At 66.1% G+C, this 57,671-nt stretch carries 44 protein-coding genes, 1 tRNA gene and 1 pseudogene (1 of these 46 running past the window's edge); 20 read left to right on the top strand and 26 right to left on the bottom strand.

The genetic code is table 11. From position 1 onward, the window contains the following. The first annotated feature begins 61 nt into the window (after nucleotides 1-61). Nucleotides 62-298, top strand: a complete 237-nt coding sequence (locus NFW30_RS13960) for a hypothetical protein (RefSeq protein ID WP_295356087.1) — start codon at nucleotides 62-64, stop codon at nucleotides 296-298. A gap of 190 nt (nucleotides 299-488) precedes the next feature. Here the strand turns inward: NFW30_RS13960 and NFW30_RS13965 are convergent, their stop codons facing one another. The 4 genes and pseudogenes from NFW30_RS13965 to NFW30_RS13980 form a co-directional block, all read right to left on the bottom strand. Then, nucleotides 489-1,190 carry a pirin family protein gene (locus NFW30_RS13965; RefSeq protein WP_295356089.1) on the bottom strand — a complete coding sequence of 234 codons (702 nt, stop codon included), beginning with the start codon at nucleotides 1,188-1,190 and terminating at the stop codon, nucleotides 489-491. A gap of 357 nt (nucleotides 1,191-1,547) precedes the next feature. Next, nucleotides 1,548-2,651, bottom strand: coding sequence for an acetylhydrolase (locus tag NFW30_RS13970; protein ID WP_295356090.1), 1,104 nt, complete (start codon nucleotides 2,649-2,651; stop codon nucleotides 1,548-1,550). A gap of 615 nt (nucleotides 2,652-3,266) precedes the next feature. Continuing rightward, nucleotides 3,267-3,599, bottom strand: a complete 333-nt coding sequence (locus NFW30_RS13975; protein WP_295356091.1) for a hypothetical protein — start codon at nucleotides 3,597-3,599, stop codon at nucleotides 3,267-3,269. Nucleotides 3,600-3,852: 253 nt separating this feature from the next. Then, nucleotides 3,853-4,980, bottom strand: a pseudogene (locus tag NFW30_RS13980) (ISAs1 family transposase). 661 nt (nucleotides 4,981-5,641) lie between these two features. On the opposite strand from NFW30_RS13980, the gene glgX reads away from it, so the two are divergent. Together glgX and glgB are read left to right on the top strand one after the other, a co-directional pair. Then, nucleotides 5,642-9,571 (top strand): glycogen debranching protein GlgX, encoded by a 3,930-nt coding sequence (gene glgX / locus NFW30_RS20105; protein WP_363322112.1) that lies wholly within the window; start codon nucleotides 5,642-5,644, stop codon nucleotides 9,569-9,571. Between the two features lie 79 nt (nucleotides 9,572-9,650). Further along, nucleotides 9,651-11,822: a 1,4-alpha-glucan branching protein GlgB gene (gene glgB / locus NFW30_RS13995; RefSeq protein WP_295372301.1), complete on the top strand. Its 2,172-nt coding sequence runs from the start codon at nucleotides 9,651-9,653 to the stop codon at nucleotides 11,820-11,822. Between the two features lie 385 nt (nucleotides 11,823-12,207). Here glgB and NFW30_RS14000 read toward each other — a convergent pair whose 3' ends face one another. The 14 genes from NFW30_RS14000 to NFW30_RS14065 form a co-directional block, all read right to left on the bottom strand. Then, nucleotides 12,208-15,243 carry a response regulator gene (locus NFW30_RS14000; protein ID WP_295356095.1) on the bottom strand — a complete coding sequence of 1,012 codons (3,036 nt, stop codon included), beginning with the start codon at nucleotides 15,241-15,243 and terminating at the stop codon, nucleotides 12,208-12,210. Between the two features lie 18 nt (nucleotides 15,244-15,261). Further along, nucleotides 15,262-16,155: a transporter substrate-binding domain-containing protein gene (locus NFW30_RS14005; RefSeq protein ID WP_363322113.1), complete on the bottom strand. Its 894-nt coding sequence runs from the start codon at nucleotides 16,153-16,155 to the stop codon at nucleotides 15,262-15,264. A gap of 46 nt (nucleotides 16,156-16,201) precedes the next feature. Next, complete coding sequence (locus NFW30_RS14010; RefSeq protein WP_295356097.1) at nucleotides 16,202-17,260, bottom strand: HD domain-containing phosphohydrolase; 1,059 nt, start codon at nucleotides 17,258-17,260, stop codon at nucleotides 16,202-16,204. A 400-nt stretch (nucleotides 17,261-17,660) separates the two neighbouring features. Beyond that, the gene (locus tag NFW30_RS14015; RefSeq protein ID WP_295356099.1) at nucleotides 17,661-18,395 is read right to left on the bottom strand and encodes a c-type cytochrome; all 735 of its coding nucleotides are present in this window, start codon (nucleotides 18,393-18,395) and stop codon (nucleotides 17,661-17,663) included. A gap of 213 nt (nucleotides 18,396-18,608) precedes the next feature. Further along, nucleotides 18,609-19,304, bottom strand: coding sequence for a two-component system response regulator KdpE (gene kdpE / locus NFW30_RS14020; RefSeq protein ID WP_295356101.1), 696 nt, complete (start codon nucleotides 19,302-19,304; stop codon nucleotides 18,609-18,611). Next, nucleotides 19,301-22,012: a two-component system sensor histidine kinase KdpD gene (gene kdpD, locus NFW30_RS14025; protein WP_295356103.1), complete on the bottom strand. Its 2,712-nt coding sequence runs from the start codon at nucleotides 22,010-22,012 to the stop codon at nucleotides 19,301-19,303. The genes kdpE and kdpD overlap by 4 nt, the downstream gene beginning before the upstream one ends. Before the next feature lie 83 nt (nucleotides 22,013-22,095). Further along, nucleotides 22,096-22,671, bottom strand: a complete 576-nt coding sequence (gene kdpC, locus NFW30_RS14030) for a potassium-transporting ATPase subunit KdpC (RefSeq protein ID WP_295356105.1) — start codon at nucleotides 22,669-22,671, stop codon at nucleotides 22,096-22,098. Nucleotides 22,672-22,681: 10 nt separating this feature from the next. Then, a complete protein-coding gene (gene kdpB, locus NFW30_RS14035; protein ID WP_295356107.1) occupies nucleotides 22,682-24,748 on the bottom strand; it encodes a potassium-transporting ATPase subunit KdpB in 2,067 nt (688 codons plus the stop codon). Nucleotides 24,749-24,764: 16 nt separating this feature from the next. Further along, a complete protein-coding gene (gene kdpA / locus NFW30_RS14040) occupies nucleotides 24,765-26,576 on the bottom strand; it encodes a potassium-transporting ATPase subunit KdpA (RefSeq protein ID WP_295356109.1) in 1,812 nt (603 codons plus the stop codon). Continuing rightward, the gene (locus NFW30_RS14045; protein WP_295356110.1) at nucleotides 26,573-26,665 is read right to left on the bottom strand and encodes a potassium-transporting ATPase subunit F; all 93 of its coding nucleotides are present in this window, start codon (nucleotides 26,663-26,665) and stop codon (nucleotides 26,573-26,575) included. Before NFW30_RS14045 ends, kdpA begins: the two co-directional genes overlap by 4 nt. A gap of 385 nt (nucleotides 26,666-27,050) precedes the next feature. Next, nucleotides 27,051-28,097, bottom strand: a complete 1,047-nt coding sequence (locus NFW30_RS14050) for an NAD(P)-dependent alcohol dehydrogenase (RefSeq protein WP_295356112.1) — start codon at nucleotides 28,095-28,097, stop codon at nucleotides 27,051-27,053. A 310-nt stretch (nucleotides 28,098-28,407) separates the two neighbouring features. Beyond that, a complete protein-coding gene (locus NFW30_RS14055) occupies nucleotides 28,408-29,670 on the bottom strand; it encodes an ABC transporter permease (protein WP_295356114.1) in 1,263 nt (420 codons plus the stop codon). Then, nucleotides 29,667-30,380, bottom strand: coding sequence for an ATP-binding cassette domain-containing protein (locus NFW30_RS14060; RefSeq protein ID WP_295356116.1), 714 nt, complete (start codon nucleotides 30,378-30,380; stop codon nucleotides 29,667-29,669). Before NFW30_RS14060 ends, NFW30_RS14055 begins: the two co-directional genes overlap by 4 nt. 4 nt (nucleotides 30,381-30,384) lie before the next feature. Next, a complete protein-coding gene (locus NFW30_RS14065; RefSeq protein WP_295356117.1) occupies nucleotides 30,385-30,909 on the bottom strand; it encodes a DUF2796 domain-containing protein in 525 nt (174 codons plus the stop codon). A gap of 352 nt (nucleotides 30,910-31,261) precedes the next feature. Here NFW30_RS14065 and NFW30_RS14070 point away from each other — a divergent pair, with 352 nt between their 5' ends. The 8 genes from NFW30_RS14070 to NFW30_RS14105 all read left to right on the top strand — a co-directional run bounded on the left by NFW30_RS14070 (nucleotide 31,262) and on the right by NFW30_RS14105 (nucleotide 40,024). After that, nucleotides 31,262-32,566, top strand: a complete 1,305-nt coding sequence (locus tag NFW30_RS14070) for a hypothetical protein (protein WP_295356119.1) — start codon at nucleotides 31,262-31,264, stop codon at nucleotides 32,564-32,566. A 7-nt stretch (nucleotides 32,567-32,573) separates the two neighbouring features. Continuing rightward, nucleotides 32,574-33,215 carry a hypothetical protein gene (locus NFW30_RS14075; RefSeq protein ID WP_295356121.1) on the top strand — a complete coding sequence of 214 codons (642 nt, stop codon included), beginning with the start codon at nucleotides 32,574-32,576 and terminating at the stop codon, nucleotides 33,213-33,215. After that, on the top strand, nucleotides 33,215-36,022 hold the full coding sequence (locus NFW30_RS14080; RefSeq protein ID WP_295356139.1) for an AAA family ATPase: 2,808 nt from the start codon (nucleotides 33,215-33,217) through the stop codon (nucleotides 36,020-36,022). Before NFW30_RS14075 ends, NFW30_RS14080 begins: the two co-directional genes overlap by 1 nt. Beyond that, nucleotides 36,015-37,193: a hypothetical protein gene (locus NFW30_RS14085; RefSeq protein WP_295356141.1), complete on the top strand. Its 1,179-nt coding sequence runs from the start codon at nucleotides 36,015-36,017 to the stop codon at nucleotides 37,191-37,193. Before NFW30_RS14080 ends, NFW30_RS14085 begins: the two co-directional genes overlap by 8 nt. Then, nucleotides 37,193-37,621: a cupin gene (locus NFW30_RS14090; protein ID WP_295356143.1), complete on the top strand. Its 429-nt coding sequence runs from the start codon at nucleotides 37,193-37,195 to the stop codon at nucleotides 37,619-37,621. Before NFW30_RS14085 ends, NFW30_RS14090 begins: the two co-directional genes overlap by 1 nt. Before the next feature lie 51 nt (nucleotides 37,622-37,672). Then, nucleotides 37,673-38,856, top strand: a protein-coding gene (locus NFW30_RS14095; RefSeq protein WP_295356145.1) for an IS3 family transposase whose coding sequence is annotated in 2 segments (ribosomal slippage) — nucleotides 37,673-37,940 and nucleotides 37,940-38,856 — 1,185 coding nt in all. Because the reading frame shifts where the segments join, the coding sequence is not laid out codon by codon here. Between the two features lie 12 nt (nucleotides 38,857-38,868). Then, nucleotides 38,869-39,339: a hypothetical protein gene (locus NFW30_RS14100; RefSeq protein WP_295356147.1), complete on the top strand. Its 471-nt coding sequence runs from the start codon at nucleotides 38,869-38,871 to the stop codon at nucleotides 39,337-39,339. Nucleotides 39,340-39,346: 7 nt separating this feature from the next. After that, nucleotides 39,347-40,024 carry a DNA-3-methyladenine glycosylase I gene (locus tag NFW30_RS14105; protein WP_295356150.1) on the top strand — a complete coding sequence of 226 codons (678 nt, stop codon included), beginning with the start codon at nucleotides 39,347-39,349 and terminating at the stop codon, nucleotides 40,022-40,024. A gap of 115 nt (nucleotides 40,025-40,139) precedes the next feature. Here the strand turns inward: NFW30_RS14105 and NFW30_RS14110 are convergent. From NFW30_RS14110 to uvrA, 4 genes are all read right to left on the bottom strand, one after another. Then, nucleotides 40,140-40,215, bottom strand: a tRNA-Ala gene (locus tag NFW30_RS14110). Between the two features lie 80 nt (nucleotides 40,216-40,295). After that, nucleotides 40,296-40,910: a hypothetical protein gene (locus NFW30_RS14115; protein ID WP_295356152.1), complete on the bottom strand. Its 615-nt coding sequence runs from the start codon at nucleotides 40,908-40,910 to the stop codon at nucleotides 40,296-40,298. A 111-nt stretch (nucleotides 40,911-41,021) separates the two neighbouring features. Then, complete coding sequence (locus NFW30_RS14120) at nucleotides 41,022-41,306, bottom strand: HU family DNA-binding protein (RefSeq protein ID WP_295356153.1); 285 nt, start codon at nucleotides 41,304-41,306, stop codon at nucleotides 41,022-41,024. Nucleotides 41,307-41,543: 237 nt separating this feature from the next. Further along, nucleotides 41,544-44,447, bottom strand: a complete 2,904-nt coding sequence (gene uvrA / locus NFW30_RS14125) for an excinuclease ABC subunit UvrA (RefSeq protein ID WP_295356155.1) — start codon at nucleotides 44,445-44,447, stop codon at nucleotides 41,544-41,546. A gap of 72 nt (nucleotides 44,448-44,519) precedes the next feature. On the opposite strand from uvrA, the gene NFW30_RS14130 reads away from it, so the two are divergent. Together NFW30_RS14130 and ssb are read left to right on the top strand one after the other, a co-directional pair. Further along, the gene (locus NFW30_RS14130) at nucleotides 44,520-45,725 is read left to right on the top strand and encodes an MFS transporter (protein ID WP_295372305.1); all 1,206 of its coding nucleotides are present in this window, start codon (nucleotides 44,520-44,522) and stop codon (nucleotides 45,723-45,725) included. A gap of 49 nt (nucleotides 45,726-45,774) precedes the next feature. Beyond that, nucleotides 45,775-46,239, top strand: a complete 465-nt coding sequence (ssb, locus tag NFW30_RS14135; protein ID WP_295356158.1) for a single-stranded DNA-binding protein — start codon at nucleotides 45,775-45,777, stop codon at nucleotides 46,237-46,239. A 219-nt stretch (nucleotides 46,240-46,458) separates the two neighbouring features. On the opposite strand, the gene NFW30_RS14140 is transcribed toward ssb, so the two are convergent. Both NFW30_RS14140 and xseA read right to left on the bottom strand, forming a co-directional pair. Further along, nucleotides 46,459-47,046: a Fe-Mn family superoxide dismutase gene (locus tag NFW30_RS14140; RefSeq protein WP_295356160.1), complete on the bottom strand. Its 588-nt coding sequence runs from the start codon at nucleotides 47,044-47,046 to the stop codon at nucleotides 46,459-46,461. A 247-nt stretch (nucleotides 47,047-47,293) separates the two neighbouring features. Next, nucleotides 47,294-48,664 carry an exodeoxyribonuclease VII large subunit gene (gene xseA / locus NFW30_RS14145; protein WP_295356162.1) on the bottom strand — a complete coding sequence of 457 codons (1,371 nt, stop codon included), beginning with the start codon at nucleotides 48,662-48,664 and terminating at the stop codon, nucleotides 47,294-47,296. A 293-nt stretch (nucleotides 48,665-48,957) separates the two neighbouring features. Here xseA and NFW30_RS14150 point away from each other — a divergent pair, with 293 nt between their 5' ends. From NFW30_RS14150 to NFW30_RS14180, 7 genes are all read left to right on the top strand, one after another. Then, nucleotides 48,958-49,566, top strand: coding sequence for a MotA/TolQ/ExbB proton channel family protein (locus NFW30_RS14150; protein ID WP_295356165.1), 609 nt, complete (start codon nucleotides 48,958-48,960; stop codon nucleotides 49,564-49,566). Between the two features lie 15 nt (nucleotides 49,567-49,581). Further along, entirely contained in the window at nucleotides 49,582-49,998 is a 417-nt protein-coding gene (locus NFW30_RS14155) for a biopolymer transporter ExbD (protein WP_295356166.1), read from the top strand. After that, complete coding sequence (gene lpxK, locus NFW30_RS14160; protein WP_295356167.1) at nucleotides 49,998-51,044, top strand: tetraacyldisaccharide 4'-kinase; 1,047 nt, start codon at nucleotides 49,998-50,000, stop codon at nucleotides 51,042-51,044. Before NFW30_RS14155 ends, lpxK begins: the two co-directional genes overlap by 1 nt. Continuing rightward, entirely contained in the window at nucleotides 51,025-51,201 is a 177-nt protein-coding gene (locus tag NFW30_RS14165) for a Trm112 family protein (RefSeq protein WP_034933320.1), read from the top strand. Before lpxK ends, NFW30_RS14165 begins: the two co-directional genes overlap by 20 nt. A 23-nt stretch (nucleotides 51,202-51,224) precedes the next feature. Continuing rightward, nucleotides 51,225-51,989 (top strand): 3-deoxy-manno-octulosonate cytidylyltransferase, encoded by a 765-nt coding sequence (gene kdsB / locus NFW30_RS14170; protein ID WP_295356168.1) that lies wholly within the window; start codon nucleotides 51,225-51,227, stop codon nucleotides 51,987-51,989. 131 nt (nucleotides 51,990-52,120) lie between these two features. Continuing rightward, entirely contained in the window at nucleotides 52,121-52,774 is a 654-nt protein-coding gene (gene adk / locus NFW30_RS14175; RefSeq protein ID WP_295356169.1) for an adenylate kinase, read from the top strand. A gap of 263 nt (nucleotides 52,775-53,037) precedes the next feature. Then, nucleotides 53,038-55,458, top strand: a complete 2,421-nt coding sequence (locus NFW30_RS14180) for a sodium-translocating pyrophosphatase (RefSeq protein WP_295356170.1) — start codon at nucleotides 53,038-53,040, stop codon at nucleotides 55,456-55,458. 118 nt (nucleotides 55,459-55,576) lie between these two features. Here the strand turns inward: NFW30_RS14180 and NFW30_RS14185 are convergent, their stop codons facing one another. Both NFW30_RS14185 and murJ read right to left on the bottom strand, forming a co-directional pair. Next, a complete protein-coding gene (locus NFW30_RS14185) occupies nucleotides 55,577-56,206 on the bottom strand; it encodes a YbhB/YbcL family Raf kinase inhibitor-like protein (RefSeq protein WP_295356171.1) in 630 nt (209 codons plus the stop codon). Nucleotides 56,207-56,228: 22 nt separating this feature from the next. Further along, a protein-coding gene (murJ, locus tag NFW30_RS14190) for a murein biosynthesis integral membrane protein MurJ (RefSeq protein ID WP_295356173.1) crosses the window boundary here: on the bottom strand, nucleotides 56,229-57,671 show its 3' portion. 96 nt of this gene lie beyond the right edge of the window; only the last 1,443 of its 1,539 coding nucleotides appear in the window; its start codon lies beyond the right edge, outside the window; the stop codon is at nucleotides 56,229-56,231.

Here is a 57,671-nt window from a genome sequence, read left to right on the forward strand (position 1 = left end):
TCACCCCGGAATAGCTCGGGACGGAGAGGCTTGAATAGGGCGGGACGTAACAGGCCTGCACATGGCCTGGAATTTCGTCCAATCGGGCGTGTTTTCCGGTGTCGTCTCCGGCGCCGTCAACCATCCCGGCCTGTTGAAGTCCACCGTGGAAGGGCCCGCCATCCTCACGGGCGGCACCTTCGGCCTCGAAGCTTCCATCGTTGCCGTGCTGGTCTGCATCGCCGCGGGCATCTTGATGCTGGTCCTTGCCATCCGCCGCGGCCACCTCGTGCGGCCATTCTGGCAGCGCAATGGCTGATCTGGCGCTACTCGCTTGCGGCCCGACGGGTCAGGATGGATCGTGCGAAGCCACGATCCATCCGTTGTGCGCACAGCATGGGCGCGAGTTGCCACACGCATTCGTCGGGCGCACGAACGCGCCCGCCAGGATCGTTGCCCGCTTCGCACCATTGCCCGTGGCGCCAACCACGAGAACGGGATGGCAAGGCCTACGCAGCCAGGTCGAAGACCAGCACCTCGGCGTGGCGCCCCTCGCTCAGGCGCACTTCGCGCTCGCCGGTCAGGGTCAACGCGTCGCCTGGCTCGAGCGGCTGCCCATTTACCGTCAAGGCGCCACGCACCAAATGCACATGACACGGGCGTTCCGGGTCGATGCTCTTGTTCACTGACTCGTGCCCATCGAAAAGGCCTGCATACAGCCTGGCGTCCGCGCGAATGCTGACCGAACCCTCCGCCCCGTCGCGCGAGGCCACCAGCGCCAGCTTGCCGCGTTTGAGCGAGGAATCGAAGAACTTCTGCTCATAGCCCGGTGCCCCGCCCGGTTCATCGGGCAGGATCCATATCTGCAGAAAATGCGTGGTCTGATTGTGCGCATGATTGTGCTCGCTATGGCGCACGCCGGTGCCTGCGCTCATCCGCTGCACCTCGCCGGGCACGATACGCGCCTCGTTGCCCATGCTGTCCCTGTGGAGCAGCGCCCCATCGAGTACGTAGCTGATGATCTCCATGTCTCGGTGGCCATGCGTGTCAAAGCCGGTGCCCGGAGCAATGCGGTCCTCGTTGATGACCCGCAGATTGCCCACGCCCATGTGGCGCGGGTCGTGGTAGTCGGCGAAAGAAAAACTGTGCCAGCTATCCAGCCAGCCGTGGTTGGCGTGGCCGCGATCGCCAGCCTTGCGCAGCGTCATCATGATGAATCTCCTTGATTTGGGAATTGGGCATCTGTTCTGAAAGCCCGACGGGCCAGGGAACAAGAGCACACGAAGCACCGTGCCGAGGCCCGGTCAGCGTGGCTCCGTCGGTCAGAGTTCCTATATTGGCATGGGTTCATCCATGCAGCCATCGCGACACCAGTCTGGTGTCGCGCGGCATGATGACGTACACCATGAGTGCCGCGATAACGGCCGCGATCATCGCCTTGGTCGCCAGCATGTGCAGGCCACCCAGCAGCGGTGCCAGGGCCCGAAGGCACGATCACGGCCAGCGGAAGGATCGCCAACTCCAGTCAGCCCCAAGCCAGTGACCACCAAAGCAGCAACCTTCAGCGTTCACGAACCACTGGCGACGAAACGGGCGACGATTCCGTCGTACCGTTGCGGCCAGTCGCGCAGCGCGGCGCCGTCGTCACCGAAGACGCTGCGCAGGAAAGCGAGCGAGAGTTCGCGCGTCGCCGCCTTGACCTGCGCGTTGAGCGCGAGGCCGCCGGTTGCGGCGCGATCGGTGAACATGCTGTGCGACCCGCCGGCGAACACCGCGAGCACCTTGCGGGCACCGGGCATCGCCTCGAAGACGCTGATGCGATCCTCGACTCCCGAATAGTAGCCGGGAATCCGGATGTCGTCTTCGGTGGCCGTGACGTGCAAGGTCGGCACGCGGACGCCGGCGACGATCCTCTGCAGATCGCTCTCGCCGTAGAAAGGCGGCGCCGAGATCAGGATCGCCCCCGCGAGGCGTGGATCGGCGAGGTCGACGACTCGCCCGTCGCGCTCGACGCGTGCGCCGATGGCGAGCAGGATCGTGTTCGCCCCGTACGAGTGCCCGGCGCCGACGATCCGCGTCGCGTCGACCCGTGTCCCGAGTTCCGGGTCGGCGAGCAGGCGGTCGAGCGCGAAACGCAGGTCGCCGACGCGCGCGACGGCTTCCTCCTCGCTCGCTGCGGCGTGCAGGCGCGAGACGAGGCCAAAGACGTTGCCGACCCACAGCGCGCGGTCGCTGCCGACGTGCTGCAGGTGCAGACTGGCGTAGCCCTGGCTCGCCCAGTAGGCGCCCAGGTAGCTGTATCCGCGCCGCGAACCGCCCATCCCGTGCGAAAAGACGACCAGCGGCAGCGCCCGGTCCTGATCGACCGTGGGCGGCAGATAAAGGCGCACGGGGACGGGGCGCTGGCGCGCTTCGTCGAACCAGTCGAAATCGACGGTGCGCAGCTCGGCCGCTGCGCCGGGAGCCACCCCGGCAGCCTGTGGGCTGGCGACCGGGATTCCCGCCGACGGCTCCGCCGATCGCGGCGCCTCGGCCACCGACGGCCAAGGCGCGAAGAGCAGCGCCAGCGCGGCGACCACGGCTGCGGCATGCGCACGGCAGCGACGGCCGGCTGAACCGAAGCGACGCTGCGGCGAGGTGAGCACGTCGGGAATGATCTGCGGGAAATGCATGTATGTCCCCAGCGGGTTTCAACCAAACCCGGCAAGACCGCATGGGGCGCGCGAAGTTTCCGGCCTCTTGCGCCAGCCGACGGCACAGATCCGTGCTTCCGGTCGCCAGCCGATCAGGCGACGCAGGTTCCATGCCGCGGACCGAGGGCTGCCGTCGACGTCGCCACCCGGGCAGGCGCCATTTTCGACGCTGCGCGCGTGCCGGTCCACCCGGTACTCGCTCCGCTCCGGCGACGCTGACGCAGCGCGACTGGTCGCGATGGAACGGCACCCACCTCGGCCGCACCGGACACGAGTCGACAGGCGATTCGATCCGCGCGTGCGTCACATGGGAACTGGTCGTAGCAAAGGCGAAACGGGTGGACCTTCCGTCTCGACCCACGGAACCATTCCGCTCAGCGCCGGCTGACGGCTGGCCGTGCAGGCGCCTTGGACCGCCGGCCGCCGCACGGCGCCTCCGATCATCGATGCGGGGCGCACCGCCTGACCCTGTGTCGCCTCATCTGCGCCGATGCCGGCATGTCGGCGGCTCGCAACCAGGATCGGCCCGAGCGGGCGCCGGCGTCTCCTGCTCGCGGTTTGCCCGACCGCCCGCGGCGTGGATGCCGGCGTTGCTTACCGGGTATCGGTTCCGCGCAGACTGCTCTTCGTGGCGTGCGCGCCGTCATTGAAAGCCAGTCGCCCGGGCAGGGCCATCGTGTCGCCCGTACGGGCCTGAACGGTCGCGGGATGGAGCGGGACCCTGCTCGCTGCCTCGGCAGGTGCGGCGCAGGGCGCGTGTTGCGCAATCCTGCCGGCCCGTTCGGCGCAGACCGGCGGCATGGTCTGACAACGTCGGTCGCTGAACTCGACCCGGCCGTTGGCCTCGCACTTGAACATCGGTCCGGCGCTGGCCAGCGGGGAAATCTGCAACCCGAGGACAACCACGACGAGGACTCGCACGTTCATCGCTCCCTCCCATGTTGGTTCATCGTCTCACTGCGGGTCTGATCTTCACACGCTTCGGCCAGTGGCCAGGTGCACAAAGTCACGGACCGGGGCAGGGACTGCGGCTGCTGTGCTCGCGTCTCGCGAATCCCGGCCGGCGCGGCAGCGACAGAGCGGTGTCGCTGGCCAGGTCGGCCGGCAGGACTGAAGTCCTGCGTGCTCATCGACGGCTGCTGCCGGACGGTGCGGGACGGCCAGGGCAATCGCATGAATCTTACACGAGACCCAGGAGCTGAGCCCGGAAGCTGTCGGAGGTTGCGGCGATGAGGCGCTGCACCTGGAGGCCGCCCTTGCGTTTGACCGGGGCGGTGCGTAGGAGGTTGAGGACGAGCTGGCGCAGGACCGTAAGGTTGTGGGCAGCATGATCGGTACGCGTGCGCGCCTGATCATCGCGGAAGACGACATCCATTCACCAGTGCAGACTGTTCTCGACACGCCAGTGCTGGCGAACGACGCGGTTCATTCGTTCAGCGTCCGGAGCGAGGCTGCTGAGATAATAGCGACGTTCGACGGATGTCTTGCCACCGATCGTCCGCTCGCTGGTGATCATCGCGAAGGATCTCTGGTCTGGCCAGCGTTCCGGCGCATGCAGGCAGTCGAGCTGGTCGAAGACGTGGCAGCGCCGCACCTCCAGACGGCCATGGTCTTTCTCGACGACTTCGTGAAACCGGTGCGGGGTCCGCTCCGGCGCGGCGTCAAAGGCGCTGACGAAATCTTCGATGGACTCGGCCAGGGTGGGCTGATTGTCCTTGACCGCCAGCACATAGTCGGCTCCGCGATCACGAATGGCCCGTGCGATGTTGGGCTGCGTCCCCATCGCGTCAATCGTGACGATGCAGCCTTCCAGTGCCAGGGTGGTCAGCAGTTCCGGTATGGCGGTCTTCTCGTTCGATTTCGCAGCCGTCGCACGCTGTCCCAGAACCACGCCGGCTTGGGCGGCGAAAGCGCTCACCAGATGCAATGGCGTGGCGCCCGCTTTCCCCGAACGACGACTCGTCTTGCCATCGATCGCGACGACTTCCTCGCGGCGCAACGTCGGCACGACCTGGCCCACCCAGCGCAGGAAAGCCGCACCGAACTCCTCGGGATCGATCGCCGCGAACACCCGCCCGAACGTGTCATGGCAGGGAATGCCGTGCTCCAGTTTCAGATACTGGCGCAGCCAGTCGAGCTTCTCCTTCGCCCAGACCTCGATTTCGACGAAGCCATCCGAACCCGAGAGCACCGCGCACACCGCCACCACCAGCATCTCCACCAGGTCGTGCTCGACCTTCTTCGCCTGCCGTGGATCCCGCACACCAACCCACACGTCCATCAACCGGACCCTGCCTCCTGCCTCCATGGAAAACTCCAAAAAGACAGAAAACTACACAAATCAGAGAGCTGTGAACAGCCCCTTCGTAAGTCCTTGCGCGTAAACGATTATTTTCGAGGGTTCACGACAATGGCATTCATGCGATCGCCCTGGCGGGACGGCTGCCGCGGTGGGCAAAGGGGGCCCACGCTGGTACAATCCTGCATACTGGTACAAGGGGCTTTGTCTGCGAGGTGGCGATTGCGCATTGACCGGTGTCGGCAGCGGGCCGTTCGTCCCGCTCGGCCCGCAGGACACGTCACCATGGTCCTCGGGTGAACCGCAGCGCGTGCCGACGCCGTGGACACTGCCGCGGATGGTGATGGAAAGAGTATCGATGGGGCCGCGAGCTCGCGCCGGAGTTGCTCGCAGCGTTGTGCGGGGTCTGTTGGCATGCCCCGGCGTCGGCGGCTCCGGGCTGGAGGTGGCGTGCTCGCGAGGGCGGTACTGATGAGCCGGGTGGACTGCCAACGCGGTGTGTCCGGGCAGGAGGGCGCGGGCCACCGTGGCCGGCGCTCGCGACCGCGTGCGGCGACGGTCTTGCGGCCGCAGGCAGGCCTTGGCCGCATGCTCGCGTGGATCGCCGGGGATTCGCCGGACCGTCACCACCGCCGCCTTCCGGCTTCGCCGGCCGACGCCTGCTGCCGCCATGGCTGAGGCGCTGGTGGCCGTCTGGCCTGGCAGACCATATCCCCTGGGCGCCACCTGGGACGGCGAAGGGGTCAATTTCGCCCTCTTCGCGGAGCACGCCGACAAGGTCGAGCTTTGCCTGTTCGACGAGGGCGGACGAATCGAGCGACAGCGCATCGAGCTGCCCGAGAAAACCGATCAAATCTGGCACGCTTATCTGCCCGGATTGCGCCCGGGGCAACTGTACGGCTACCGCGTCCATGGTCCCTATCGGCCAGAGGAGGGGCATCGCTTCAATCCGCACAAGCTGCTGCTCGACCCCTACGCCAAGGCGATCGTCGGCGCCATCGACTGGAGCGATGCCCAGTTCGGTTACCGCATCGGCAGCCCGCGCGAGGACTTGAGCTTCAGCCGCCGCGACAGCGGGCCCCGGATGTTCAAGTGCCGGGTGATCGATTCCGCCTTCGACTGGCAAGATGACCGCCGCCCGAACGTCCCCTGGCATCAGAGCGTCATCTACGAGCTGCACGTCAAGGGCTTTACCCGCCTGCACCCGCTGGTGCCGCCCGGACTGCGCGGCACCTATGCCGGTCTGGGCACCCCGCCGGTCATCGAGCACTTCAGGCGTCTGGGAATCACAGCGGTGGAGTTCCTGCCGATCCAGACCTTTGTCGACGACCGCCACCTGCTGCAACGCGGGCTGAAGAACTACTGGGGCTACAACTCGATCGGCTACTTCGCTCCCGACCCGCGCTACTCCGCCAGCGGGCATGTCGACGAGTTCAAGCATCTTGTCAGGACCCTGCACGCCGCCGGCATCGAAGTCATCATGGACGTGGTCTACAACCACACCGCCGAGGGCAACCATCTGGGGCCGACGCTGTCCTTTCGCGGCATCGACAACGCCGCCTACTATCGCCTGGTGCCGGGCGCTTCCCGCTACTACATGGATTACACGGGTTGCGGCAATACCCTGAACATGATGCATCCACGGGTATTGCAGCTGATCATGGACAGCCTGCGGTACTGGGTCAGCGAAATGCATGTCGATGGCTTTCGCTTCGATCTGGCTGCCGCCCTGGCCAGGGAACTGCATGAGGTGGATCAGCTCGGCGCCTTCATGGACATCATTCACCAGGACCCGGTCCTGTCGCAGGTCAAGCTGATCGCCGAGCCCTGGGACCTCGGCGACGGTGGCTACCAGGTCGGCAATTTTCCGGTCGGCTGGACCGAGTGGAATGGCAAGTACCGCGACGTCGTGCGCGATTACTGGCGGGGTGAGGGGGGACTGATCGGGCAACTCGCCTACCGTCTTACCGGATCGAGCGATCTGTACCAGCACAGTGGCCGCCGGCCCTATGCCAGCATCAACTTCATCACGGCGCATGATGGCTTCACGCTGCACGATCTGGTCAGCCACAACGAGAAGCACAACGCGGCCAACGGCGAAGAGAACCGCGACGGCGAGTCACACAACCGCAGCTGGAACTGCGGCGCCGAAGGCGAGACGGCAGACCCAGACGTGCTCCAGTTGCGGCAGCGGCAGCGACGCAACCTGCTGGCGACGCTGCTGCTCTCACAGGGCGTGCCGATGCTGCTCGCGGGTGACGAGATGGGGCGTACCCAGCGCGGCAACAACAACGCCTATTGTCAGGACAATGAGCTGAGCTGGCTCGACTGGGATCTCGCCGCGAGCCCCGACAACCGGGAGCTTCTGGGATTTGCCCGTCGCCTGATCGAGCTGCGCCGGCAGCATCCGGCGCTGCGGCGGCGACACTTCTTCCAGGGGCAGCGCATCCGTGGCGCGGGCGTGCGCGACATCATCTGGCTGCATCCCGACGCGAGCGAGATCGGCGACCAGGACTGGCATCATCATCATGCCCGTTGCTTTGGCCTCTACCTGATCGGCGAGGCTCTGGAAGAGCAGGATGAGCGCGGCCAGTGGGTGAAGGACGATGACTTCCTGCTGCTGCTGAACGGCCATCATGATGCGATTCACTTCACGCTGCCGTGGAAGGGCAACTGCGAAGTCGTGCTCGATACCGCTCTCGCCGAGTGCGGCGAGCTGCGGCAGCTCAGCGATCCGTCGTATCGCCTGGCGGGCCGCTCTCAGGTGCTGCTGACGCAGCCGCGCCGGGCGGGCCGAGTGGCGGAGCCAATCCTGCGCCGTCGGTACTTCATGCCCTTCGGCGCGCAGGTGCTAGAAGGTGGGCGGGTGCGCTTTCGCCTGTGGGCGCCGGCGGCCGAGCGGGTCGAGCTGTTGCTGCAGAAGCCGGGGGCTGGCGCCATCGCGCGGCAGATGGCATCGAGGGAAGCCGGCTGGTTTGAACTGAGCAGCGACGAGGCGACGGTCGACGATTTCTATCGCTACCGCATCGATGGTTCCTGCGAGGTGCCCGATCCGGCTTCCCGCTGCAATCCGGCCGGCGTGCATGGTGCCAGTCAGGTGATCGAGCCGGGGCTGTTCGCCTGGACCGACGGCAACTGGCGGGGCCGGCCCTGGGAGGAGGCGATCATCTACCAGTTGCATGTCGGCGCCTTCACTGAGCAGGGCAGCTTCGCGGCAGTCAGGGAACGACTGGACCATCTGGTGGAACTGGGCGTCACCGCGATCCAGCTGTTGCCGGTCGGCGCTTTTGCCGGCGCGCATGGCTGGGGCTACGACGGCGTGCTGCCCTTCGCCCCCGCCGCCAGCTATGGCCATCCGGACGAGCTGAAGGATCTGGTGCAGACCGCCCACCACAAGGGATTGATGGTGTTGCTCGATCTCGCCTGTCAGCATTTCGGTCCGGAGGGCAATTACCTGTCCGTTTACGCGCCGGCGTTCTTCGCCCCATGTAGCGGCGGTCTCGCCGGCAGGAGCATCGATCCGACGCTGGCGGTCGCCGGCGAATTCCTCATCCACAATGCCCTGTACTGGCTCGAGGAGTTCCATCTCGACGGCCTGCGACTGAATGCCGCCCTGTTGCAGGAAGGCGCGGGCGATTCCGATCTGCTCGCGGCGCTCGCCGACGCTGTCCACGAGGGACCGGGCAAACACCGCCACTGTCACCTGCTGCTCGGCCATGATCAGGGATCTGCCCGCTACCTTCACTGGCCTGATCACAGCACTCCGCGCCGCTATGCAGCGGTCTGGAACGACGCGGCGCAGCAGGCGATGCAGGACGTGTTGACCGGTGCATCGGCAGGCGCTGTCGGTACCGCCCGGCCCCTCGACCAGTTGGGCGTCTGCCTGAGCCGGGGATTCGCCGATGCTGGCTTGGATCGTCTGTTGCCGACCGCTTTCGTCACCTTCCTGCAGGACCACGCGCGGATCGGCGACCGGGCACTCGGCGAACGTCTGCACCAGTTGACCCCGGCACGGCCGCTGGGGGTGCTGGTCGCGACCGCGCTCCTGGCACCGATGCCGCCGGCGCTGTTCATGGGCGAAGAGTTTGCCGCCGCACAGCCGTTCCTGTATTTCTGCGACTTCAACCCGGACCTGGTCCCGGACATTGCACGCAACCGGCGCAAGTCCTTCGCCCATCTGCAGGGTTTCCGCACCGCGAGGACGCGGGCGCGAATTCCGGATCCCACCGATCCGGCGACCTTCCAGCGCTGCAAGCTGGACTGGAACAGCATTAGCCAGTCGCCGCATGCCGACTGGCTCGATTTCCACCGCCGCTTGCTGGCCGTTCGCCGACGGGAAATCTGTCCGCGGCTGGCCGGCATGCACGAAGAGGCCGTTCGCCACAACCTGATCGCCGGGCGTGGCCTGTCGATCCGGTGGACGCTCGGCGACGATTCGGTCCTGAGCCTGTTGGCAAACTACAGCGGCGTTCAGATCGAGGGACTGCAGCGGCCGGCCGGTTCAGTCCTCTGGGCGGAGCCACGTGAGGCCGAGCATGCGCTGACGCAGGGGCGGCTGCCGCCATGGTCGCTGCTGTGGGTGCTGCAGGATGCCGCCTGATGCCAGTTGCGAGAATCCTTTCCGGTGACGTCTGATGGACGTCACAACCGATTGACCTTCACCGAGGCAAGACAGAATCATGAGAGACAGCAAGATGAATGACGAGATGATCCGCATCGCCGAAGCACGCCACCACGATCCGTTTTCGGTGCTGGGAAGGCATCCGTGTCCCGAAGGCGTCGTCGTGCGGGCCTATATCCCGCACGCGATGGAAGTCTCCATCGCCGAAGGCAATCTGCCTCTGGTACGGGTTCCGGATTCCGACTTCTTCGAGTGGCGGGGTTCCGGCAAGAACCTTCCCGAACACTACCGCCTGATCTGGCGCGACACCTGGCACCACGACCATATCGCCCACGATCCCTACAGCTACCTGCCGCAAGTGACGGATTTCGACCTGCACCTGTTCGGTGAGGGCAGGCACTGCCACGCCTATCGCTTCCTCGGGGCGAACGAGCATGAGATCGATGGCGTCGCCGGCATCCTGTTCGCCGTCTGGGCACCCAACGCCGAGCGGGTGAGCGTGCTGGGCGATTTCAATCACTGGGACGGTCGTCGTCACCCGATGCGCGTGCGTCCGGGGAGCGGGGTCTGGGAACTGTTCATCCCCGACATCGCCCCGGGCATCTTCTATCGCTTCGAGATCAGGAACCGGAACAGCGGTGAGGTACTCACCAAGTCCGATCCCTATGGCCGGCGCTTCGAGATGCGGCCCGGCAATGCGTCGATCGTCACGCCGCGCTCGAACCATGTCTGGCAGGACAGTACCTGGATCGAGCGACGCGCCACCGCCGACTGGCAGCATGCGCCGATGTCCACCTACGAGGTCCATCTCGGCTCCTGGCAGCGCGGGTACGAAGGGGAGTTCCTCAACTACCGCGAGCTGGCGCGACAACTGGTCGAGTACGTGCGCCGCATGGGCTTCACCCACATCGAGCTCCTGCCGGTCACCGAGCATCCCTTCGATCAGTCGTGGGGCTACCAGGTCACCGGCTATTTCGCGCCGACGAGCCGCTTCGGGACCCCCGACGACTTTCGCCACTTCGTCGATCTCTGCCACCAGAACGACATCGGTGTCATTCTCGACTGGGTTCCCGCCCATTTTCCCAAGGATGCCCATGCGCTGGCGCGTTTCGACGGCACGGCGCTCTACGAGCACGAGGATCCTCGCAAGGGAGAACATCTCGACTGGTCGACGCTGATCTTCAATTTCGGCCGCAACGAGGTCAGGAACTTCCTGATTTCCAGTGCCGTGTACTGGCTCGACGAGTTCCACATCGACGGCTTGCGGGTCGATGCCGTGGCTTCGATGCTCTACCTCGATTATTCGCGCACCGAATGGGTGCCGAACCAGTACGGCGGCCGGGAGAACATCGAGGCGATCGAGTTCCTGCGCCAGCTCAACGCCACGACGCACAGCGAAGCGCCCGGCACGCTGGTGATCGCCGAGGAGTCGACGTCGTGGCCGCAGGTGACGCGCCCGACCTACATCGGCGGCCTGGGTTTCGACATCAAGTGGAACATGGGCTGGATGAACGATACCCTGCGCTACATCGGACAGGAACCGATATTCCGCCAGTACCATCATGACCTGCTCACCTTCAGCATGCTCTATGCGTTCTCGGAGAACTTCATGCTGCCCTTCTCGCATGACGAAGTGGTGCATGGCAAGGGATCGATGCTCAACCGCATGCCCGGCGACGAGTGGCAGCGTTTCGCCAATCTCCGGCTGCTCTATACCTACATGTTCACGCATCCGGGCAAAAAGCTGCTGTTCATGGGTACCGAGTTCGGCCAGGGTCTGGAGTGGAACAGCGCCGGGGTCCTCGACTGGTATGTGCTCGAGTATCGCTTTCATGCCGGCATGCAGACCCTGGTGAAGGATCTCAATCACCTGTATCGCGGCTCGCCCGCCCTGTACGGCAACGAGTTCGAGTGGCAGGGTTTCGAGTGGATTGATTGCCACGATTCGCAGCAGTCGATCCTCAGTTTCGTCCGCAAGGCTGGCGACGAGTTCGTCGTCGTGATCGTCAACTTCACGCCGGTCCCGCGGACGGACTACCGGATTGGCGTGCCGCAGGCGGGCACCTATCGCGAGGTCCTGAACTCGGATTCGCATTTCTACGGCGGTGGCGACATGGGCAACAGCGATCGGCAGCTCGTCGCCGAGGAGATGCCGTGGATGAACCGTCCGTACTCATTGACCATCACCGTGCCGCCGCTTGCCGGCGTGGTCCTCGCGCCGGGTGCGTAACGCCGTGCAGGGGCTGCCGCAAACGCCATCGCGGATCGGCAGCCTGTCGGACCTGGCGAGGGGAGATTCGCCGGATTTCACCATGCTGAACGAGCAGGTGGCGGCATCCTGCAAAGCCGCAGCTGCTCGGTGCCAGGTCGTTGGCAGGACTTCCATCGCGACCAGCGATGCCCCCTTTGCCCACCATCTTCAGTGGGCGCGGCGAATGCGTGCGGCATGCCTCGCAGACCTGGGCGAGAGCCCAAACCGGACCACCTTGCCGCGAAGATTGCCTGATGCAGGCCGTTGTTCCTGGCTGCCCCCCCGGGAATGGCGCTCCGGTAGCCGCGCGGTTCGATCGTCTGGACGCCCGCGGTCTCCGCGCGCGGTCGATGCCGACAAGCTGCTACGCCTTGGACCTGCCTGGACGTTCCTGCAGATACGCTTCAAGAGCGCGACACAACTCCTTCAGTTCGGCATCTATCCCGGACAACCTCGCGTCGATCGTGTCCCTGGACGGCTGCTCTTCGACCAACGCGAGTTGCGTGACGAGGCGTTCGGCGCCGAAATGGGCAACCAGGCCCTTGAGGCTGTGCGCCAGCCGCCGCAGTTCTGCCCAGTCCGTCCCCATCGCGGCGGCACGCAATGCGGCCATCTCGGTGGGTGCCTGTGCCAGGAATGGGTGGCCGATGATGTCGATGACCTCTGCGTCAGCCTGCGCCAGGCCGGCAGCGTAGCTCGTCGTCACCTCGACGTTGTGCGCGCGCCGCAGACCGGACAGGACATCCTGCAACTCCTCCCTCCTCAGTGGCTTGGTAAGGTAGCCGTCCACCCCGGATGCGAATCCTCTTTCCCGGTCGTCGGGGAGCACGGCAGCGCTGAGCGCATAGACTGGCGTGCGTCGGTCCGGACTGGCCTGTTCGCGAGCACGGATCTCGCGAGTGGCTGAAAATCCATCCATTTCGGGCATCTGCATGTCCATCAGGACGATATCGAATCGATCACGGGTCCACAGCTCGATGGCTTCGCGACCGTTGGCGGCAAGCGTCACCAGGTGTCCCCACCTGCCGAGAAGGTCGACCATCAGCTTCTGATTGATCGGGTTGTCCTCGGCAACGAGGATTTTCAGTGATGCGGGATTCTCGCGCAGTGAATACCGCGTGATCAATTGTCCGGGAACGAGCGGCGTCTCCGACAAACCAAGCAACGCAATGATCGACGCCTTCAGCTCCTCGGGACCGACGGGCTTGGTCAGGTAAGCGCCAATCCCGACCTGACAACAGCGGCTGGCGTCGCCGCGCGCGCCGCCCGACGACAACATCATCAGCAGAGGGCTCGCATTGGTCTTCGCTTGCGAAAGCAGGTTGGCGACCTCAAACCCGTCCATTCCCGGCATGTGGCAGTCGAGCAGAACGATGTCGAATGGTCTGCCTTCAGCAACGCTCGCCGCATGGACTGAGAGCGCCGTCTGTCCGTCCGGCGCTTCGACGACGTCCATTCCCCAGAGCCTCAGATGGCGGGCCAGAATGCGGCGATTCACCCGATTGTCGTCCACGAGCAATGCGCGCTTGCCGAAGGCGTCAACCATTACCCGGGTTGCCGCGTGGCCTGACGCCATCGCCAATGGAACGACGGCATGGAAGGTGCTGCCTTTCCCCACCTCGCTCTCGACCCAGATGTGGCCGCCCATCAATTCGACCAGGCGGCTCGATATGGTCAGGCCAAGTCCGGTGCCACCATAGTTGCGGGTTGTTGAGCTGTCCTGCTGGGTAAATGCCTCGAAGATGGCTTCCTGCTTTTCCAGTGGGATGCCGATGCCGGAGTCGCGTACGCTGAAGTGGATCCAGGAACGGTCGGCCTCCATACGCTCCACTTCGACCACAAGAACGATCTCGCCCTTCTCGGTGAATTTCACGGCATTGTTCAGGAGGTTGATCAGCACTTGCCGCAGTCGCCCGGGATCGCCAAGTACATGGCGCGGAACGTCTGGGTCGCAGTCACTCAGCAGCTCCAGATGCTTCGCTTCGGCCGCGAGCGAAATCGGCTTCAGCAACTCGCCAATCAACGCGGTCAGATCGAAGGAAATCACTTCGACACTCAATTTTCCCGCCTCGATCTTGGAGAAGTCCAGGATATCGTTGATGATCGTCAGCAAGCCCGCGGCGGAAGACTTGACGATGTTGAGGTATTCGCGCTGCTCGTCGGTGAGGTCGGTGTCGAGCGCCAATTCGGTCATGCCGATGACACCGTTCATTGGCGTCCTGATTTCATGACTCATGCTGGCCAGGAAGTCCGACTTGGCACGATTGGCATCCTCGGCACGGGCCACGCTGAGCCTGAGGTCATCAGCCATCCGCTCCAACTCGCGGCTCTTTTCGCGCAGCTGCTGCTCGCTCAGTTCGCGGCGTTCGATCTCGTCGGAGAGCGAGGCGTTCAGTTCCTGCAGGGCGGTCCGGCGCAGACCCGATTCAAGCACATCTTCCTGCAGCCTTTCGGCCCGTTGCCGCATGCGGTCATACATGATCGCACCGAACAGTACGAGCAAAGGAAATGCGCTCGCGAAATAGAGGAAAAGCCGCGAGGTGAGGTGGCCGTACAGGTTTTCGCCGGAGAAGATGGTCAGCAGTGACAAGGGCATGCCGGCAACCGGGGTCCTGACGGCAAGCAGTTCCTGGTCGTCTGCACCGGAACCGGCCGATCCTGTCGCAACGAGGTCGGAAGGGATCCGTGTGATCTGGTTCTCGGGGAACTGGACCAGGTTCCAGGCGACGCTTCTCCCGAGTGTCGCGTGCTGTCCCGGGAACTTGAGTTCCACAGCGTCGTCGGTGATCAACAGTTCCTGGTATTCCTTGCCTGCAGACAACGAAAGCAGGTAGCGCGAGAGTTGCCCGAGGTCGCCGATGGTGATCACGGTGCCGGCCACGGCGCCCTTGTAGCGGACTGGTGCAGCAGCGATGATCCGCCGATTGTCGGGATCGATGAACAGCTTCGCGGCGGCATGCGCTGCATCCTCCAGGGAGATCGCCGCGCCACCGGGTGTGAGAGCCACGTCGACAAGAATCTCGCCGGCGTCGTCGATGAACAGGACGCGACTGTAGATCGGCTCACCTCGAAGCCTCTTTTCCATCTGCCGCCGGAAACGAACCTCGATCGCGTCCAGGTTGGCGCTGAGCCCGTACTTCAGCGACATCCCGAGCGCCCTGTTTGCCAGGAAATTATGGACTTCGGGGACGTCGGCAAGCTCGGCGGCGCCGCTCAGCCGGTCGGCGGCAAAGTCGGCAAGCGCCGCGGCTCGCCGATTGCTGTCGGCGACGATGCGCACATCGGCCGCCGTCCGCAGTTGGTCCTGCGAACTGAACGCCTCCCACACGAGCAACCAGGAATAGCCGCAGAAGACGACTGCAACCAGCAGTGGCCAGCGCGCGCGCAGTCGCTGAAGCACGATTCGTTACCGGAACCCTCAACCCTTCCTGGCGAAGAAGTCCGGGAAATATCTTCGAATCCCCGGGTAATACTTGTTGACCAACTGGTCGTACGTGCCGTCAGCCCTGATCTTCCTGAGATATTCGTTGAAAGCGGCGCGCAGTTCTGGCGCCGACTTGGGGAAGGCGGCTGCCAAGTCCTGTTCCTCCGATATCGGCCCGAGAACCTTGATCTTTCCGGCCCACTTCTGCAGGTCCAGGATGGCGTCCGGTACGTCCAGCAGGGTCAATTCCGCATCCCTGTTCAGCAACGCCGGGACCATTTCATTGAGATTGGTGCTCTTGGTGTAGGTCCGCAAGTCGAGGCCCACCCCCTTGAGTCCATAGTTTGCCGGATCGAGACAGGTCCGCTCCATGACCAGCAGACTCTTCTTGCCGATCATCGCCTTGGTCTCCTGGATGTCCCTGGCGAGACTGCTGCTCCCCTTGATCGGCGACTGGGGGGAGTCGGCGCGTGCAACGAGCAGGACCTGCGACGGGAAAGTCGGTTCGGAATAGAGAAGAACCCTTTCACGCCACGGCAGCACGGTGAATCCGGTGGCGATGATGTCTCCCCTGACCGGGAAGTCGCCCTCCAGTGTCACTTCGTCGCCCTTGCGCACGACATTCTTGCCCAGCAGGTCGCGAATGACGTTGTAGAAGTCGGTGTAAACGAGTTGATAGCGGACGCCGATATGCTTGGCAAAACCCCTCACCAGATCCACGTCGAAGCCATCACCATCACCGGTGACGAAATTGGCGTAGCGGATGCCGAGATGACGAAGCTCTCCGCGTGCCTGGATCTCCTTGAGGTCGGCCGCTGCGGCAGGTCCGACGAAAAGGGAGGTGACGAAAATCAGGAGGATACTGAACAACATCCTGGGAATGGTCATGGTCGAATCTCCGGTAGGCGAAGCAGGTGAAGTCAGGCAAGGCTTGTCATTGCTGCTGGGCGTCATCCGTGTCGCCATAACGCTCGCGGATGTCGAGGACTTCCTTCCAGGCATCAAGAAACACCGCCACGCATGCCGGGTCGAAATGGGAACCCGAATTTTCTCGAAGATAATTGGCAGCGCGGTCGACTTGCCAGGCTTTCTTGTACGGGCGACTCGACGTCAGGGCGTCAAAAACATCCGCCACCGCGACGATTCGCCCGTACAGTGGAATTTCCTCACCAGCCAGGCCGTTCGGATAACCGCTGCCGTCGTATTTTTCGTGGTGGGTGCCGGCAATTATCGCAGCCGTCCGCAGTATCGGCGAGCTGCTGTCGCCGAGGATGTCGTGGCCGATGCTCGCATGCTGCTGCATGATGGCGAACTCGTCGGCAGTCAAGAGACCCGGCTTCAGCAGGATTTCGTCGCGCGTCCCGACCTTCCCAACGTCATGCATCGGGGCGGCTTCAAAGATCAACCGCTGCTCTTCATCAGGCAAGCGCAGCCCCGCCGCAATCAGGCGTGAATAATGGGCCATGCGCATGATGTGTCCCCCGGTTTCCGGATCGCGGTATTCTGCCGCCCTGGCAAGACAGAAGATCGTTTCGCGTTCGCGCTCGGCGATTGTTCTGGTGGCCGCCGCCACTTCCACGGCCAGCAGTGCCGCACGATCCGCAAGCAGCTTCTGGCCGCGCCGCAAGGCAGCCATGTTCTTCATTCGCGCGGTGAACTCGTGCTTGTCAACCGGTTTCGTCAGGAAGTCGGTTGCACCGGCCAACAACGCATTGTAGCGAGTCTCGACGAGATTGTTGGCAGTCACCATGACCACCGGGACTTCGCCCATTCCCGGAATCTCGCGAAAGCGACGTATGAACTCGATGCCGTCAGGAGCAGGCATCATGTAGTCGACGACGACAATGTCGGCTCCGTGTGTTTGGCACCATTCAAGGCCGGCCGATGAGGCACTGAAACAGCGGGGCTCGATGTCCTCGTTGCGCATCACGAGATGCTTGAAGAGCAGCAGGTTGATGTCGGAATCGTCAATGATCACGGCAGTGAGTTTCACGGCTGGGGTCCTTGCTGGTGAGGATGACGACGCTTCAAGGCGGGATGGCACGTCCCACAGGGACGTGCCCGGGCCCTCCTCTGGTTCACCGACATGCGTGCGGGCTGGATCGATTGGAAAGTCCGATCAGAGACAGTGGGTCGACAAAGGTCAGCAGCCTCGGCGACGACGCATCGAGTATAGGATCCGCCTCAACCGCGGTCAATCAGAGGGTTGCACGGGAATGGACGCTCCCCCTTCCCTTCGGCTGTGTCGCACCGCTTCATCGCCACACGGCCCGCTTTCACACGAGCCGATTCATTCGTGGTGGCCATGATTGCCCCGTGCGGCGTCGCCAGGTCCGGATGACCGGTCGGCATGTGGTCGCGGCGCTGGTGGCCGAACGACATTCGTCGCGGGCCTACTTTTTGCGGCTCGGCCGCTTGGCGGCGCACGCCTTTCCGGGTAGCTCCAGGCTCGACTGGTAGGCAGCGACCGCGAGCAGTTCATCGTCACTGTAGCTGCCGATGATCCCGACCATCTCGCGGTTGACGCCGGAACGTCTGCCGTCGCGGATTTCCGTCATCTGGCGCAGGAGGTACCTGTGGTGCTGCCCGGCAAGCATCGGATAGCCTTTGTGGCGTGAACCTTCTCCGCTCGGCCCGTGGCATGCGCTGCATGTCCTGTCGTAGAGTGCCCTGCCGGCTGTCACCTGCTGCTCGGCATCCGCAGCGTCGTAGCGGCCGTTGCCGGCCTGGATGCACAGCCCTTCGAGGTAGGCGGCAAGATCGGCCAGATCCTGCGGATCGGCCAGTACTGCGGCAAAGGGGTACATCGTCGAGTTGTGCCGCACACCGCTGCGGATGTCGGCCATCTGCTTGATCAGCACGCTGCGGTGCTGGCCCGCGAGTCGCGGAATGTCGCCGTCGGGACTCCCTCCCGCCGATGCCATGTGGCAACTGCGGCACAGCGCATAGAGCCGCTCGCCGCGCTTGCGGTCGCCCTTTCGTTCCAGCGCTTCGTTCGTCTCGCCCGGCAGGGCCTGCCATGGGTAATCCTTGACCGGGACACCCTCAGGCCTGACTGGCGACGGATCTGCATGCACCAGCGCCGTGGCCTGCAGCGCCAGAGACAACGCCAGAACCAGCTTCTTCATTGCCCACCCCCAAGCTCTTCGAGACTTGCCGCTTGCCATCCGGCAGGCAGCACACCGGTTGGTCGCTGCCGGGAACCGCGGCAGCGGTTTGTCCCTTTCCCGCCGTATGGCCGCAGCCCACGCCATGTTGCCACAGCGCGGTTGTTCATGCACTTGATGAGGGAGCCCGCAAGCCGCACTCAGTGCAGTGGGGTGCGACAAACGCATCGACATTCATGCGGCAACGAAACGGTAACCCACGCCCGCCTCCGTGATGATGTGTCTTGGCTGCGACGGGTCATCCTCGATCTTCTTGCGCAGCAGCCCCATATAGACCCGGATGTAATGGCTGTCTTCGGCATGCGATGGCCCCCACACCGCCTTGAGCAGTTGGCGATGGGTCAGGACACTGTCCGGATGGGTGACCAGGAAGGCGAGAAGCCGGTACTCGATGGGTGTCAGGTGCACGGGCTCTCCTGCCCGCTCGACCAGCCGTTTGCCGAGATCGACACGCATCCTGCCGAATTCGACGACCGTGGATCCGCTGCCGGTAGCGCTGGAACGGCGTCGCAGCTGGGCACGAACACGAGCCAGCAGCTCCGCTGCCCCGAAAGGTTTCGTCAGGTAGTCGTCGGCACCCGAGTCCAGAGCTCCGACCTTGTCCGCCTCCGTTGTCCGTGCCGACAGCACGATGATGGGAATATCCGACCAGGCGCGCAGGTCGCGGATGAAATCCACGCCGTCACCGTCAGGCAGGCCAAGGTCGAGCACGACCATTTCCGGTCGGCGGGTGCCGGCGGCGATCAGGCCACGCTGCATGGAGTCGGCCTCGTAGACCTGGCAGCCTTCTGCTTCCAGCGACATCCTGATGAAGCGCCTGATGTTCGGCTCGTCCTCGACGACGAGAACCACGGGCAGCGAGTCGCTCACGTCAGGCTTTCCTCCTCGGCGCCATCCAGTGAAGGTGGAGTCCCACGCGGCAAGGAGAACACGAAGCGTGCGCCACCACCACGGCGGTTCCCTGCCCGAATGGTGCCACCATGCGCAGCGACAATGGCGCGGCAGATCGCCAGCCCGAGACCGACTCCTGAGGTTGCACTTTCCTTCTGGCCGCGCTCGAACTTGCTGAAGATCAGTTCCTCCTTGCCAGCCGGCAGCCCGGGTCCGTCATCCTCGACCCAGATCTCCACCTGATCGTGGGAGCCCGGCGCGGCGCCGATCTCGATCATGGTTCCGGCGGGTGTGTATGTGACGGCGTTCTCTAGGAGGTTGCACAGCACACGTTCGACCAGTACGGCGTCGAATTCCAGCAAAGGTAGTTCGTCCGGCAGGTTGACGTCAACCCGATGGCCAGCCATCGTCGATCGCATCGCCTTGATGGCGCTGCCGACCACTTCCTCCAGTGGTTGCCACTGTCGATTGAGCTTGACGGCACCGGCCTGCAGGCGAGCCATGTCGAGCAGGTTGTTGAACAGGGAACTCATGCGCAACGCCTCTTCGCGCATCGATGCGGCGATGTCGCATTGCTCTCCCGTTGGCGGCGGCTGTGTCATGGACATCGAGTCGGCCAGAGCGACCAGCGCCGCGAGCGGCGTGCGCAGATCATGCGAGATCGCCGACAGCAGGGAATTGCGCAGGCGCTCAGACTCCATCTGCACCGTGGTCGCCCGCGCCACATCGACGTAATGGACACGTTCGAGGGAAATGGCGACCAGCCGGGCGAAGGTGTCGAGTAGGCGACGCTGCTCGGGGGCCATCAGCCGCCGTGGGTGGCCCGGCTCCAGAACCAGCACGCCGCGCGTGCGCATCGGCGCCTTGAGGGGAATGTACAGGAGGGGACTGCCGGCGAGGGTGTCGGTGCCGCAACCGGCCTCGGCACAGTGGTCGAAGGCCCATTGGCTGATGCCCACGTCTACCGCTGGGCCACCGCCGGGCACCTGAATCGGTTCGTGCAACCGGTCTCGCTCGTCGGCGAGCATGATGGCGGCACGGGCGCCGAATCCGGTCGCAGCGAAACGCTGGCTGATTTCGGCGATCTGCTCCGGCATCAGCGCACCAGACAGATCTCGCGACATCTCGTAGAGTGCCCGGACCCGCTGTTCGCGGCGACTGGCGACGCGGGCCTGGAACTTGAGGTCCGCCGTCAGCTTGGCGGTGACCAGGCCGACGGCCAGCATGACGGCGAAGGTCATCAGGTATTGGACGTCGCCGACGGCGAACGAAAACCGCGGCGGCACGAAGAAGAAGTCGAAGGCCGCCACGTTGAGGAAGGCTGCCGCGACCGCCGGGCCGAGACCGTGGCGAACTGCAGAAAGAACCACCGCCATCAGGAAGAGCATGGCGATGTTGGCACGGTCGAACACCGTGTGCAGCGGCATGGCAATGAGCGTCACCAGCGCACAGAAGACCGAGCTCATCGCGAAAGACTGCCAGGGGGCGCGCAGCCGGTCGAGCAGCGACTCGCCGGTCGATTCCGCCTCGTGCCGCCTGTCGGCCGGCGTTTCCCCGCGCGCGACCTGGATGATGTCGAGATCGGGTGCAAGCTTGCCGACACGGTCAGCGAATGAGCGCTTCCAGGGTCGCCAGGCCTGCGCATGGTCGCGGCCGACAATGACCTTCGACAGGTTGTGGTCGCGCGCATAGTCGATGATGGTCGCGATCGCGTCGCTGCCGGAGAGGCTGGCTGTTTCTGACCCCATCTCCTGTGCCAGCTGGAGACTCTTGAGGATCTGCAAGCGCCGCTTTTCCGAGAGATGTCGCAGTTCCGGCGTCTCGACGTAGACCACGTGCCACGGCACGTCGAGCCTGGCGGCAATGCGGGCGGCGCTGCGGATGATGCGGTCGCTGCCATCTCCCGGGCCGATGCAGGCGAGAAGCGACTCACTCGTCTGCCAGGCGCGCGTGACCGACTTGTCGCGCCGATACTGGATCATTTCGCTGTCAACGCGGTCGGCAGTGCGGCGCAGTGCGAGTTCGCGCAGCGCGATCAGGTTGCCCTTGCGAAAGAAATTCTGGATCGCGCGCTCGGCCTGCTGCGGCAGATAGACCTTGCCTTCCTTGAGTCGCTGCAGCAGTTCGTCAGGCGTCAGGTCGACGAGAACGACTTCATCCGCGGCATCGAAGACGTGGTCAGGAACGGTCTCCCACACCCGGATGCCGGTAATGCCACCGACGACGTCGTTGAGGGTCTCCAGGTGCTGCACGTTGACGGTCGAATAGACGTCGATACCGGACGACTGCAGTTCCTCGACATCCTGCCAGCGCTTGGCGTGGCGCGAACCCGGCACGTTGGAATGGGCGAGTTCGTCGACCAGGAGGAGGGCAGGCTTGCGCGCCAGGGCCCCGTCGATGTCGAACTCCTGCAACACCCTGTCACGGTAGGCCACCGCCTTCAGGGGCAGACGTTCCAGTCCCGTCAGCAGGGCTTCCGTCTCCTTGCGGCCGTGGGTTTCGACGACACCGATGACGACGTCCGTACCCTGCTCGTTCTGCTGGCGCGCGGCCGACAGCATGGCGTAGGTCTTGCCGACACCGGCCGAAGCGCCGAAGAAGATCTTCAGCTTGCCGCGGGCGGCACGAACCTCCTCTTCCTTGATCCTGTCGAGGATTCGATCGGGATCGGGGCGGCTGTCCTTCATCTTCTTCTTGCTGCTCCTCGAGGCGAGAGCCAGGTTGCTGGCGTCAGAGGGCGCGACCGCACGTGCGGCCGCGCCGCGCCCGTTCAGCGCGCGTGTGCATCGAGGGCGAGGTTGAGGTTGAGGACATGGACGCGCGGTTCCCCGAAGACGCCGAGGTCGCGACCCTCGGTATTCTCGGCGACGAGTTGCCGCACTGCCTTCACTTCAAGGTGGCGGGTGCGGGCGACTCGCTCCAACTGGTAGTCGGCAGCGGCCGGGCTGATGTGCGGGTCGAGGCCGCTTGCCGAAGCGGTGACCAGGTCGATCGGTACCGGCCGCTGGTTGCCCGGATCGGCGGCGCGCAGCGCCGCAACCCGAGCCTTGACGGCATCGGCGAGGGCCGGGTTCAGGGGCCCCTGGTTCGAGCCCGCTGATGCGGCGGCATTGTAGGGCTGGGGCGCTGTTGCCGACGGGCGGCCCCAGAAGTACTTCGGATCGCTGAAGTTCTGGCCGATCAGCGCCGAGCCGATCGGCTTCCCATCCCGCATGATCAGGCTGCCGGCGGCGGCATCGGGAAAGGCGATCCGCGCCACGCCGGTCACCAGCATCGGATACACGAGACCGGTCACGACCGACAACAACACGAACAGGGAGAGGGCAGGGCGCAGCAACGCTTTCATTGGTGCCTCCTCAGGCAAGACCGGCGGCGGCCAGCGCCATGTCGATCAGCTTGATGCCGATAAAGGGGGCGACCAAACCACCGAGGCCGTAGATCGCCAGATTGCGACGCAGCAGGGTGGCGGCGCCGACGGCGTGATAGCGGATACCCTTGAGGGCCAGCGGAATCAGCGCGATGATGATCAGGGCGTTGAAGATGACCGCCGAGAGGATCGCCGAGGCCGGGCTGGCCAGACCCATCACGTTGAGTGCCGCAAGCGCCGGATAGGTGCTGACGAAGGCGGCCGGAACGATTGCGAAATACTTGGCGACATCGTTGGCGACGCTGAAGGTGGTCAGCGCGCCGCGCGTCATCAACATCTGCTTGCCGGTCTCGACGACTTCGATCAGCTTGGTCGGATTCGAGTCGAGGTCGACCATGTTGCCGGCTTCCTTCGCGGCCTGCGTGCCGGTATTCATCGCCACGGCGACGTCGGCCTGGGCCAGGGCCGGTGCGTCATTGGTGCCGTCGCCGGTCATCGCCACCAGGCGCCCTTCGCCCTGGTACTGGCGGATCAGCGCCAGCTTGGCTTCCGGGGTCGCTTCGGAAAGAAAATCATCGACGCCGGCCTCGGCGGCGATTGCAGCTGCCGTCAGGCGGTTGTCGCCAGTGATCATCACCGTCTTGATCCCCATCTGCCGCAGTTCGGCGAAGCGTTCCTTGATGCCGCCCTTGACGACGTCCTTCAGTTCGACGACACCGAGCACGCGTGTGTCATCGGCCACCACCAGCGGCGTGCTGCCGCGGCGTGCCGCCGCGTCCACGGCCGTCAGCACGGACTGTGGCATGGCGCCACCGAGGGCTTCGACATGCTGGCGGATGGCATCGGTGGCCCCCTTGCGGATCTGCCGGCCGGGCACATCGACGCCGCTCATCCGCGTTTGCGCCGAGAAATGCACGAACTGCGCTTCGAGCGCATGCACATCGCGCTCGCGCAGATTGAAGCGCTGCTTGGCGAGAACGACGATGCTGCGCCCCTCGGGCGTTTCGTCGGCGAGCGACGCCAGTTGCGCTGCGTCGGCGAGTTCGGCCTCGCTGACCCCGTCGGCGGGCAGGAAGGCCGCGGCCTGGCGATTGCCCAGCGTGATCGTGCCGGTCTTGTCGAGCAGCAGCACGTCGACGTCGCCGGCGGCTTCGACCGCGCGGCCGGATGTGGCGATGACGTTGGCCTGCATCATGCGGCTCATGCCGGCGACACCGACGGCGGAAAGCAGGCCAGCGATGGTGGTCGGAATCAGGCACACCAGCAGCGCGATGAGGACGGTGATACTGACCGGCGAACCCGATCCGGCCACCGCCACACTGAATTGGGAGAACGGCAGCAGGGTCGCGGTGACGCCGAGGAAAACGATGGTCAAGGCCGCCAGCAGGATCGCCAGCGCGATTTCGTTCGGCGTCTTTTGCCGCTTCGCCGTCTCGACCATGGCGATCATCCGATCGACGAAGGTCTCGCCGGGATTGACGGTGACGCGCACGACGAGCCAGTCGGAGAGCACGCGCGTGCCGCCGGTGACCGCCGAGAAATCTCCGCCTGATTCGCGGATGACCGGCGCCGATTCGCCGGTGATTGCCGATTCATCGACCGACGCGACGCCTTCGATCACCTCGCCGTCGGCGGGAATCGTTTCGCCGGTGGTGACCAGGACGACGTTGCCGACGCGCAGGTCGTCCGCGGGAACCGTGTGCCACTCGGCGTCCGCGCGCGGGGCGCTCAACCGCTTCGCCCAGGTTTCCTTCTTCAGGCCGCGCAGTGACGCCGCCTGCGCCTTGCTGCGCCCTTCGGCCAGCGCTTCCGCGAAGTTGGCGAAGAGCACGGTAAACCACAGCCAGATCGCGACGCCGAGGATGAACGCCGTCGACTCCTGGCCCGGACCGCCGAGTGCCGGGACCGCTGCCAGCGTGGTCAGGATCGAACCGATGAAGACGACGAACATCACCGGATTGCGCCACTGCACGCGTGGATCCAGCTTGCGGAACGAGTCGATGATGGCCGGCGTGACGAGCGCCGGGTCGAACAGGGAAAAGGTCTTGCGTGTCATCAAATTCTCCTGCGAATCATCGTGTCGACCACAGCACCAGATGCTCGACCACCGGTCCGAGCGCCAACGCGGGGACATAGTTGAGCAGACCGACCAGCAGCACGACACCGACCAGCAGCGCGACGAACAGCGGGCCGTGCGTCGGCAGGGTCCCGGCGCTCACCGGGATCCGCTTCTTGGCGGCCAGCGAACCGGCCATCGCCAGTACCGGTACGATCACGGCAAAACGGCCGAACCACATCGCCAGCGCCAGCAGCACGTTGTAGAAAGGTGTGTTGGCCGAGAATCCGGCGAAGGCGCTGCCGTTGTTGTTGGCTGCCGACGAGAAGGCGTAGAGGATTTCGGCAAAGCCGTGCGCGCCCGGGTTGGCGATACCGGCCCGGCCAGCCTCGGTCATCACGGCAGCGGCGGTGCCGACGAGGACCAGCAGCGGCGTCGCGAGGATGGCGATCGACGTCATCTTCATCTCGTGCGCCTCGATCTTCTTGCCCAGGTATTCCGGCGTCCGTCCGATCATCAGTCCGGCGATGAATACCGCCAACACGGCAAAGATCAGCATGCCGTAGAGGCCGGAGCCGACACCGCCGAAGACGACTTCACCAAGTTGCATCATCACCAGCGGCACGGCACCGCCGAGCGGCGTGAACGAGTCGTGCATCGCATTGACCGCCCCGCAGGACGCGGCCGTGGTGACCGTGGCAAAGAGGGCCGAATCGGCGATACCGAAGCGCGCTTCCTTGCCCTCCATGTTGCCGTCGCTCAGGGCGGTGGTGCGCACGCTCGTCGCCTCGGTTTCGCCGACCTGCGCCAGCAGCGGATTGCCTTGCTGCTCGAAGCCGATCGCGCCGATGGCAAAGCTGACGAAGAGCAGCGCCATCGCGGCAAACACCGTCCAGCCCTGGCGCTCGTCGCCGACGATGCAGCCGAAGGCAATGCACAGCGCGCCGGGAATCAGGAAGATCGACAGCATCTGCAGGAAGTTCACCAATGGCGTCGGGTTCTCGAAGGGGTGAGCCGAGTTGGCGTTGAAGAAGCCGCCGCCGTTGGTGCCGAGCATCTTGATTGCCTCCTGCGAAGCAACCGGACCCATGGCCAGGGTCTGGGTCGCAGTGGAGGCACGTTCCATCACCGGGTTGCCCTGCTCGTCCTGCAGCGGTTGGCCATCGGCGTCAAGCCTTGGAGCCTCGTATCTGGTCACGTCGAGCGTGGTCACCTCCTGGTAGGCGGCGAAGTTCTGGATCACACCCTGACTGCTCAGGAACAGCGCGAAAAGCAGCGACAGCGGCAGCAGAATCCAGGTGGTGGCACGAAAGATGTCTGCCCACGCATTGCCGATGCCTGTCGCCGAATGCCGTGCAAAGCCGCGGACGAGCGCGATGGCGACGGCGATGCCGGTGGCCGCGGAAACGAAGTTCTGCACCGTCAGGCCGAGCATCTGGATCAGGTAGCCCATCGTCGATTCGCCGCCATAGCCCTGCCAGTTGGTGTTGGTGACGAAGCTCACCGCCGTGTTGAAGGCCGAATCGGGGCTGACATTGGCCATCGCCTGCGGATTCAATGGCAACCACGGTTGCAGGCGCTGCAGGGCATAGACGGCGAGCAGGCCGAGTGCGTTGAACAGCACGACCGCCAGTGCATACTGCAGCCAGCCCATCTCTTCGTCGCGCTGGATACCGCAGGCCCGGAACACCGCCTTCTCGACGCCGCTGACCCAGCTCTCGTGATTCCCCATGGTCATCACCCTGGAGATGTAGATGCCCATTGGTCGGGCCAGGAGCAGCAACATCGCCATGAAGAGACCGAGCAGGATCCATGCATGGTCGTTCATGAGAAATCCTCCGGAAAGAGCAGCGCCGCGATCAGATAGACCAACAGGCCGCCGGCGGCGAGGCCGGCGAGGATGGTCAGCAGGCTCATGCGCGGCCTCCGGTCAGGCGGGCGCAGCCATGGGCGAAAGCCACGACAAGGCCGAACAGCACGGCCAGAGCGGCCAGATAGACGACATCCATTGCATTCCTCCAGTCAGGGTGTTGACAAGGGGAATGCTAGTCCGGTGGCCCTCAAGATGGTCGAAAAGGAGACAAGCCGCGTGTAAAGACCTGATAAAGATCACGCGTCCACGACAGTCCCTGTGGCTGCCGCGGCAGAATCGCAACGGGCTCCCGGCTGATCGGGTTGGCCCGCATCGCGTGGCTGCAGCCGAGACGCTCCGCATGCCGGGCGGAACGGCTCGTGCCGAGGCAGGCAATGGACGCCGACCTGCGTCGCCGGCGTCCGGCAATGGCGCCATCAAGACATCTGATCAAAGGCTCGCCATGTCGATCACGAAGCGGTACTTGACGTCGCCTTTCAGCATCCGCTCGTAGGCCGAATTGATGTAGGCGATCGGGATCGTTTCGATGTCGGAAAGGATGCCATGGTCGGCGCAGAAATCGAGCATTTCCTGCGTCTCCCGTATGCCACCGATCAGCGAACCGGCGATGCGGCGGCGCTTGAAGATCAGGTTGAAGACATTCGACGGCGGGTGTGGCTCCGCCGGGGCGCCAACCAGGGCCATCGTGCCGTCGCGCTTGAGGAGTCGCAGGTAGGCGTCGAGGTCGTGTGGCGCCGCCACCGTGTTCAGGATGAAATCGAGTTGGTTGGCGTGCGCCGCCATCTGCTGCGGACTGGTCGAAATGCACACCGAGTCGGCACCAAGCCGCTCGCCATCGGCGATCTTGCCGGGCGAGGTGGTGAACAGGACGACGTGCGCGCCCAGTGCGTGCGCGATCTTGACCCCCATGTGGCCGAGTCCACCGAGACCGACGATGCCGACCGTCCTGCCGGGTCCGGCGCCCCAGTGGCGCAGCGGCGAGTAGGTCGTGATGCCGGCGCAGAGCAGGGGGGCGACACGCGCCAGGTCCTTCTCGTCGTGCCGGATGTGCAGGACAAAGGACTCCTTGACGACGATCGTCCGCGAATAGCCGCCGAAGGTATTCTCGCCGCCGAACACCGGGCCGTTGTAGGTACCCGTGAAACCGTTCTCGCAGTACTGTTCCTCTCCCTCATGGCAGGAATCGCAATGCCCGCAACTGTCGATCATGCAGCCCACGCCCGCCAGATCGCCCGGCTTGAAGCGGCGAACGCCGTTGCCGACGGCCACCACGCGGCCGACGATCTCGTGCCCGGGAACGCAGGGGTAGATGGTGTTCTGCCACTCGCCACGGGCCGTGTGCAGGTCCGAATGACAGACGCCGCAATGGAGAATCTCGATCTGCACATCCTCTGCGCCGGGATCGCGGCGCTCCAGTTCGAAAGGTGCAAGCGCACTGGTGCTGCTCCGCGCTGCATATGCCCTGGTCTTGATCATGGCCGAGTTCCTCCTCTTGCCGATGGGGTCAATGGGTGTTTGAGCGCCGGGTCCGAACCGGCCTTGCCGTGGCCCGGCAGCGTCAATGGTACGCCAAAGCCTGACCGTTGTTGCCCATATGGCGACGCCGTACGGCCACCTCGAACCGCTCTTCGCCAGGGCCTCCTGCCGGACTCCCGCGCGCGGGGTCGTGGACGTGGAATCCTCGCTGATCGTCCGGGGCGGCAGGCAGCGTTCCTTCGTCGCCGGGCGGTTCGGCGCCGGCTGTCGTCCGGTGGCGGTCGCTGCCTGCTGGCTGCCGTCGCGCGACTTACAAGCGGGGCGTGAGGCCGTCGGCGAGCGACAGGCGATAAGCCGAATAGCCGGGCACGAGACTGGCCAGCAGGCCGGCGGCGACGACTGCCGCCAGCAGCCGCAGTTCATCGCTGCTGACCCAGCGCACGCTCAGCGAGAGGCCGAAGTGGGCCTGCACGAGCGGCGCCAGAACGGCGCTGAGCAGCGCCAGCAGCGCGACGCCGAGGAGCGCGCCGAGGAGGGTGATGAAAAGCGCCTCGGCGCTCAGGAGGAGGAACAAATCGCGTGGGCGCGCACCCACCGAGCGCAGGATCGCCAGCTCGCGGCGCCGTTCGCCGAGGCTGGCGAGGATCACCGCGACGAGGCCCGCGAGACCGACGGCGAGAACCATCGCCGACACGGCCAGCAGCGTCCGCTCGGCAAGGCCCACCATTTCCCAGAGTTGATCGAGGGCGACTCCGGGCAGCACCGCCAGGAGCGCCTCGCCGGGGTGCTGGTTGATCTGCCGCTGCAGGCGGAAGACGGCGGCGCGGTTTTTCAGGCCGATCAGCGCGGCAGTGATCTCCTTCGGCTGCAGGTCGAACTTGCGCACGTGCTCGGCGGGAATCGACAGGCCTGGCAGCGGCGCACCGCCTGCCCAGTCGAGATGGATCGCCTCGATCGCCTGCAGACTGACGTGCAGCGTGCGGTCGACCGGCGTGCCGGTCGGCGCGAGAATGCCGACGACCGTGAACGGCTTGTCGTCATGTTCGGCGAGGCCGACGTCGCCCATGCCGTGGCTGATGATGATCTGGTCGCCGATCCGGTACGCAAGCCGCTTCGCCACCTCGGCCCCGAGAACGGTCTCGAAGATGCCGTCGAACGGCCGGCCGGCGGCAAACTGCAGCGCTTGCCCGTCGCCGTAGCGGAAGTGCTCGAAATAGGCGCCGGTCGTCCCGAGTACCGGCAGGCCGTGGTGCGAGTCGCCGAGCGACAGTGGAATGGCCCAGGCCACCGCCGGATCGCCGGCGATCGCCTGATAGCTCTGCCAGCGGATGTTGTTGCTCGCTTCGCCGAGACGGAAGACCGCGTAGAGCATCAGCTGCACGGCGCTGGTGCGCGCCCCGACGACGAGATCGGTTCCCGACACCGACAGCGCGAAGCTGTTGCGCGCCTCGTGACGGACGCGCTCGACGCCGAGGAGCAGGGTCACGCTGAGGGCGACGGCGACCAGCGTCATGCCGAGTGTCAGGCGCCGGTTCCAGGCGCTGCGCACGGCCAGCGTCAGCAGCCACTTCATCGCGCGTTCCCGTCACCGCCACTGGCGCCCAGCGTCGGCAGCGACAGCTCGCGGTCGAAGCCGGCCGCCAGGCGGTGGTCGTGGCTGACGAAGAGCAGGGTGCTGCCGCTGCGTTCGCATTCGTCGCGCAGCAGTTCGAGGAAGGCGCCCTGTCGCTCGGCATCGAGCGCCGAGGTCGGCTCGTCGGCGATGACGATCTCGGGTTGCCCGATCAGGGCGCGGGCGGCGGCGACCCGCTGCTGTTGGCCGACGCTCAGCCGCGTCACCTGGCGACGGTGCAACGCCGGGTCGAGGTCGAGCCGTGTCAGCAGGCGCTGCGCTTCACCTGCCGGCGTGTTGCCGGCAGCGGTTGCCCGTGCCAGCCGCCGCGCCGAAAAGCGGCAGGAGAGGAGGACGTTGTCGACGACCGACAGGTAGGGGATGAGGTTGAACAACTGGAAGAGGAAGCCGATGTGGTCGGCGCGGAAGCGATCGCGCGCCGCCTGCCGCATTTGCGTCAGATCGTTGCCGAGCAGCTGCAGGCTGCCGCGCTCGGGTACCAGAACGCCGCCGAGCAGCCCGAGCAGGGTGCTCTTGCCGCTGCCGCTCGGCCCGTGGAGGAAGACGCGTTCGCCGGCATGAACCTCGAAGCGGGGGATGTCGAGGTCGAAGTCGGCGTCGTCGGCCCAGCGGAAGTGCAGGTTCTCGATGCGGATGAGCGGCGCCGGCATCTCACTACCAGGAGACCCGCCGCTGTTGCGGCGACAGCCGGGCGGCCGACTGGCCGCGTGGCCCGGCGACCTGCACGTCGAGGCGACGCAGCTTCGGGAAGCTGGCAAAGAGGCCGACCTCCAGGTCGCGCAGGGCTGCCGCATCCGCGCAGCGGAAGACGAAACTGCCGTCGAGATCGGCATGGTCGCCGCCGCCCACCGGCGGTGACGGCTGCAGCAGCGGCGACTCGAGCTCGACCGAGACCACCGTGCAGCGGGCCGCCGGCGTCGGGGTGAAGATCTCGCCGGCCTGGCGCAGGCGATCGGCCATGGTCTGCAGCGCCTGCTTCTGCTGCGCCGTTCGCGGCGCGTGCTCGAATCCGACGAGATTGGCGAGCGGCGTCTCCAGCTGCAGGCTGAGCGTGTTGCCGTCGACGGCGACCTGCAGGCGTGCCGACCCGTGGACGTGTGCTCCGGGAGGTCCGGCGAGTGCCGCCACAGGGAGCAGGCAGGCCATCACAAGCAGGCAGGACAAGGGTGATCTTTTCATTGGCGGTCTCCATTTGACGCCCTGATTGAAGCACAAGGACCCTGTAAATGCAACAGGATTGCGTCTGGGGGTGCCGCTGGCTTTCTCCACCGCGGCGAGGTGGCCGGGAGGCAGCAGCGCGCTGGCGAATTCGGCGATAATCGGCGGCGCCCCGTCGCTCGGCCAGCCGTCCGACGGTGTGCAACGTCGCTCGACGAGAGATGAAAGACATGCTGCTGAACCTTCCTTGCCGTTGCCGCCGCCGCTCGGTCGACCTGTGCCGGCAGCCGCCACGCGCCCCGGCCGGCAGCCACTGGCGATCGCCGCTTCGCCAGGCGCTTGCCGTCTTGGGCGTGGCTGCCCGCGCAGTGCAATGAGCCAGCAGCCGGCCCGCTCGCCGGGCGTGCCACTCGGCGATTTCCTCGCCGCAGGCGTCGTCGCCGAGGATGTCCCGTCGCTCTTCCCGCTGCTTTCGGCACGGCCCTTGCTGGCTGCTTTCGTCGCGCTGTTTCGCGGCGGCGACGACGAGGTGCTGATCCGCCTGGCAGTGCTCAAGGGCATCGGTACGCGCGCCGAGTCACCCTTCTGGTCGCCACGCGAACTCGAGGAACAGTTCGTCTGGCTCGATCCGGTCAAGCTCGACACGGTGCTCAAACGGTTGCGCGAGCACGAACTGCTGATCTGGGACGGCGAGCAGCGGTTGTATCATCTGGCGCCCACCGGTCGCATGGCGCTGGCGGCGATCGACCTGATGCTGCAGTTCGCCGCCGAGGAGGACGCCGAACTCGGCTTCCTCGCGTCGCAGGTCGCTGCCGGCGGTGCCGTCGGTCGTCTGTCGACGGATACGCTGCGCCACCTGCTCGCGCGCCTTGCCGAGCTGGAAGCGCAGTTCGCAGCCGCCGTCGCTTCCGGTTCCGAGTTCCGCCTGGTCGCCGCGCAGACGCGACTGCAATCGGTCTGGCAGTGGATGGAGAAGGGCACCGCCATCCTCGCCAGCCTCTCGGAGGAAGGCTTTGACGATGCCACCTGGCGGCTGGCACAGGAGATCGGCGCGCGCCAGTCGCGCATCATGCGCATGACTTCGGTCTTCCAGCGCGAGCTGGCGGCGATCGCGCGCCAGCGCGTTCATCTCTCGCAGGGGGGCCTGTCGTCGTCGGAAGTCGCCGCCTGGCTGAAGGGGCTCGACGTCGAGCGGATTGCGGCGCTGGCCGACGGCGCCCTGAGCATCGTCGTGGAGCCCGTCTTTGCGCTGCAGGACGTCATGCTCGACATCGCCGAGGCCGAGCTGATCGACCGCCAGCACCCGGACCGCCGCCGTTCGAGCCTGCCGCCGCCGGCAGCGGTGGCGACGACGCTCGAGCTGCCGGTCGAGCCGCCGCCCGAGCTGGCAGCGCTGCTGCAGGTTCTGCAGCATGTCGACGGCCCGATGCCGGTCGCCGATGTGGTCGTCGGCGGCGGCTTCCGCGCGGCGTCGTACCGCCTCTCGCTGCTGCCTCTCCTCGGTGAGGACAAGGCGTCGTCCGAACTGGCGCCGCTGGCTGCGCTGCCGGTGCGACTGCTGTGGTCGGCCGAGGCCGCGGCGGGGGCGCTGACGGCCGTCGATCGCGCGGAAGTGGCGGCGCTCACGCCCGGAGTCGTCGCGCCGCTGCCGGCGCGGCCCGGAAACCTGCCTGGATGATCCGCCGATGGACGCTGCACCGCTGATTGCCCGCCTGCTTGCCCGTCGCAGCCTGCCGCGCAGCGATCCGGGCGTTTCCCGCCTGCTCGTCGATGCCGGGCTGCGCGGCGAGGTCGAGGCGCGGCTGGCCGCCTGCGGACTGCGCCTCCTCGACCATCCCTATGCGGCGAACGTCGCGATCGGCGTCGACCGCACTGCCGAGAGCGCCGTCTTCGAGACCGAGAAGGACTGGCAGGCGAGCAACGTCGGCCTGTCGCGGGATGTCGTGGCGCTTCTGGTCCTGCTCTGGGCGCTGATCATTCTGCCGAAGCGGGAACGCCAGATCAGCCGCGACAGTCTCGAGAGCCAGGGCCAGAGCGAGCTCTTCGGGAGCTCGCGGCCGGTCGATCGCGACCCTGCGGCGGTCTCCGGCGTCGTCGCCGAGAGCGCGCTGCTCGACGACTACGGCAAGCTTCTCGGCGGCAAGGCGCGCGTCCGCCAGTTCATGCTGCCGACGCTCGGCCGGCTCGGCTTCATCGAGCGCCGGCTGGGGATGATCCATGAGGGCCCGCTGCTCGACCTGGCGCTCGACTATGCGGAACTGGCGCCGCGCATCCTGCAGGGCGCGCTCGGCGACCTGCTGCGCCAGCGCAGCGCGGGGGCAGGCTGATGTTCCGCTTCGAGACGCTCGAACTCGTCCACTGGGACTACTGGCAGCGGCTCGAAGTCCCGCTCGCGGCGCCCATCGTCACCATCGTCGGCGCCAACGGCTCGGGCAAGACGACGCTGCTCGACGCCCTGCGCACGCTGCTGGCGCTCGAGTGCTCGGGGCACGGCAGCCGCAAGCGCGACTACAAGCGCTACGTGCGGCGCAATGGCGAGGACTTCGCGTGGCTGCGCGCGGTCGTCGACAACCGCCGGCTGCCCAACCAGCGGCGTCCGTTCTGGCCACCGCACCAGGAGGAACAGGTGACGCTGGCCTGCCGCATCGAGCGCAAGGGCGGCGACTGGACGCGGGTCTACTTCCTCGCGCCGGGAGACGTGGCGATCGAACGCATCGAGGCCGAGGGGACCGAGTACGGCGTCCGCGACTGGCGGCAGCTGCTGCACCAGGCGGGGCTGACGCCGGCGCTGGCGCGCGTGCTGTCGCTCGAGCAGGGGCAGACCGACAAGCTGTGCGAACTGTCGGGCAGGGAACTGCTCGATCTGGTCTTCCAGGTCTTTGGTGACAAGGAGACGCTCGACCGCTATGCCGAGGCACGCGCGCACCAGGAACTGGTGACTGCCGAGCTGAAGGCGATGCAGGGCGAGGAGTCGCGGCTCGCCAACGAGCTCGAACGCTTCGAGCAGAAGGTGAACCGTCACCTCGAGTGGCAGGCGCTGGCGAGCGAGCGGCAGGAACTGGTCGCCGAGACGCGGCCCCGGCTCGAATTCCATGCCCTCAACGAATCGATCCGCGGTGCGCGCCGCCAGCTGGCGGCAACGCGCCGCGACTGGCGGCGGCTGCGCGCCGAGCTGCAGGCGTGCAGCGACGGGCAGCCGTCGCGACGGCGCGCCGTACAGCAAGCGGCCGACGCGCGGGGCGCCGCCGAGACCGCCGAGCAGGCGGCGAACGCGGTGCTCAACCAGGCGAATGCCGAGCGCACCCGCTGGCTGACCCGGCTCGAGGAGCGCCAGCGCCTGCTCGCTGCGGCCCGCGTCGAGGGTGGCGATCCGCTGGCCGACCAGGAGGCCCTGGAAGCGGCCGAAGCCGAACGCGATGCCCTGCGCCTGCAACTGGCCGCCGCTGACGCGGAACTGAAGCGGGTCGGCGAACTGCTGCACGAACTCGCCGCCGGCCGGCGCGCCGATCCGCAGGATGTCTGCCGGTTTCGTGCGGCGCTCGATGGCGCCGGCATCGGCCACACGCTGCTCGCCGAGCGGCTGGAAATCGCCGACGAAGGCTGGGCGAGTGCCGTCGAGGCGGTCCTCGCCCCGTTTGCCGACATCGTCCTCCTGAACGACGCACGCCAGGCGGAGGAGGCCTTCGTCCTCGGCGAGCGGCTGCGTTACCGGCACTACCTCGTGCCCGAGAGCGTCGCGGTTCCGCCGGCCGGCGCCGGCTCGCTGCTCGAGGTGCTGCGTTTGCGCGGTCCGGTTCCCGAGTGGCTGATCGGCCTCCTGCAGCGCACGCAACGCGTCGCGGACGCCGCCGCCGGCGCCCGCCTGCCACGCGGCCAGGACTGGGTGACCCGCCAGGGCTACCTGCGCGAGCGGCGTGGCGGCCGCCATGCCGCACCCGACCTGCCGCGCTTCGGCGAGGCCAGGCTGGCCGCACTGCGCGAGCGCGCGGAGCAACTGACGAACGAGGCGAATCCTTTGCGTGCACGCCTGCGCGTCGTCGACGCCCGCCTCGCCGCGCTGCGCCAGCGCGTCCTGGGCAGCGACGCGCGCCGCGACCTGGCGGCGCGGGCCGGCGAGTTCGCCGCGGCGGAGGACCACCTGCAGCGCGCCGACGAGGCGCATCAGGACGCCGCCCGCGCCGCCCTCGGCACGCGCCAGGAACGCCAGCGCTGCGAAGAGGGGCTGCGCAGCGCGCAGCTTGCCGAGACGGCGCTGGCCAGCCAGATCGCCGGCCTGCGCAGCGCGTTGCCCGGGCTCGAGAACCTCGCCGGGCGGCGCGAGCAGGCAGAGCGCTTGCGTCGGCTGCGCCGGCAGCGCCGCGAGCTGCCGTCGGCTTGGCAGGAGGCGGCCGGCAACCAGGCGCTGGCCGAGCAATGGGGCGACGCGCGCGCGATCGATCGCCGGATTGCCGAGATCGAGCGCCGCTTCGCGCAGGAATCCTGGGAGACCGACGGTACCGTCGTCGCCCTGCGCGACAATCTGCGCGACAGCCTGCAACGCCAGCAGCGCGAGGTTGGCGACCGCCGCCGCGACAACGACATGGCGCGCGCGCAGACCGACGCCGCGCGCAGCGAGTACGTCAAGGTGTTGCGCCACACCGCCAGCCGCTACGCCAGGAACCTGCGCCTGCTCGGCGAGATGGCCGGCGTTCGCGTCGAAGTCGAACTGCCGCCGCTGGCGGCCGAAGAGGGCGCTCTGGCGCAGGCGGCGCTGGTCGTCCGCTTCGAATTCGATGCCAAGGGCCTGATGGGAATGAACGACTCGGATGCCTCCGGCGGCCAGCAGGTCGTCAAGTCGCTGATCCTGCTCGTCGGGCTGATGATGGAGGAAGCGCATCCGGGCGGCTTCGTCTTCATCGACGAGCCCTTTGCCCACCTCGACATCATGAACATCGAGCGCGTCAGTGCATTCCTCAGGGCGACCCGCGCGCAGTACCTGCTGACCACGCCGGTGACCCACAACATCGGGGTTTACGATCCGGCGTCGATCACCCTGGTGACCGCCAAGAAGCGTCCCGACGAGCGCTGGGCGAGCCGCGTCGGCGTCCTGGTACGGGCACCCGCTGCCGCCACGGCGATTGCCGGCGATGCCTGAACAAATCGAGTGGCTTGGCGCCGGCCCGCCGTGGCGGCGGCGCCGGCGCCGCTTCGACGGGCCGCGCGGGGCCGCCGACACCCTGCCGGCCGAGCGCCGCGCACTGCTCGCGCGCTGGCTGCGCCGTGGCGGCAGGAGCTACTGGGAGACCCTGGCGGGCGATGCCGGCAAGGCCTATCCGCTGGCGCAGGCGCTTCTCGAATGGCTCGTGCAGGGCGGCTGGGCGGTGCTCGACGAAGAACTGCGCGGGCAGGGCTGGTGGCCGCGCCAGGTCGAAATCGTCGATCCCGGGGCGTTGCGGACGGCGCTTGGTCTGCCCGATCCGCAGGCCGCGCGGCAGGCCTGGGAGAGCGCCGAACGCACGCACTTCGTGCATCCCGAACTGCTCGCCGCGGCCGAAGCACTGGCCGCGCTGCCGCCGGCGCGGGCGCTGCGCCGCCTGGCGCTCCTCGAACGCCTCGATTCCTGGCAGGGCGAAGAACGCAGCGGCACGCGCCGCGATTTCGCCTGGTTCGCCCGCGGCGATACGAAGAGCATCAGCGAGGCCGAGTGGAACTGGCTGGCCGAGCACTGCGACCTCGCCGGCTTCGGCATCAGCGGCCATACGCCGCAGCTCCTGATCGCCGCACCCGTGCTGCTGCATGTACAGTTGCCGGGACGCCGCATCGCCAGCATCGCGCTCGATGCCGCGGCCGACTGGATCGGCCTCACCCCGGCGACGGTTGCCGCCATCGTCGGTGCCGATGCCTGTCTGCGCTGCTGGCGGCTGGTCGAGAACCGCAGCAGTTTCGAGCGCCTCGCCCGGCAGCGTCCGTTCGGCGACGGCGTCGTCTGGCTGCCCGGCTTTCCGCCGGGCTGGTGGCGGACGGCGATGGCGCGCCTGCTTGCCTGCGCACCGGCAGCGGCCGACATCGCCTGCGACCCCGACCCGGCCGGCATCGCCATCGCGCTCGAGGCCGGACATATCTGGGAAGCCGCCGGTCTCGCCTGGCAGGCGCCGGAAATGGCTGCCGCGCGCCTGCACGGCCTGCCGCAACGCAAGCCGCTGACCGAGGCCGATCGCCGGCAGCTCGCACGGCTGCGCGCCGCCGGACTGCCGGCGACGTTCGCCGGGCTCGCCGCGGCGCTCGACGAGCTGGGCGAGAAGGGCGAGCAGGAGGGCTATCTGTGATGGCGTCGCCGCCGGACGCGACGGCGGGCAAGCTCTTCGCCGGTCTGCCGCCGATCGGCGAGGCTGGCGAGCAGTTCGTGCAGCTCGTTCAGCGAAGCGGTCTGCTAATCGAGCGCATCGTCTCGAGCGGCCAGGCGAGTCCGCCCGGTTTCTGGTACGACCAGCCAGAGGCGGAATGGGTGCTGCTGCTGCAGGGCGAGGCGCTGCTGCGCTTCGCCGACGAAGACGAGGCGCGCCGCCTGCAGGCCGGTGACTGGCTGGACATCGCCGCACACCGTCGCCACCGCGTCGAGTGGACGGCGCCCGATCGCCTGACGATCTGGCTGGCGGTGTTCTACGGCGACGAAGGCAGGCATCCGGCCGAGGCCGGACGACAGCGGTGTGAAGCCAGCACCGAATGCCTCCGTCCAAGCGGTGAAGTGGTCTAATTTCGCTGGACACCCCGATAGGTGGATGATGCACCTTTGGAGGAGCAATTGATGAGTCAGCAACGCAAGACTTTTGACCCGAGCTTCAAGCTGCAGGTCGTTCAACTGATCAAAGACCAAGGGCTGAGTGTGGCGCAGGTATGCCGAGACATGAACCTCGGCGAGACGGCGGTCCGTCGTTGGCTGGCGCAGTTTGCTGCAGAGCAGTCTGGCCAGAGCGGCATCGGCAAGCCGCTGACGGCCGAGCAGCAGCGCATACGCCAATTGGAAGGAGAGGTTCGGCAGCTGCGCCAGGACAACGACCTGTTGAAAAAAGCGTCGGCCTTCTTTGCCCGAGAACTGCGATGATCCACCGGTGCATCGATCAGTTGGCAGAGAAGGCCGCCACCGGCGTAGCGCCGCTGTGCCGCGTCCTCGGCGTCAGTCGCTCGGGGTATTACGCTGCCGCAGCGCGGGCAAGAAAGCCGCCCATGGTTTGCGCGGCAACGGTTCATCTACAAGCCGCTTTCGCGGCCTCCGGGCGAAGCTATGGCAGCCGGCGCTTGCAGCAGGCCCTGCTTCAACAAGGGCGGCCCATCGGCCGCTACCGTGTCCGATCGCTGATGCGAATCAATGGCCTACGGCCGGTCTGGAAGCGCAAGTTCGTCCACACCACCGATAGCCAGCATGCCCTGCCGATCGCCGACAACCTGCTCAACCGGCAGTTCGAACCGGCCACCGCGAATTGCGCCTGGGTCTCGGACATCACCTACATCCGCACGGCGAGCGGCTGGTTGTACCTGGCCGCCGTGATGGACTTGTTCTCGCGCAAGATCGTCGGCTGGGCGATGGCGCCGAGCATGCCAGCCGAACTGGTCTGTACGGCTTTGCAGATGGCCATTACCCAGCGGCAACCGCCGGCGGGCTTGGTGGTGCATTCGGATCGCGGCAGCCAGTACGCCAGCGACGCCCACCGCACCTTGCTTGCACGGCATCGTTTGCGCGCCAGCATGAGCCGCAAGGCCAACTGCTGGGACAACGCCGTCATGGAGCGCTTCTTCCTGAATCTCAAGATGGAGCGCGTCTGGCCGAACCAGTATGCCAACCACGCAGAGGCTACTCGCGATGTGACCGACTACATCGTCGGCTTCTACAACAGCGTCCGCTTGCACTCAAAACTCGGTTACCTGCCGCCGAATGCCTATGAACGGCACATGGCAGAAAAACAACCTATCCCGGTGTCCGAAAATACTTGACCACTAAACTGTGTGGCGGAGCGGCTGAAGAAGAAGGACTACCGGCCGGAAGCGATCAAGCGGGTCTGGATACCGAAGCCGAACGGCAAGCTGCGCCCCCTGGGGATACCGACGATCACTGACCGGGCTCTGTCTGCCCACTCGGCTGTGCTCGCGGCGCAGCCGTTCAGCATGAGCGAGGCGCTGCTCGCCGTCGAGTTCCACGCTGGCACGGTGCTCGAGGTCGTGGTCGTCTGGCCTGATGGTGCCGCCGCCGCTGCGGCGCCCTTGCTCGATGTCGTGCGCCGGAGCTTCCCGCCGGCGCACGTGCTTGCCGGTGGCGCCGAGTCGGTGATCGATTCGCTCGCCAGCAGTGTTCCTTTCGTTCGCGGCAAGCGCGCTCAGGCGGGTCTGCCGACCGCGTACGTCTGCCAGCAAGGCCGCTGCGATCTGCCACTCACCGATGCCGCGGCGCTGGCCGCGCTGCTCGGACGGATTGCCTGAGCGGGCCATGTCGGCGGTGACACCGGATCGGCCGTCGGCGACCGCGGCAGGAGCCTCGGGAGAGCAACCGGTACGATGCTTCTGGTGCCAGCAATCGACGCTTCTGATCGACTACCACGACCACGAATGGGGTCGGCCGGTGACCGACGACTGCCGGTTGTTCGAGAAGATCTGCCTCGATGGCTTCCAGTCCGGCCTGAGCTGGTTGACCATACTCAGGAAGCGCGACTCCTTTCGCCGGGCCTTTGCCGGCTTCGACCCGCGGCCTGTGGCGGCTTTCGGCGAGCCCGAGGTGCAGCGACTGCTGCTCGACAATACGATCGTTCGCCATCGCGGCAAGATTCTGGCGGCGATCAACAATGCCAGGCGGGCGCTGGCGCTGCAGGAGCAGTTTGGCAGCCTCTCGGCGTACTTCTGGCGCTTCGAGGTCGACGTCGCCGGCAGGCCGCAGGTGCCGACCCCGGAACACCTGCAGACGCTCAGTCAGTGCCCCGAGTCGGTGGCGCTTGCCAGAGATCTGCGGCAGAAGGGCTGGACCTTCGTTGGACCGACCACTGTGTACGCCTTCATGCAGGCGATGGGTCTGGTGAATGATCACCAGCACGATTGTCGTGTCGGCCAGGCGCTGCGCGTCGCGTGCGGCGGGGCAGCCGCCGTGCGCGGGGCCCTGAGCGAGGAAAGCTAAGCCGCCTGCTCCGCACCGGCCTCGACTGCGCCAGATGTGACTGCACAGAGGCCGCACGCGAGGACCAGTAAGCAAAACCCGGATCGTTTGACCAGACCCGAGTTCCTGCGTTACTTGGTGGAGACAGGCGGGATCGAACCGCCGACCTTCTGATTGCGAACCAGACGCTCTCCCAGCTGAGCTATGCCCCCGAAACCGCACGCATTCTATGCGTCGCGCCAGGCAGCGTCAACGCTGCCGACGGTCCGAGCCGCCGCGCGCGTCGCGGCCGTCACTTCCGCGCCTTCGCTCCTGCCGGCACGACCGAGACGGCCATCGCCTCGGAGAACACGCCCTCGACCTGGTCGCCCTTGCTGATCATCTTGAGCTGCTTTGGATCCTTGATCTTCAGAGTGACGGTCCGCAGCGCTCCGCGCAGCGTGACGGTGCCCTTCTTGCGGTCGACCTGTTGTACGTCGGCGATGAACGCCACTTCCTTCGATTCAAAGGCGCCCGGCATCTGGCCCGGCGCGGCTGTGCCCTGTTGTCCGCTGTCGATGCGCTCACGCAACTGGCCACCACCCTTCCTGAGGGTCATCAGCAGTTCCTGGGAATAGCTGATCACGACCAGGTCGCCGACCTTGATCTGGGCGAAGTTCTTGACCTGGTCTCCGACGACGAACTTCGATTGTTCACCCTTGGTGTCCCTGAGGACGATGGTACGTCCGGCCTGGTCGATCGCCTCGACGGCGAGGGTGACTCTGGCCTCGACGATGCCGGCAAACTGGCCGGGAGCGACGGCGACCAGACCCTGGGCGACGGCTGGCTGGGCGGCTGGCTGTTGTGCCGCGACGGTGAACGGGGAGAACAGAAATGCAACGGTGGCGACGATGGTGCGGATGGGCATGCGATACTCCGGAAACTGGGGAATCGGTCGATGGGGGATGACGGCTGCGGGCTTTGTCACTGCAAGGTCCGGGCGGTGCCGCAGATCGTGCGGTTCAGGCTCCAAGAGTCCTCACTCGCCGCGACTGGCGACGCGTGCCTTGAATCCGGCACCGGCAGCGAATTTCGGGACGGTGGTCTGCGGGATGACGATCTTCGCGCCGGATTTCGGGTTCTTTCCTTCACGGGCAGCGCGCTCGCTGGCCTTGAAGGAACCGAAACCGACCAGCGTGACCGTGTCCCCCCGGGCAACGGCGTCGATGATGGTCTCGAGGACGGCGTCGAGGGCCTTCGCCGATGCAGCCTTGGAGAGTTCGCTGCGGGCGGCGATGGCGTCGATCATTTCGGACTTGTTCATATTGGGCTCCTCGGATGGTTGAAAGGTCCTTCTCAGGCAGGCATGCTGTCGTCCACCACGGCTACGCCAGGTGATCCTGTCAGCAATTCAAAGGCAACAATTCTTGCATGGATCAGCTTCGTGCAAGCAAAAATTTTTGCCCCCGGAAGGTCGCTTGTTGCTTGCCGGCAGCGTTCTGGCGGTCGCCTGGCTCAGCCCCCCCATCAGCGGGCCAGGGGCCGCTGCGCCAGTCCAGGTCTAGCCGGCACATGCGGCCGGTGTTGCCGGGCCGCCATCCGAGGCGCGATGGTGCCGGACCAGCAGGGCGCGCAGAAACCGTCCGCTGTGGCTGGCGGTAACGTCGGCAAGCTGTTCCGGCGTGCCCGTGCCGATGATCGTGCCGCCGCCGGCACCGCCTTCGGGGCCGAGATCGATCAGCCAGTCGGCTGTCTTGATCACGTCGAGATTGTGCTCGATCACCACCACCGTGTTGCCGTCGTCGGCGAGTCGGTGCAGCACGCCGAGGAGCAGTTCGATGTCGTGGAAGTGCAGGCCAGTGGTTGGCTCGTCGAGAATGTAGAGGGTGCGGCCGGTGTCGCGTTTCGACAGTTCGAGGGCCAGCTTGACCCGCTGCGCCTCGCCTCCGGACAGGGTGGTTGCCGACTGGCCGAGGGTGATGTAGCTCAGACCGACATCGACCAGGGTTTGCAGCTTGCGTGCGACGACCGGCACCGGGTCGAAGAACTCCCGTGCCATCTCGACGGTCATCTGCAGGACTTCGTGGATGTTCCGGCCCTTGTACAGCACCTCCAGCGTCTCGCGGTTGTAGCGCTTGCCGCGGCAGACGTCGCAGGTCACGTAAACGTCGGGCAGGAAATGCATCTCGACCTTGATGACGCCGTCACCCTGACAGGCTTCGCAGCGTCCGCCCTTGACGTTGAACGAGAACCGGCCGGGTCCATAGCCGCGCGAGCGCGCCTCCGGGACGCCGGCAAACAGTTCCCGGATCGGTGTCAGAAGACCGGTGTAGGTTGCCGGATTGGAACGTGGGGTACGACCGATCGGGCTCTGGTCGACGTTGATCACCTTGTCGAAGTGGTCAAGGCCGACGATCAGGTCATGCTCGGCGGGCTCCGCGGTCGAGCCGTAGATCTGCCTGGCTGCCGCCAGGTAGAGCGTGTCGTTGATCAGGGTCGATTTGCCCGAGCCGGAGACGCCGGTGATGCAGGTGAACAGGCCGACCGGGATTTCGGCCGTGAGGTTGCGCAGGTTGTTGCCGCGGGCGCCGCTGATGCGCAGCATGCGCCCCGGATCGGACTGTCGGCGAACGGCGTGCAGGCCGATACCGCGGCGTCCGGCAAGATAGTCGCCGGTGAGCGAGTCCGGGTTGTCGGCGATCGTTGCCGGCGAGCCCTCGGCAACCACATGGCCGCCATGGATGCCGGCGCCGGGGCCGAGGTCAACGACGTGATCGGCGCTGCGGATGGCTTCCTCGTCATGCTCGACGACGATCACCGTATTGCCGATGTCGCGCAGTTGTCGCAGCGTCTGTAACAGGCGCTCGTTGTCGCGCTGATGCAGGCCGATCGACGGCTCGTCGAGGACGTACATGACGCCGGTCAAACCGGAGCCGATCTGTGAAGCGAGGCGGATGCGCTGCGCCTCGCCACCGGAAAGGGTCTCCGCCGAACGCTCGAGCGACAGGTAGTCGAGGCCGACGTTGATCAGGAACTGCAGGCGACTGACGATCTCCTTGAGCACCTTTTCCGCCACCTGCGCCCTGTTGCCGGGAAGCTGCAACGAAACGAAGTAGTCTCGCGCCGTGGCGAGGGGCAGGCGATTGATCTCGTGCAGGGTGCGCGCGCTGTCCTGGCTGCCGATGCGCACGTTGCGCGCTTCCTCACGCAGTCGGCTGCCCTGGCAGGCGGGGCAGGTGCGGTGGCTGATCAGGCGTGCCAGTTCCTCGCGCACGGCCAGCGAGTCCGTCTCCCTGTAGCGTCTTTCGAGATTGACGATGATGCCTTCGAACGGGTGCTGGCGGATGGTCGTTCGCCCGCGCTCGTTGAGGTAGCCGAAGGGCACCGCTTCGCGACCGGAGCCGTAGAGGATGATCTGCCGCAGGTCGTCCGGCAGATCCCGGAACGGGGTGTCGAGCTGGAAGCCGTAGTGTGCGGCGAGCGAGCTGAGCATCTGGTGGTAGAAGGGGTTGCGCTTGTCCCAGCCGCGGATGGCGCCGGCAGCGAGCGACAGATCGGGACGGGCGACGATGCGCTGCGGATCGAAGAACTGGATGACGCCGAGCCCGTCGCACTTCGGGCAGGCGCCCATCGGGCTGTTGAAGGAGAAGATCCGTGGCTCGAGTTCCTGGATCGAGTACGAGCAGACCGGGCAGGCGAACCGGGCCGAGAAGAAATGCTCGCGCCCGTTGTCCATCTCGCAGGCGATGGCGCGGCCATCGGCGCAGCGCAGCGCCGTTTCGAAGGATTCGGCCAGGCGCTGGCGGATATCCTCGCGCACCTTCAACCGGTCGACCACGACATCGATCGAATGCTTGTGCGTCCGGGCGAGCCGGGGGAGTGCGTCGATCTCGTGAATCTGTCCGTCCACGCGCAGCTTGGCAAAGCCCTGCGCGCGCAATTCGGCAAAGAGCTCGGCTTGCTCGCCCTTGCGGTTGGCGACCACCGGCGCAAGGATCATCAGCCGGCTGCCTTCCGGCAGTGCCAGCACGTGGTCGACCATCTGCGACACTGTCTGCGCGTCGAGCGGCAACTGGTGCTCGGCGCAGTACGGCGTGCCGGCGCGGGCGAAGAGCAGGCGCAGGTAGTCGTGAATCTCGGTGACCGTGCCGACAGTCGAGCGCGGATTGTGGCTGGTCGCCTTCTGTTCGATCGAAATCGCCGGCGAAAGTCCCTCGATGAGGTCGACGTCGGGCTTTTCCATGCGCTGCAAGAACTGCCTGGCATAGGCGGACAAGGACTCGACGTAGCGCCGCTGCCCCTCGGCGTAGAGGGTGTCGAAGGCGAGTGACGATTTGCCGGATCCCGACAGGCCGGTGATGACGATCAGGCGGTTGCGCGGCAGGTCGAGGCTGATGTTCTTCAGGTTGTGCGTGCGCGCACCACGAATTCGGAGCTGGCTGTGGTTGTGGCTGGTATCGTCCATCGGGGAGCTGGCCTCGGGCGCCGGGGGCAAACCTGCTAATATACGCAATTTCGCAGTTTGGCAGCAAACCACATGTCCGTCTTGAGCAACGATCGCATGAGCAGTGAAGAAAGGCTCGCCGGCATCAGCCTGGCGGCGGTCTTCGCGTTGCGCATGCTCGGCCTGTTCCTGATCCTGCCGGTCTTTGCGCTCTACGCCAGCGAACTGCCGTCGGGCAGGGACATTGTGCTCGTCGGGGTGGCGCTCGGCGCCTACGGCCTGACGCAGGCCTGCCTGCAGATTGCCTACGGCGCGGCTTCCGACCATTTCGGCCGCAAGCCGGTGATCGTCTTCGGCTTGCTCCTGTTCGGCATTGGCAGCTTCGTCGCTGCCCTCGCCGACGACATCTATCTCGTCATCGTTGGCCGCGTGCTGCAGGGTGCGGGCGCGATCTCGGCGGCGGTCACGGCGCTTGCCGCCGACCTGACGCGCGAGCAGCACCTGACCAAGGTGATGGCGATGATCGGTTCGTCGATCGGGCTGATGTTTGCCGTGTCGATGGTCGGTGCGCCGTTGCTCTATGCGGCGATCGGCATGCCGGGCATCTTCGCGCTGACCGGCGGGCTGGCTCTGCTGGCGATCTTCGTCGTCCTGCGGGTCGTGCCGACGGCGCCGATGATGCCGCGGCAGCCGGCCTGGCAGAGCTTCGTCGAAGTGCTGTCGCACCAGCAGCTGCTGCGTCTCAATTTTGGCGTCTTCGCGCTCCACCTGATGCTGACCGCGATGTGGGTCCTGTTGCCCACCGAACTGGTGAAGACGGGCGGTCTGCCTGTCGCCGAGCACTGGAAGGTCTACCTGCCGGCGCTGCTCGTCTCCTTCGTCATCATGGTGCCGGCGATCATCGCCGCCGAACGCTTCGCGCGCTTGAAGCTGATCTTCAACGCCGCGATCGTGCTGTTGCTCTGCGTGCAGGCGGGCTTCGGGCTGTTTGCCGGCGGCCTTTACGGACTGGCTTTCTGGCTGATGCTGTTCTTCGTCTCCTTCAACATCCTCGAAGCGACGCAGCCGTCGCTGATTTCGCGCATCGCGCCGCCACACGCCAAAGGAGCGGCGCTCGGGGTTTACAATACGACGCAGGCGCTCGGGTTGTTCCTGGGCGGCGTGCTGGGTGGTGTCCTCGCCAAGTACGCCGGTCCCGGGGCCGTCTGGGCGGGTGGTGTGCTGCTGACACTGGTGTGGCTGATGCTCGGCCTGACGATGGTCATGCCGGCAGTGCGCCAGCGGCCGGCGGCAGCCTGAGAGTTCTCATCATCGTTGCGATTTTTCCAATACCGTTCAGGGAGGCGATATGGCTTCGGTAAATAAGGTAATTCTCGTCGGTAATCTCGGGCGCGATCCCGAATCCCGCTATGCACCGGATGGTAGCGCGGTTGTGAGCGTATCGCTGGCCACAACAGACACATGGAAAGACAAGGTGACGGGAGAAAAGAGAGAGGCCACCGAGTGGCACCGTTTGGTTTTTTTCGGCCGGCAAGCTGAGATCGCCGCCCAGTACCTAAAGAAGGGTTCGCAGGTTTACATTGAAGGACGACTCCGTACACGCAAGTGGCAAGATAAGGAAGGGCACGAGAGGAACACTACCGAGATCCACGTTGACCAGATGCAGATGCTGGGGTCACGGCAGGGGTTGGGCGAACCATCTTACGCAAGTGCTGGAAGTGTTGAAGGCACTGCGTCCTTCGGCGGCGCCAAGCCGAGCCCAAGCAAGAAGACGCCCGGCTTCGAGGACATGGATGACGACATCCCGTTCTGATTGACCGGCCGGGCAGCGTCTCGGCCTGCTTCAGCGCTGCACGCCGGCCGCCCCGCGAAAACCGTGACCGATTCGTGCCGCGAGGCGGGATGGTGGCCTGTGGCTCGTCGCCATGAGGGGGCAGGCGGGGCGTGCAACTGCCGGAAAGGAAATGGGATCCGCATTGCGGATCCCATTTCCTGCCGCCGATGCGGGGCGCCGAACGACGCCCTGCTGCGTTCAGGAGGCGAAGTTCTGCTCGGCGAAGCTCCAGTTGACGAGGCTGCCGAGGAACGTCTCGACGAACTTCGGTCGCAGGTTGCGGTAATCGATGTAGTAGGCATGCTCCCAGACGTCGATGCACAGCAGCGCCTTGTCGGCGGTCGTCAGCGGCGTACCGGCGGCACCCGTGTTGACGATATCGACCGTGCCGTCCGGCTTGCGCACCAGCCAGGTCCATGCCGACCCGAAGTTGCCCACTGCCGATGTCTGGAAGGCCTTGACGAACTCCGCGAAGGATCCCCAGCGGGCGTCGATCGCCGCTGCCAGCGCGCCGCCCGGAGCACCGCCCCCGTCGGCCCGCAGGCAGTTCCAGAAAAAAGTGTGGTTCCAGACCTGCGCCGAGTTGTTGTAGATGCCGCCCGCCGGGGCCTTGCGGACGATCGCCTCGAGGCCCAGTTCCTCGTACTCCGTTCCCTTGATCAGGTTGTTGAGGTTGGTGACATAGGCCTGGTGGTGCTTGCCGTAGTGATACTCCAGGGTTTCCTGCGACATGTGCGGTGCCAGTGCGTCCATGGCGAAAGGCAGTGGCGGCAGCTTGTGTTCCATCCGTGTTCTCCGAAAGTATTGTCTGTAGCAAAAGGTGTAGCGGGCAGGACCCCTGTTCCGTGCTCGGCCGGGATTCTATGCCGGCACTGCGTTGCTGGCAAATGAAGCTGCCGGCGCATGGTCGCACGACGCGGCGCACGGAGACGCGCGCCGCATGCCCCCTGATCCGGGGCGGATCGCTGGCGAGCGGTTGAGGCTGACGGACGTTGTCGGACCGGCCGGATGCCAGGTGCCGAGTGCCGAGCGTTTACGGTCGGCCATCATCGCCAGAAACCGCCAGCACCATCGCGTCCGCTCGTCCATCGTGCAAAAAGACAGCGATCTCCTCGCCAGGTTCCAGCATCGCGCTGGAATGGACGATCTGCTGCTGCCCGTTGGTGACGATGCTGTAGCCGCGAGCCAGAACCGCCCGCGGGTCGAGCTGCGACAGGCCGGCCTGCAGGCGGCCCAGTTCGGCCGCTCTGCCGTCGAGGGTCTGCCGCCCCGCCCGTTCGAGGTGCGAAGCGAGCGACTGCAGTCGCAGCGTCTGCTGCGCCACAGTGGGGCGGTGCTGGTGCAGGCGATGCTCGAGGTTGGCCAGCGTTCCGCGTGCCCGCGTGCTGCACGACAGGAGGCCGGCGGCGAGGCGGCGCCGCAGGTTGCGCAGCGCTTCCCGCTGGCGCGCGAGGGCTTGCCCCGGGTGCTGCAGGCGGCGGGCCAGCCAGTCGAGCTGCTGGGCGCGCTGGTTGAACGCCTGTGTGGTCTGGCGACGGAGCGCGAGATGATCTGCGAGCAGCCGCGCGAGCAATGCGCTGCGTTCCGGGGCGGCCATTTCGGCTGCCGCAGTCGGCGTCGCCGCGCGCCGATCGGCGGCAAAGTCGGCAATCGTGAAGTCGGTCTCGTGGCCGACGCCGCTGACCACGGGTAACGGACAGGCGCGAATGGCGCGGGCGACAGTCTCCTCGTTGAACGCCTGGAGATCTTCCAGGCTGCCGCCACCGCGGCAGAGGATCAGCAGGTCGCACTCGTCGCGTTCGCCGGCACGGCGAATGGCTTCCGCAATCAGCGCGGCGGCGCCGTCACCCTGGACGGGCGTCGGATAGACGACGATCGCCACCTGGCCGGCCCGCCGGCCGAGCGTGCTGAGGACGTCGCGCAGGGCTGCGGCCTGTGGCGAGGTGACGATGCCGATGCGCTGGGGAAAGGCCGGCAGGGAGCGCTTGAGCGCGCTGTCGAAAAGGCCCTCGCGGGCGAGTCTTTCCTTCAGGCGCAGAAAGCTCTCGTAGAGGTTGCCCTGGCCGGCGCGGCGCGCGGCCTCGATGTTGAGCTGGAAATCGCCGCGCGCCTCGTAGAGGGTGACCAGCGCCCGTGCCTCGATGTGCTGGCCGTTTTCGAGGCGCCAGCCGAGCAGTTGCACCCGGTTGCGGAACATCACGCAGCGGACCTGCGCCGCGCTGTCCTTGAGCGAGAAATAGACGTGTCCGGAAGCGGCGCAACTCAGGTTCGACACCTCGCCGGCAACCCAGCACAGCGGGAAGGCGGCTTCGAGACGCTCGCGCGCCAGCCGGTTGAGTATGGACACCGGGATGACCGCCGCTGGCGCGTCGCAGGTGGCTCGGCCTGACGGGAAATCTTCCATGGCCGGATTCTACATCGCCGCACGCCGCTCGCGCCCGCCAGCGCCGCCCGGCAGAGATCCCGGCAGCGGCCGCAGCGATGCGCCTGCCCGCTTCTCCGGCGGACGGCAACCATCTTCCCCGGTCGGCTCGGGTTTCCCTCGCCAACAGGCTCCCGGATGATCTGACCACTGATGATGGGGAACATCTGCGGTGCCGCGAGGCGGCGTCGTTGCCTGCTGCCGCGGACGGGACTTGCCGCAGGCTTCGTCGCAGGCTAAAGTGCCCGCCTGTCCCCATCTTGCGGAGCGAACGGGTGTTTTCCATCATTCAGGCTGCTGGCTGGCCGATCTGGCCCTTGCTGCTGGCGTCAATCATTGCCGTGGCGTTGATCATCGAGCGCCTGGTGGCGCTGCGGCGCAGCAAGGTCATCCCCGCCGGACTGCTGCAGCGGGTCGTCGCCGAGTACCGGCAGAACGGCGCCAGCGCGGCACTGGTCGGCAACCTCGAGACGCACTCCCCGCTCGGTCGCATCCTCGCCGCCGGCCTGCGCAACGTCGGCAGTTCGCGCGAGGTGATGCGGGAAACGATCGAGGAGACCGGTGCGGTCGTCCTGCACGAGCTGGAGCGCTACCTGACGACGCTCGGCACGATTGCCTCGATCAGCCCGTTGATGGGCCTCTTCGGGACCGTCGTCGGCATGATCGAGATCTTCGGCTCGCAGGCACCCGGCGGCAGCAACCCCATCCAGCTGGCCCACGGGATCTCGATCGCGCTCTACAACACCGGTTTCGGGCTGCTGATCGCCATTCCCGGGATGATCTTCTGGCGCCATTTCAGGGCGCTGGTGGACGGCTATGTCGTCGAGATGCAGCAGCAGGCGGTCCGCCTGGTCGAGGTTCTGCACGGTGAACGCAGGGCGTGACGGAAGGGGCTGGCGATGAACTTCCGACGCGGCCGGACCAGCGACGTTCCCGAGATCAATCTGATTCCGTTGATCGACGTGCTGCTGGTGATCATCATCTTCCTCATGTTGACCACCACCTACTCCAAGTTCTCCGGGCTCGAGATCAACCTGCCGACGGCAGAAGCGAGCAAGCCGGACGAGCCGCCGAAGGAGATCAACGTGACCCTGACCGCCGCTGGCCAGGTGCTGGTCAACAAGGCACCGCTGGCGTCGGCCAGCGTGCAATCGATCAGTGAGGCGCTGCGGCGCGCTGCCGGCGACCTCAAGGAACCGGTGGTCGTGATCAACGCCGACGCCAAGGCCAACTACCAGAGCGTCATCGACATCATGCAGGCGGCGCAGGCGGCGGGCTATCCGCGCATATCGTTCGCCACCCAGTCGCCGCACTGATGGCCGCCGCGGGCCTGCTGCGGCGGCTGCCCGGGTGGTGGTACGAGCGCCGTCTGGTGCCAGCCCTGTGGCCGATGTTGCCGCTTTCCTGGCTGTTCGCGGGGCTGGTGGCGCTGCGGCGGCGGCTCTATCGCTGCGGTCTGCTGACTGCCTCCTGGCTGCCGGTGCCCGTGATCGTCGTCGGCAACCTGACCGTCGGAGGCAGCGGCAAGACCCCGCTGGTCCTCTGGATCGTGCGGCAGCTGCGGGTGGCCGGTTGGCGGCCGGGAATCATCAGCCGGGGGCACGGGGGCTCGGCGCGCACTGTGCTCCCGGTTGCCGGCGATTCGCCGCCGTCGGTGGTCGGCGATGAGCCACTTCTTCTGGCGCGGCGCAGCGCTGTGCCGGTGTTCATCGGCGCCGACCGGCTTGCTGCGGGGCGTGCTTTGCTGGCAGCCCACCCCGACTGCGACGTGATCGTCTCCGACGACGGACTGCAGCACTATCGCCTGCAGCGCTCGATGGAAGTGGTCGTCTTCGATGGGCGCGGCGCGGGCAACGGACGACTGCTGCCGGCCGGTCCCCTGCGCGAGCCCCTGCGACGTCTGCGTGCGGCGGACGCGGTCGTCTGGCATGGCGACCGGGAACAGCGCATCGAGCAGTTCGCAGCGACCCTGCCGCAGGCGGTGATGCACCTCGCCGGCGAGCGTTTCGTCGCCGCCGCTGGTTCGGCGCGCAGTTGCAGCGCGGCTTCACTGCGCGGACGACGGTTGCATGCGATCGCCGGTATCGGCGATCCGCGGCGCTTCTTTGCGCAGCTCAGGGCTCTCGATCTCGACTTCGAGGAGCATCCGTTCCCGGACCACCATTCCTACTGCGCGGCGGACCTCTCCTTCGCCGCCGATGACGTGCTGCTGATGACCGAGAAAGATGCGGTAAAATGCGCCGGGCTGGCGCCGGGGGAGGCCTGGTTCCTGCCGGTCGAAGCCGTGCTCGGCGCTCGCCCGGGTCGTCTTGGTCTGCTCGAGGCAATTCTGGAGAAACTCAATGGACGCGCGCCTGCTTGACATTCTCGTCTGCCCCGTCTGCAAGGCCAATCTCGAGTATCGCAAGGCCGACGCGGAACTCCTCTGCAAGCCCTGTCGGCTGGCTTTCCCGGTGCGGGACGGCATTCCGATCATGCTCGCCGACGAAGCGCGGCCGCTGCGCAGCGACGAGGTCTGACGGCGCGGCCGGGCGAGATCGCGATGCGCTTCAAGGTCGTCATTCCCGCCCGCCATGCGTCCACCCGCCTGCCCGGCAAGCCGCTGCTCGATCTCGGCGGCAAGCCGATGGTCGTGCGTGTCGCCGAACGGGCGTCGCTCGCGGGCGCCGACGAGGTGGTGGTCGCCACCGACCACCCGCTGGTGCTCGAGGTCGTCGGGCGGCACGGCGTGCGCGCGCTGCTGACCAGTCCCGCTCACGCCAGCGGAACGGATCGCCTGGCGGAAGTGGTCGAACTGTCCGGCTGGAGTGAAGACGAGCTCGTCGTCAATGTCCAGGGCGACGAGCCGCTGATCGACCCGGAACTGATCGTCCGCACGGCATCCTGCCTCGCCGGCAGCGGTGCCGACATCGCCACCGTCGCGCATCCGGTGACTGACGCAGCCGATTTCTTCAATCCCAACATCGTCAAGGTCGTCGTCTCGGCGCGCGGCGATGCCCTGTATTTCTCGCGCGCGCCGATTCCCTACGCCAGGGACCACTTCGCCCGTGAGGCAGGTGGCGAGACCCTGCCTCCCGCCATGCTCGCCCACCGTCACGTCGGCATCTACGCGTACCGCGCGCACTTCCTGCGGACCTACAACCAACTGGCGCCGTCACCGCTGGAGGGCATCGAAGCACTCGAGCAGTTGCGTGCCCTCTGGCATGGCTTTCGCATCAGCGTGGCGATCGTCGACCACCTGCCGGCGGCCGGCGTCGATACGCCGGAGGACGCTCGCCGCATGCAGGAATGGTTCAAAAAGGTTTGACCGTGCGCCCGTTTGCGGGTAAGTTTCCGCCTGTCGATCACGACAACGTGTTGCAGTGGCCCGCTTGTCATGGTGCAAGTGATTGAAAATATGGATCAAGTCACCTTTTGTGGTGGCTAGGAAGGCGAACCATGAAACTCATCCTGCTGGGCGCTCCAGGCGCCGGCAAGGGCACTCAGGCCCAGTTCATCCGGGAGAAGTTCGGCATTCCACAGATCTCCACCGGCGACATGCTGCGTGCTGCGGTCAAGGCCGGAACGCCGCTGGGAGTCGAGGCGAAGACGGTCATGGATGCCGGTGGGCTGGTATCTGACGAGATCATCATCGGTCTGGTCAGCGATCGGCTGCGACAGGATGACTGCCGCACGGGCTACCTGTTCGACGGCTTTCCGCGGACGCTGCCACAGGCTGAAGCGATGAAGCTCGCCGACGTGGCGATCGACTACGTGCTCGAGATCGATGTGGCCGATTCCGAGATCATCGAGCGGATGAGTGGCCGTCGCGTGCATCTCGCGTCGGGGCGCACCTACCATGTTCGCTTCAATCCGCCACGTGCCGCTGGACAGGACGATGTCACCGGCGAGGATCTCATCCAGCGCGACGACGATCAGGAGGCGACGGTTCGCAAGCGGCTCGAGGTCTACCATGGGCAGACCAGGCCGTTGCTGGACTATTACCGTGCCTGGGCAGCCAGCGGCGACCCGAAGGCGCCGCAATGCCGCAGGGTCTCCGGTGTGGGCAGTGTCGAGGACATCCGGCAGGCGGTTTTCGAGGCGCTGTCCTAGGCGTCGGGCGATGATCGACAAGCGACGGCTGCATTCGCAAGCACGTCCAGCGGGCGTGCCTGCAGCGACCACGTCAGACACGGCGGCTGCTGGCGGTGGCGCCCGCAACTGGCCCGTGCCGGTGGCCGCCTGCGCTCCGGTATCGCGTTGCTGGCTCGAATGCACGTGAGCCGGCACGAGGCACGCGTATTTCCTGGGTGTGGGGAAGTTGGATCCGCGGGGACCGTCCTGCGGGCAGGGTAATCTAGAGAGGGAGGTGGTTTATGTCGACAGGGTTGATGTTCGCGCTCATCTGCGCGGTCCTTGCGGTGCTCTACGGCGCGGCAATGACGAAATGGATTCTCTCGTTGCCGGCTGGCAACCCGCGTATGCAGGAGATCGCCAAGGCCGTGCAGGAAGGGGCTTCCGCGTATCTTGCCAAGCAGTACACGACTATTGCGCTGGTGGGCGCAGTGCTCTTCGTGCTGATCTGGCTGGCGCTCGGCAAGGCGATGGCGATCGGCTTCCTGATCGGCGCGGTTCTTTCGGGCGCGACCGGCTTCATCGGCATGAACGTGTCGGTGCGTGCCAACGTGCGGACCGCCGAGGCGGCGCGCAACGGCATCGCTGCGGCACTCGACGTCGCCTTCAAGGGCGGCGCGATCACCGGCATGCTGGTGGTGGGGCTCGGCCTGCTCGGTGTTGCCGGCTACTACGCGATTCTCCGCGGCACCGGCGCAGATCTCGAGCATGCCGTGCACCCGCTGGTCGGGCTCGCCTTCGGGGGGTCGCTGATTTCGATCTTCGCCCGTCTCGGTGGTGGCATCTTCACCAAGGGCGCGGACGTCGGCGCCGACCTCGTCGGCAAGGTCGAGGCCGGCATTCCGGAGGATGACCCGCGCAACCCGGCGGTCATCGCCGACAACGTCGGCGACAACGTCGGTGACTGTGCCGGCATGGCTGCCGACCTGTTCGAGACCTACGCCGTGACCGTGGTGGCGACGATGGTCCTCAGTGCGATGATGCTCAAGGGTGTCGTCGGTGCCAGCGATGGGCTCGTGGTCTATCCGCTGGTCCTCGGCGGCGTGTCGATCATCGCGTCGATCATCGGCTGCTTCTTCGTCAAGTCGAACGACGGCGGCAAGATCATGAACGCCCTCTATCGCGGGCTCGCGGTGGCGGGCATTCTTGCCCTCGTTGCCTACTATCCGATCACCACGACGATGCTTGGCGCGGGTGTCACGCTGGCTGACGGCACGATGGTGACCTCGATGAACATCTTCTGGTGTGCCGCGATCGGCCTCATCCTGACCGGTGTCCTGGTCTGGATCACCGAATACTACACCGGCACCGACTTCCAGCCGGTCAAGCGGGTTGCCGAAGCATCGACCACCGGCCATGGAACCAACATCATCGCCGGCCTGGCGGTGTCGATGAAAGCCTGCGCCCTGCCGGTACTCGCAGTCTGCGCATCGATCTACCTCACCTATGCGCTGGCGGGTCTCTACGGAATCGCCATCGCCGCCACTTCGATGCTGTCGATGACCGGCATCATCGTTGCCCTCGACGCCTACGGGCCGATCACCGACAACGCCGGCGGAATCGCCGAGATGTCCGGTCTGCCGAAGTCCGTGCGCGATGTCACCGATCCGCTCGACGCCGTCGGCAACACGACCAAGGCGGTCACCAAGGGCTACGCGATCGGTTCCGCCGGTCTGGCGGCACTCGTGCTCTTCGCCGACTACACACATGCCCTGGAAGTCAACTTCGGCGGCAGCCTGCGCTTCGACCTGTCGGACCACATGGTGATCATCGGCCTCTTCCTCGGCGGCCTGATTCCCTACCTCTTCGCCGCCATGGCGATGGAGGCGGTCGGCCGCGCGGCCGGCGCGGTGGTCATCGAGGTGCGCCGGCAGTTCAAGGAGATCAGGGGCATCATGGAGGGCAAGGCGAAGCCCGACTACTCGCGCGCCGTCGGCATGCTGACCGCAGCGGCGATCAAGGAGATGATCGTACCGTCGCTGTTGCCGGTCCTGGTGCCGGTTCTCGTCGGCCTGTTGCTCGGTCCGAAGGCGCTCGGCGGCCTGCTGATGGGTACCATCATCACCGGCCTGTTCGTTGCGATCTCGATGACCACTGGTGGTGGTGCCTGGGACAATGCCAAGAAGTACATCGAGGATGGGCATTTCGGAGGCAAGGGTTCGGATGCGCACAAGTCGGCCGTCACCGGTGACACCGTTGGCGACCCCTACAAGGACACGGCGGGCCCGGCGGTAAACCCGCTGATCAAGATCATCAACATCGTCGCCCTGATGATCGTCCCGCTGATGGCGCCAGTCCCGGCTGCCAAGCCGGCCGCCGCTGCGCCCGGACCGGTCGTTGCCGTGGTTGCGGTGCCGGTCGCCAAGGTGTTCTTCGCGGTCAATTCGGCCGAGGTGCCGGCGGATCTGGCACAGACGCTGGCGGCGATCGTCACTCACGCCAAGGCCAATCCGGGTGCGCGCATCGCCATCTCGGGTTACCACGATCCGAGCGGCAACCAGGCTGCCAATGAGGAAGTCGCGAAGAATCGCGCAGTCGCCGTACGTGAGGCGCTGAAGAACGTCGGCGTCGACGAGCAGCGCATCGAGATGCGCAAGCCGGTCGTCACCACCGGCAGCGGTGACCCGGCCGAGGCGCGCCGGGTCGAGGTCAGCGTGCAGTAGGCGGCTGACGCAGGAGAAGCAAGCGGGCGGCTCTCGAAACGGGGAGCTGCCCGGCAGGAATGGCAAGGCCGCCCGGGGGCGGCCTTGCCATTTTCTGGTGACGCGTCAGGGCGCAACCTCAGGCGCTGACCGCCGGATTCAGCGAGTACGTTCCGCTGAGCCGTGCTTCGGCCAGCACGTGCCCCTGCAGCGCGGCGCGTATCTGCGGCCCGCCGAGCCTGCCGTCCACGTCGAGGCGCTCGACATCGAGGGCAAAGAGCGTGAACACGTAGCGATGCACGATCTCGTCGTTCCAGGGCGGGCAGGGTCCGTCATAGCCGTAGTAGTCGCCGCGCATGTCATTGTCGCCGGCGAACCATGCCGTGTAGTCGTTGATCCCTTGGCGCGCGCCATGCGCCGCATGCGGGCCGGCCTTGCCGCGAGGGGTCACGTCATCGGAGAACTCGCCCTCGCCGATCTGCCGCAGGTCCGCTGGCAGGTCGATCAGCAGCCAGTGGAAGAAGTCCACCCGCGGCAGTGAGGCCGGGACCGTGCGCCCCTCCTGATTGACGTCGTCACCCTTGCTCGGGACGTCCGGGTCGTGGCAGATGAGGGCGAAGGAGCGAGTGCCTGGCGGCACGTCCCGCCACGCGAGTTGCGGATTGCGGTTGCTGCCGAGGCACACATGATGTGCCGGGTCGGGGATGCAGAAGGCGAAATCGCCCGGGATCCGTTCGCCATCCCGGAAACTGCTGCTGGTCAATTGCATGATGTCTGTTCCTCCGAAAGGGTTATTCTGCCGCGCTGCGTTTGAAGTCACGAAGGCGAAAGCCGGCAATCCATAGTGTAGCGAAATAGACGCCAGCGCCGAAGCCGACGACGAGAGAAAGGCGCCACAGGCGCTCGCCGAGGTTCCAGCCGAGCCAGTCGCCGGCGTCGCCGGCAGCGAACCAGAGTGCGCTGCCCATCGTTGCCAGAGCACAGGCGAGCCGGGTGTAGAAGATTGGCCAGCCGGGCTGCGGCGCATACACACCCTGTCGTCGCAACCCGCGGTAGAGCAGGCCGGCATTCAGGCTGGCGGCGAGACCGATCGCCAGTGCCAGCCCGGCATGGGCGAGCCAGCCGACGAGTGCCAGATTGAGCAACTGGGTCACGCACAGGGTGAGGATGGCGATGCGGACCGGCGTGCGAACATTCTGCCGGGCGTAGAAGCCGGGCGCCAGGATCTTGACCAGGATCAGCGCCAGCAGCCCGAGGCTGTACGCGACGAGTGCGTCACGCGTCTGCAGGACATCGTTGCCGGTGAAGGCGCCGTAGTGGAAAAGGCTGCTGATCAGCGGTACGGCCAGGATGGCGAGGGCGAGCGCCGCCGGAGCAGCGAGCAGGAAGGCCAGGCGCAGTCCCCAGTCGAGCAGTCGCGAGTATTCGTCCGTCTGGCCCGCCGCATGGCAGCGCGCCAGTGACGGCAGGAGGATGGTGCCGAGCGCGGCGCCGAGCAGGCCGGCCGGGAACTCCATCAGGCGATCGGCGTAGTAGAGCCACGAGACGCTGCCGGTGGCGAGGAAGGAGGCGAAGATGTTGTTCAGCAGCAGACTCACCTGCGCCACCGAGACACCGAGGATCGCCGGTGCCATCAGGCGGAAGATGCGCCGCACGCCTTCGTCGCGCAGCGACAGGGAAAAGCGCGGCAGCATGCCGATGCGCTTGAGGAAGGGAAGCTGCAGGGCGAGTTGCAGCGCGCCGCCGATGAACACCGCCCAGGCCAGCGCCGTTACCGGCGGGGTGAAGTGGGGGGCGGCGAAGAGTGCCATGAGGATGAACGAGACATTCAGCAGCACCGGCGTGAAGGCCGGGATCGCGAAGCGGCTCCAAGTGTTGAGGATGCCGCCGGCGAGTGCGACCAGCGACATGAAGAGGATGTACGGGAAGGTGATCCGTGTCAGGTCGACGGTCAACGCGAACTTCTCCGGAGTGTCCGTGAAGCCCGGTGCCGACAGGTAGACGAGCAGCGGCGCCGCGGCCATGCCGAGCACGGTGACCAGCAGCACGATCAGGAGGAGCAGCGTGGCGACGCGGTCGACGAGTTGCCGGGTTGCCTCATTGCCGCGCTTGCTTCGGTATTCGCCGAGGATCGGCACGAAGGCCTGCGAAAACGCTCCTTCGGCGAATAGCCGGCGCAACAGGTTGGGCAGCTTGAAAGCGACGAAGAAAGCGTCGGTCAGCATGCCGGCACC

Origin of the sequence: Accumulibacter sp., from assembly GCF_023806635.1 — a bacterium.
Taxonomy (GTDB): domain Bacteria; phylum Pseudomonadota; class Gammaproteobacteria; order Burkholderiales; family Rhodocyclaceae; genus Accumulibacter.

Coding starts and splice junctions, on each gene's coding strand:
- NFW30_RS13960 (WP_295356087.1), top strand. CDS start 62: ATGGCCTGGAATTTCGTCCAATCGGGCGTGTTTTCCGGTGTCGTCTCC.
- NFW30_RS13965 (WP_295356089.1), bottom strand. CDS start 1,190: ATGATGACGCTGCGCAAGGCTGGCGATCGCGGCCACGCCAACCACGGC.
- NFW30_RS13970 (WP_295356090.1), bottom strand. CDS start 2,651: ATGCATTTCCCGCAGATCATTCCCGACGTGCTCACCTCGCCGCAGCGT.
- NFW30_RS13975 (WP_295356091.1), bottom strand. CDS start 3,599: ATGAACGTGCGAGTCCTCGTCGTGGTTGTCCTCGGGTTGCAGATTTCC.
- glgX (WP_363322112.1), top strand. CDS start 5,642: ATGGCTGAGGCGCTGGTGGCCGTCTGGCCTGGCAGACCATATCCCCTG.
- glgB (WP_295372301.1), top strand. CDS start 9,651: ATGAGAGACAGCAAGATGAATGACGAGATGATCCGCATCGCCGAAGCA.
- NFW30_RS14005 (WP_363322113.1), bottom strand. CDS start 16,155: ATGACCATTCCCAGGATGTTGTTCAGTATCCTCCTGATTTTCGTCACC.
- NFW30_RS14015 (WP_295356099.1), bottom strand. CDS start 18,395: ATGAAGAAGCTGGTTCTGGCGTTGTCTCTGGCGCTGCAGGCCACGGCG.
- kdpD (WP_295356103.1), bottom strand. CDS start 22,012: ATGAAGGACAGCCGCCCCGATCCCGATCGAATCCTCGACAGGATCAAG.
- kdpC (WP_295356105.1), bottom strand. CDS start 22,671: ATGAAAGCGTTGCTGCGCCCTGCCCTCTCCCTGTTCGTGTTGTTGTCG.
- kdpB (WP_295356107.1), bottom strand. CDS start 24,748: ATGACACGCAAGACCTTTTCCCTGTTCGACCCGGCGCTCGTCACGCCG.
- kdpA (WP_295356109.1), bottom strand. CDS start 26,576: ATGAACGACCATGCATGGATCCTGCTCGGTCTCTTCATGGCGATGTTG.
- NFW30_RS14045 (WP_295356110.1), bottom strand. CDS start 26,665: ATGAGCCTGCTGACCATCCTCGCCGGCCTCGCCGCCGGCGGCCTGTTG.
- NFW30_RS14050 (WP_295356112.1), bottom strand. CDS start 28,097: ATGATCAAGACCAGGGCATATGCAGCGCGGAGCAGCACCAGTGCGCTT.
- NFW30_RS14055 (WP_295356114.1), bottom strand. CDS start 29,670: ATGAAGTGGCTGCTGACGCTGGCCGTGCGCAGCGCCTGGAACCGGCGC.
- NFW30_RS14060 (WP_295356116.1), bottom strand. CDS start 30,380: ATGCCGGCGCCGCTCATCCGCATCGAGAACCTGCACTTCCGCTGGGCC.
- NFW30_RS14065 (WP_295356117.1), bottom strand. CDS start 30,909: ATGAAAAGATCACCCTTGTCCTGCCTGCTTGTGATGGCCTGCCTGCTC.
- NFW30_RS14070 (WP_295356119.1), top strand. CDS start 31,262: ATGAGCCAGCAGCCGGCCCGCTCGCCGGGCGTGCCACTCGGCGATTTC.
- NFW30_RS14075 (WP_295356121.1), top strand. CDS start 32,574: ATGGACGCTGCACCGCTGATTGCCCGCCTGCTTGCCCGTCGCAGCCTG.
- NFW30_RS14080 (WP_295356139.1), top strand. CDS start 33,215: ATGTTCCGCTTCGAGACGCTCGAACTCGTCCACTGGGACTACTGGCAG.
- NFW30_RS14085 (WP_295356141.1), top strand. CDS start 36,015: ATGCCTGAACAAATCGAGTGGCTTGGCGCCGGCCCGCCGTGGCGGCGG.
- NFW30_RS14090 (WP_295356143.1), top strand. CDS start 37,193: ATGGCGTCGCCGCCGGACGCGACGGCGGGCAAGCTCTTCGCCGGTCTG.
- NFW30_RS14105 (WP_295356150.1), top strand. CDS start 39,347: ATGTCGGCGGTGACACCGGATCGGCCGTCGGCGACCGCGGCAGGAGCC.
- NFW30_RS14115 (WP_295356152.1), bottom strand. CDS start 40,910: ATGCCCATCCGCACCATCGTCGCCACCGTTGCATTTCTGTTCTCCCCG.
- NFW30_RS14120 (WP_295356153.1), bottom strand. CDS start 41,306: ATGAACAAGTCCGAAATGATCGACGCCATCGCCGCCCGCAGCGAACTC.
- uvrA (WP_295356155.1), bottom strand. CDS start 44,447: ATGGACGATACCAGCCACAACCACAGCCAGCTCCGAATTCGTGGTGCG.
- NFW30_RS14130 (WP_295372305.1), top strand. CDS start 44,520: ATGTCCGTCTTGAGCAACGATCGCATGAGCAGTGAAGAAAGGCTCGCC.
- ssb (WP_295356158.1), top strand. CDS start 45,775: ATGGCTTCGGTAAATAAGGTAATTCTCGTCGGTAATCTCGGGCGCGAT.
- NFW30_RS14140 (WP_295356160.1), bottom strand. CDS start 47,046: ATGGAACACAAGCTGCCGCCACTGCCTTTCGCCATGGACGCACTGGCA.
- xseA (WP_295356162.1), bottom strand. CDS start 48,664: ATGGAAGATTTCCCGTCAGGCCGAGCCACCTGCGACGCGCCAGCGGCG.
- NFW30_RS14155 (WP_295356166.1), top strand. CDS start 49,582: ATGAACTTCCGACGCGGCCGGACCAGCGACGTTCCCGAGATCAATCTG.
- lpxK (WP_295356167.1), top strand. CDS start 49,998: ATGGCCGCCGCGGGCCTGCTGCGGCGGCTGCCCGGGTGGTGGTACGAG.
- NFW30_RS14165 (WP_034933320.1), top strand. CDS start 51,025: ATGGACGCGCGCCTGCTTGACATTCTCGTCTGCCCCGTCTGCAAGGCC.
- kdsB (WP_295356168.1), top strand. CDS start 51,225: ATGCGCTTCAAGGTCGTCATTCCCGCCCGCCATGCGTCCACCCGCCTG.
- adk (WP_295356169.1), top strand. CDS start 52,121: ATGAAACTCATCCTGCTGGGCGCTCCAGGCGCCGGCAAGGGCACTCAG.
- NFW30_RS14180 (WP_295356170.1), top strand. CDS start 53,038: ATGTCGACAGGGTTGATGTTCGCGCTCATCTGCGCGGTCCTTGCGGTG.
- NFW30_RS14185 (WP_295356171.1), bottom strand. CDS start 56,206: ATGCAATTGACCAGCAGCAGTTTCCGGGATGGCGAACGGATCCCGGGC.